Origin of the sequence: Haemophilus sp. SZY H36, assembly GCF_018829625.1 — a bacterium.
Taxonomy (GTDB): domain Bacteria; phylum Pseudomonadota; class Gammaproteobacteria; order Enterobacterales; family Pasteurellaceae; genus Haemophilus; species Haemophilus haemolyticus_K.
The window spans coordinates 691,724-749,394 of record NZ_JAHKKA010000001.1; the positions used below are offsets into that span (position 1 = coordinate 691,724).

Consider the following 57,671-nt stretch of genomic DNA (forward strand, 5'->3'; position numbering starts at 1 on the left):
AAACAAATCAATGAGCGCTAGATTTTTCATATTACTTTTCTACAAGGAAAGCGATTCATCCTATTTATGCTGAACAATCAAAAAGGCATTTAACTTACGTGGAATCACAAAAAATGCTGCTGCCGCAATGATACTCATAAATAAAAATGTCATCGCCGGCGACGTTGGATAAATCGTGCCTGCAATCGCAGTGAAAATGGCAATTAGCACCCCATTCGATAAGCCATTATACAAACCTTGCAACTTCGCAATATGACTTTGCGGTTGCGTGGTGATATAGCGAACAATCGCATAATGGCAAACGGCATAAGTCAAACTATGCATAAGTTGCAATAAGAATATCAACCAAAAATCTTCAACATATCCCATTACAGCCCAGCGTCCGATGCACGCAAGCGCAGAAATATAAAGCAGCACACTGATAGAAATATTTTGAAATAAGCGACGAGAAAAGAAAAATAATACAATTTCTGCTAATACCCCAATGCCCCAAAGTAAGCTAGTTTGTGAAACAGAAATTCCAATGCTTGTCCAATAAATCGTGCTATACACATAATAAGCCGCATGAGAGCCTTGAATAAGCCCCACTGCAATCATGACCCGCAATGTAATAGGATTTTTCAGTAACGCAATAAAACCAATATTATTTTGAGCGCCACCTTCAGGTATCTCATCTTTTGGGGGAATGGTTGGTTTTAAAAGCTGAATGATAGTATAGAAGGATAAAAGTGCGGTTAAAATCCACACGATATTTTGCTCGCCAACCCAGCCAATCATGCCACCGAACACAACTACACCAAGAATAAAAGCAGCAGAACCAATCAAACGTACTTTACCGTAATCCAAGCCTATTTGTCGTTGCCAAGTGGATGCCAACGAATCTCCAATCGGCATTCCCGCTGAATTTACAGAGGCATATAAACCAATAGCAATAAACAACAACCAAAAATTATGTGCAACTAAACTCATAGCCGCCATAATAATGGCCGATGCTAACGCCAATAGACGTAATGAACTAATAATATGATTGGCTTTTTTAATTAGCGATGAAAAAAATAATCCGCCCGCAAATCGGAAAATATAAGCACTCCCGATCACCAAGCCAATCATTTCTTCGCCATATTGTTGTGATTTCAACCATGCAGGGAAGAACGGCAAAAACACACCATAAGCGCAGTAGTAACCAAGAAAGCTCAGTGCGAGCCAATAAAAAGGACGAACTTGCATCAGAATAAAGTTTCCATTTCTTGTGAACGAGACAAACAAGCTTGCATGGCTTGCTCTATTGTTTGAGTAAAATGTTGTGCATCAAATACCGCTAATGCCGCAGCAGTGGTGCCACCTTTCGAGGTGACATTTTCACGCAAAGTTGAAAGTGCAATTTGCGGATTTTCGGTCACCATTTTTGCTGCACCAAGCATGGATTGCTGCACTAATTCACGGGCAGTTTTCTCATCAATATTCATTTTGATTAAGGCTTGCTGCATCGCTTCCAGCATCAAAAAGAAATAGGCAGGGCTACTTCCTGAAGCGGCAGTTACTGCGTGCATTTGAGTTTCATCATCCACCCAAACCGTTCTTCCCACAGATCCCAATAAATCTTGTGCAAAAGTGCGGTAATTTTCACTCGTATTTTTCGGTGCGAATAACCCCGCCATGCCATCTCCCACCAATGCGGGCGTATTTGGCATGACACGCACTATCGATTTTATACTTGGAATTAATGCGTTCAAGCGTTCAGTTGAAATACCCGCAGCAATGGAAATTAATAATTTATCGGAAAAATCCACCGCACTTAGCGACGAACAAACTTCAGCCATCATTTGAGGTTTTACCGCAAGCAACACAACTTCCGCTTTGGTTGCACTTTCCACATTATTTTCTGAAGTTGCCACGCCAAGATTGGCAAAAAATGCCCTTTTTTCCTCATTCGGATCATTCACAATAATTTGCTCGGCAGGATAACCTTGTTTCAATAATCCAAGAATAATAGCTTGCGCCATATTGCCGCCGCCAATAAAGGCAATCAATTTGTGTTGCATCGTTTTTCCTACTTTTATGGGCTATAATGCCGCACATTCTACCCTATATTGAAGGAAGTGTTACGATGTGGTTCAAAAATTTAATGACTTATAGACTGACTAAACCGCTAGATTGGGATCTTGCACAGCTACAAACTCAACTGGAAGATTGTCAATTCCATCCTTGCGGTGCACAAGATCAAAGTAAATTTGGCTGGTCAGCCCCATTACGAGGCGCTGATTTACTCTATTTTTCTGTTGGAAAACAAATTCTATTAATCGCCAAAAAAGAGGAAAAAATCTTGCCAGCAAATGTGGTCAAACGTGAACTTGATGAACGCATTGAAAGCCTTGAACAAAAAGAAAATCGCAAACTTAAAAAGGTAGAAAAACAAACATTAAAAGATGATGTTGTGATGAATTTATTACCGCGTGCGTTTAGTAAAAATCAACATACGGCACTGTGGATTGATACGGAAAATAATCTTGTTCATGTTGATGCCGCATCGAGTAAACGCGCGGAAGATGCGCTCGCATTACTGCGTAAATCCTTAGGATCGCTCCCTGTCGTGCCTTTAACCTTTGCTAATGAACCCAGTACGATTTTAACCAATTGGATCCTTCAAGATAGCTTACCGCATTGGTTAATTGCATTAGAAGAAGCCGAGCTTCGTGGCAGTCAGGAAGACAGCGTTATTCGTTGTAAAAAACAACCCTTAGAAAATGAAGAAATTCTCGCCCTTCTGCAAGATGGCAAAAAAGTAGTAAGCAAATTAGCCTTAGAATGGGAAGATACCTTAACTTTCGTTTTTAACGAGGATTGCAGCCTCAAACGTTTAAAATTTGCAGATAGTGTACGTGAAAAAAATGATGATATTCTGAAAGAAGATTTTGCACAGCGTTTCGATGCAGATTTTATACTGATGACTGGTATTTTAGCCAAACTCACCGAAAATTTATTAGATGAATTTGGCGGAGAAAAAACTAGATTATAAAGATATGCGGCTAAAAAATGCCGCAATTTTATTTTTTAATGTTAGTAAATAACTTTCCTATAAAAATGCTCACTACAAGCATCACGAATGCTGGCACTAACCATGCCATTCCTTCTGATGAAAGAGGAAAATCTTTCAATAATATGTTAATGCTTTCAGGTAACATTTGCACATTATTTAAACTATCACATAAGCTAAAGCATAGCGTGACAATTAAAGAACTATAGTAAGTCAATTTGATTGATGGTAATTTATCACGTAAAAATTGCAAAAATACTAATACAATCGCTATAGGATAGATCAATAATAGAGCTGGAATCGTAATACGAAGCAAATCAGTTAAGCCATATTGAGAAACAGTGATTGTCATTGCGGTAAAAATTGCTACCCAAAACGGATAAGAAAAACGTACTGAAAATTTTGCAAAATAATCAGCTGCAGCACTCGTTACACCAACAAGAGTAGTTAAACTTGCTAGTACGATAATTCCCGCCATAATCCAAGTACCTGCGGAACCAAACAATGCACTCACATAACGTGAGAAAACTTGTCCACCATTTGTTACACCTTCAGCAACCGAGGCACTTGTTGCACCAAGGTAAAAGAGTGAAAAGTATAATCCAGCAAGCAAAATGACTGAAACAAAACCTGCTGAAATAGTATATTTCACAATATCTTTTGTATGAACCACATTTTTTGTGGCAAGTGCACGTGAGACAATTCCTCCAAATGCAATAGCGGCAAGCACATCCATAGTTTGATAACCACTTGTTAAACCGATGAATAAAGCCTGACCTGACTCATAAGCTTTTGTGGGAGCCTGAATCTCGGATAATGGAGAAATAAAAACTGTCACCGCTACCACAACTAATAACACCAATAATGCAGGCGTCATAAATTTACCTACACTTGAAATAATCGTGTTTGGACGAATCATAAATCCCATCGCGATTAAGTTAAAAACAAGAGAAAAAACAAATCTAGCTGTTGAATTATCCTCCATCAATCCTAAAGGTAACCATGCCATTTCATAAGCAACATTTGTAATTCGCGGCATGGCAAAGGTAGAACCAATTGTTAAATATAAAATAACAAGAAAAGCAGTCCCTGCCCATTTAGGTAAATCTTTCGTTAATTCTTCTCCTCGCCCTAAAATAGAAACAATAACCAATGTAATAAAAGGCATAAAAACACCAGTTAACACAAATCCAAAAGAGGCGCTAGCCCAATTGTACCCTGCAGTAAAGCCTTCCATTGGTGGAAAAATAATATTCCCTGCTCCTAAAAATAAAGCGAAGATCATCATCCCCAAAACAATAATATCTTTACGTGAAAACATAATTTCTAACCCTAAAATCGAAAGACATGCATTCTACAATAATTTATTACAATGCACATAAAATCCCTATTTAATAATACGAAAAATGAGATATTCATCACAATATAATTCATGTTATCAGCAATTCATACAAAATGCTGGCAAAATCTTTCTCTCGTTCCCCATTTCATATAAAAATATGCTAGTATGCGCCCTTTGTTAATTTTTTGTTATTGGTTTTTGAAGGGGGATTACGTGTTACAACTTATCCAGCGATTTTTAAAATTAGAATCTGCCGGTGGAATTTTATTACTTTTATCTGCTGTAGCTGCAATGTTATTGGCCAATTCACCGTTAAGTGAACAATATAATAACTTCTTAAATTTACCCGTAAGCATACAAATTGGCCATTTTGCAATCGATAAAACATTAATTCATTGGATCAATGATGGCTTTATGGCTGTATTTTTTATATTAGTCGGTATGGAAGTCAAAAAAGAATTATTTGAAGGCTCACTTTCTAGCTACCAACAAGCTATTTTCCCTGCTATAGCCGCAATAGGAGGAATGATTATTCCTGCTATCGTATATTGGTTCATTGCTAAACAAGATCCTAGTTTAGTGAATGGCTGGGCGATTCCTATGGCAACAGACATAGCCTTTGCTCTTGGCATTATGGCGTTGCTCAGCAAACAAGTTCCACTTCCACTCAAAATTTTCTTGCTAGCGCTCGCTATTATAGACGACTTAGGTGCTATCGTTGTCATAGCCCTATTCTTTTCACATGGATTAAGCGTGCAAGCACTCTTCTTTTCAGCTATCGCTATTATCGCATTAGTTTTATTAAACCGATTCAAAGTTTCTGCACTATGTGCCTACATGGTTGTTGGGGCAATTTTATGGGCTTCCGTTTTAAAATCAGGCGTTCATGCAACATTAGCTGGCGTAATTATTGGCTTTTGTATCCCATTGAATGGGAAAAATGGTGAAAAACCACTACATGATTTTGAACATATCCTCGCACCTTGGTCGTCATTTATTATTCTGCCTCTATTTGCTTTTGCTAATGCCGGGGTAAGCTTTGAAGGACTCGATTTCACAATGCTCTCTTCCCCGTTATTATTAGCTATTGCACTTGGCTTAATTATAGGCAAGCCAGTAGGTGTTTTTAGCTTTAGCTATATCTCCGTAAAATTAGGTTTAGCCAAATTACCTAACGGTGTTAATTTTAAACAAATTTTTGCCGTTGCGCTTTTGTGTGGAATTGGCTTTACAATGTCAATGTTTCTCGCAAGCCTTGCATTTGAGGCTGACGCAGGTGAAACTATAAATACTCTATCAAGATTAGGTATTTTATTAGGATCAACTATTTCTGCCATCATCGGCTATTTTTGTTTAAAACAAACGACAAAGCCTTAGCCTTAGCCTTAGCCTTAGCATTATAATTGCAAAGTGCGGTGATTTTTTACCGCACTTTATAACACAATACCACTATCCGCCTTTGTAAAATTCATTACAAATAAACTTTTGAAAGTACGCACATGATACTCCCCTGTTAAAACACGACGAGTAAACGCATGATAACTTTCCATATCTTTAACATGTAATAGCAACATAAAATCATAATCTCCAGAAATTTCATAACAACTGACAACATCTGATTCTTGTCTCATTTTACGCTCAAACTGCTCTTGATAATAAGAATGTTGATTGTTCATTTCCACCATCACAAATACACTAATTGTCCGCCCTACAGCTTTAGGAGAAACAATAGCCACTTGTTTAGTTATCACGCTTTTTTCTATTAAAAATTGAATTCGTCGTTGGCAGGTTGCAATAGAACTATTAACATTTACGGCCAATTCTTTTAAAGGTATCGTTGCATCTTGTTGTAATGCATTTAGAATATCTCGATCTAATTTATCAAGGGAATTCATAAAAATTTTTCTCATAAATCTGGCTAAATGGATAAAATTTATCACAAAACCTCATAAATTGAGAATTTTTATTTCTATAACAACCTATAATAATTTCATCTTCAATGATGGAGTTTTCAATGAAATTAATGACTCAAGGCATATTGCTTTGCATCTTTTCTCAACTTTTATTTGGTGTCCTTTATTTATTCAGCTTATGGTTACAACCATTAAGTGGAACTGACGTTTTCGCGTGGCGAATGGTAACAATGATATTTGGTCTATTATTGATTTTATTTCCAACACTTGGTTGTAAATCAATTTTACATTTAATGACCAACATACTTGGCTATAACTGGAAACGTTGGATACTTTTCTTACTCGGTACACTTGATGCTGGAAGCCAATTTTGGCTCTTTATGTGGGCACCGCTTAATAATGAAGGTGTAAATATTGCTATGGGATACTTTCTTTTTCCGCTTGTGATGGCTCTATTTGGAAGAATTTGGCTTAAGGAACAATTATCATCCACTCAAAAAATTGCTTTATTACTTGCCGCTTGTGGTGTATTTCATGAACTCTGGCATACACAAAGTTTTTCATGGACAAGCCTTTGGGTTTGTGCAGTATATCCCTTCTACTATTTAAGTAGAAAAGCCATGAAAATTCCTGCCTTGCAAGGCATTACCCTTGATGTCATCTTAATATCCATTCCTTCTATCATTTATTTATCTTACCAAAGCAATAGTTTGTCTTTGATTCTTCATAATTTTCACTACTGGTACTTATTACCAGCATTAGGAATTGTCAGTGCAGTTTCACTTTCTGCAAATTTAAAATCTAGCCAGCAAATTCCTGTTAGCATTTTTGCCGTATTAAGCTATATCGAACCTGTCTTATTATTTCTAGTTGCAGTATTTATTTTAAATATTCCAATGACGATAAGTGACTACTTCACCTACGTTCCTATTTGGCTAAGCTTAGGCTTGTTAGGATTAAATGGATTAATAAAAAAGCGAGATAATTATTAATTACATTATATGATTACTTACTATCAGCTTTGTTCCTTTATAACAATAAAATTCCCCTTATAGGATCATTTCACTCTAGCCTGTTTTAATCCTTTCGGCTAAAATCGCGCCATTTCTATTTAAATGAGGAGAAAATCTATGAACTTCCCGAAAATAGCTGAACAAGTGATTGAAAAACTTGGTGGTAAAAATAACATTGCTACAGCAGCTCACTGTGCAACACGTTTACGTATCGTATTAAACGATGAAAGCAAAGTGGATAAAGAAGGTATCGAGGCAATTGAAGGGGTAAAAGGCCAATTCTCTGTGGCGGGTCAGTACCAAATTATTTTTGGCTCAGGTACGGTCAATAAAGTTCATGAACAACTTACAAAACAACTTGGTATTGGTGATGTAAGTAAAGCTGAAGTTGCAGAAGCTGCCTTAGGGCAACAGAATTTACTACAACGGATAGTAAAAGGTTTAGCCGATATTTTTGTCCCAATTATCCCAGCTATCGTTGCTGGAGGTCTATTAATGGGACTTTATTCAATGCTAACCTCTATCGGTTTCTTTTGGGATAATCATTCTGTTGTCACAAAGTATCCTGAAATATCTGATTTAGTTGATTTCATCAATACAATTGCAAATGCACCGTTTGTATTCTTACCTGTATTACTTGGTTTTTCAGCAACACGTAAATTTGGTGGAAATCCCTTCTTAGGCGCAGCACTAGGTATGCTTTTAGTCCATCCTTCATTATCTGATGGCTGGAATTATGCAAAAACATTGATGGAAGGAAATATTAAATACTGGAATGTATTTGGTCTTGAAATTGAAAAAGTTGGCTATCAAGGAACAGTTATTCCAACAATTATCTCGGCTTGGGTATTAGCAACATTAGAAAAGAATTTCCGTAAATTTATACCATCTTATTTAGATAACTTAATCACCCCAATGTTTTCACTTTTTATTGCGGGTTTCCTTGCATTTACCGTAATTGGTCCATTTGGTCGGGAGGCAGGCTCTCTTATTTCAGCTGGATTAACTTGGTTATATGATACATTAGGTTTCTTTGGTGGAGCGATTTTCGGTACTTTATACGCACCAATTGTCATTACAGGTATGCATCAAACCTTTATCGCAGTAGAAACTCAATTACTTGCCGAAATCACACAAACTGGAGGAACATTCATCTTCCCGATTGCAGCAATGTCAAATATTGCACAGGGCGCAGCTTGTTTAGGTGTAGCCTTAGCATTAAAAGATGCCAAAATTCGTGGATTAGCTGTACCTTCAGGTATTTCTGCATTATTAGGTATCACAGAACCCGCTATGTTTGGCGTAAATTTACGTTACCGCCAAGCATTTATTGCTGCGATGATTGGTTCTGGGTTAGCTAGTGCATTTATTGCATTCTTTAACGTAAAAGCGATTGCATTGGGTGCTGCTGGTTTCTTAGGTATCCCATCTATCAAACCAGACAGTTTAGCAATGTACAGTATAGGAATGGTTATTTCATTTGTTGTGGCATTCAGCTTATCTTTCTTATTTGTAAAACGTGCACATACTAAATAACCTCATTACATCAAACAAATCACGATAAGAATCAAAAAGATAAATTTCTGCTAGAAATATATCAAAAAATAACCGCACGTCAGATCAAAGTGCGGTTATTTTCTTAACGTTTTTCCAAAATTGGTTTAAGGAATCTGGCCGTATGAGATCCTTCAACTTTAGCGACTTCTTCAGGCGTACCAGTAGCAATAATTTGTCCGCCACCGCTTCCCCCTTCAGGACCAAGATCGACAATCCAGTCTGCCGTTTTAATCACATCAAGATTGTGTTCAATGACGACAATAGTATTTCCTTGGTCGCGTAATCGATGCAGTACTTCAAGTAATTGCTTAATGTCAGCAAAATGCAAACCAGTTGTCGGTTCATCTAGAATATACAAGGTTTTACCCGTATCACGTTTAGAAAGCTCCGTAGCTAGCTTAACGCGCTGCGCTTCACCACCTGAAAGTGTTGTGGAAGATTGACCTAATCGAATATAGGATAATCCCACATCTATCAAGGTTTGTAATTTTCTTGCAATCATTGGAATCGCATCAAAAAATTCGCGAGCTTCTTCCACCGTCATATCCAAAACTTGATGGATGGTTTTACCTTTGTAACGAATTTCTAGAGTTTCGCGGTTATAGCGTTTACCTTTACATTGGTCGCAAGGAACATAAACATCCGGTAAAAAATGCATTTCAACTTTGAGTACACCATCGCCCTGACAGGCTTCACAGCGTCCACCACGTACGTTAAAGCTAAAACGTCCTGGATTATAACCGCGCGCACGTGCCTCTGGCACCCCAGCAAAAAGTTCACGAATCGGAGTAAATAAGCCTGTATAAGTGGCTGGATTTGAACGTGGCGTGCGTCCAATCGGGCTTTGATTAATATCAATAACTTTATCGAAATGCTCTAATCCCTCGATAGATTGATAAGGTGCGTAATCCGTCTTTTCCGCTCGATTTAACGCATTTTGCGCAAGTGGAAATAAAGTATCATTAATGAGTGTTGATTTTCCTGAGCCTGATACACCAGTTACGCAAGTAAACAAGCCAACGGGAATATCTAAATTTACATTTTTTAAATTATTGCCTGATGCCCCTTTAAGTTTGAGCCATTTTTTCTTATCAAGTGTGGTGCGTTTTTTAGGAATGTCGATTTTATCTGCGCCCGATAAGAATTTTCCTGTGATGGAATTTGGATTCAGCATAATTTCATCAGCGTTTCCTTGTGCAATAACTTGCCCACCATGCACGCCAGCACCAGGGCCGATATCAATAATATGGTCAGCTGCACGAATCGCGTCTTCATCGTGTTCCACGACAATTACCGTATTACCAAGATTACGCAGATGAATTAATGTGTTAAGTAAGCGTTCATTATCACGTTGGTGCAAGCCAATAGAAGGTTCATCTAATACGTACATCACACCAACAAGCCCAGCACCAATTTGGCTAGCAAGACGAATACGTTGTGCTTCACCACCTGAAAGAGTTTCAGCTGAACGAGAAAGAGAAAGATAATTCAAACCTACATTGACTAAAAACTGCAAACGCTCACGGATTTCTTTAAGAATTTTTTCCGCAATTTGGGCTTTTTGACCTGTTAAAGAAAGTGCGGTGAAAAATTCGAGTGTTTCACCAATACTTTTTTCCGCGATCATCGGTAAATTCGTTTTTCCGATATACACATTACGCGCTTCTGGTCGTAAACGAGATCCACCGCAGTCTGCACAAGGTCGATTACTAATATTTTTCGCTAATTCTTCCCGCACCGACATTGATTCCGTTTCTTTATATCGGCGAGCCATATTATTCAAAATTCCTTCAAAAGGATGCTTGCGAATAACCACATCGCCACGATCATTCATATATTGGAATTCAATTTCCTCTTTGCCTGAGCCATGCATAATGATGTGTTGAATTTTCTTTGGCAAAGATTCATAGGGCGCTTCAACATCAAAATGATAATGTTTCGCCAATGAGGTGAGCATTTGATAATAATAGAAATTTCGACGATCCCAACCTTTTACCGCACCACCAGCAAGGGAAATAGTTGGATTTTGTACCACACGATCTTCATCAAAATATTGTTGCATACCCAAACCATCGCAAGTAGGGCAAGCTCCGGCTGGATTATTAAAGGAAAATAAACGAGGTTCTAATTCTGGCACAGAATAACCGCAATGCGGACAAGCAAAATTTGCCGAAAAAACTAATTCTTCCGCTTTCGGATTATCCATATCTGCCACAATCGCGGTGCCACCTGAAAGCTCTAATGCGGTTTCAAAAGACTCAGCTAAACGTGTTGCTAAATCTGACCGCACTTTAAAGCGATCCACCACTACTTCAATAGTATGTTTTTTCTGTAACTCTAATTTTGGTGGATCAGATAAATCGCAAATTTCGCCATCAATACGCGCACGAATGTAACCTTGTGCAGCAATATTTTCTAAAATCTTAACGTGTTCGCCTTTTCGATTTTTGACAACTGGCGCAAGTAACATCATCTTGCTGTCTTCTGGCAAACTTAATACTTTGTCCACCATTTGACTAATCGTTTGTGCCGTTAATGGAACATCATGATCTGGACAACGCGGTTCACCTACTCGAGCAAACAATAAACGTAAATAATCATAAATTTCGGTAATTGTTCCCACCGTAGAACGTGGATTGTGTGAGGTAGATTTTTGTTCAATGGAAATTGCAGGGGAAAGTCCCTCAATAGAATCCACATCAGGCTTTTCCATTAAAGATAAAAACTGACGGGCATACGCCGAAAGAGATTCAACATAGCGGCGCTGCCCTTCTGCATAAAGCGTATCAAACGCTAAAGAAGATTTCCCCGAACCTGAAAGCCCTGTGATCACGACAAGTTTATTGCGTGGAATAGTCAGATTAATATTTTTCAGGTTATGGGTTCGCGCCCCGCGAATATCGATATTTTCCATAAAATAACTCAAAAGAATGAAATAAGTTTAAATTCTGCGATCATTATCGCATATTTTAACATCTGTGCAAATATCCAGTTAAAATATATAGATCTTTTGAAAAATTTCAGGCAAAATAACCGCACTTTTTAAGATAAAAAATGAGGTTTTTTTATGGCTGGAGTTAATAAAGTCATTATTGTGGGTCATCTAGGCAATGATCCTGAAATTCGTACCATGCCAAATGGCGATGCCGTAGCAAATATTAGCGTAGCGACTAGTGAAAGCTGGAACGACCGCAATACTGGCGAGCGCCGTGAAGTAACGGAATGGCACCGCATTGTATTCTATCGTCGTCAAGCGGAGATTTGCGGTGAATATTTACGCAAAGGCTCTCAAGTATATGTGGAAGGTCGTTTAAAAACGCGTAAATGGCAAGATCAAAACGGTCAAGATCGTTACACCACAGAAATTCAAGGTGATGTAATGCAAATGCTTGGTGCTCGTAATCAAGCTGCTGGCTACCCTAGTGATATGGGAGCTGCACCACAACCTTCTTACCAAGCTCGTCAAACTAACAATGGTGGTAGTTATCAATCATCTCGCCCAGCGCCACAACAGGCTGCACCACAGGCTGAGCCACCAATGGACGGATTCGATGACGATATTCCGTTCTGAATTCCATATATATAAATTATGTAAAAATAGATTATAAAAACTCAAGAGAAACCATATATGACAAGGTTTCTCTTTTTTACGTTAATTATAGCCAGACGAAAGTCTGGCTATAATTAAATAACTCAAACCATTAGAGTAATGGTTTGAGTTGAGATTGTAGGTAGAGATATTATAAGGAATTTGAGTTATTGGAAGTAATTGATAATTTTGATAGGTAAGCTTATGGCTTATATATGTTTTGAAACTAAGCTAAAGAGATTTTGTCTCAATATACTTTCAACTTCTGAAATATTCATTCCCCACATATCTGCTAATATTGCAATGGTAATATTGGCATTCCAGGGGAATAAAGCTTGTGTTTTAAAATTCCCAAAAGGTCCATCAGTTTCAACTAATATTTTTTCTATTGGCATGATTTGGACCAACTCATAACCCTTTTTACTGCTTAACATTGCAGGTCCTACAGAAAAATAGCAGCCCATTTCAATCGATCGTTTTAACTGTTGCTTTGTGCCTGAAAACCAATGAAGGATTGGCAAGTTATCATTTACTTGACTTAATTCATCTAGTACAGCATTTGCACTCATCCTAGAATGTATACTTAATATTTTTCCACCAGATTTTGTTGAACTTCTTAAAATATGGCGAAAGACCTTTAATTGTGTTTTCCAATGTGCTTTAAACTCTTTTCCGCCATCCAAACCAATTTCACCCACATAGCGAGTTTGGTTTAATAATGAATCAAACAATTCCAATTCTTGCCAACGTTCATGAGCCAGTTGGGGATGCAATCCCAAGGCGGTACGAATACGAGGACAATCTTTTGCTAATGAACTTGTTCCATACCACGCTTTTGGTGTAGTTGTAACAGATAAGACATAAATATTTTCATCTTTACATCGTTTTGCAACGTATTGTGGATTAGTATATAAATCCAAATGGCAATGCATGTCCATCATAATATTTGGTTCTCTATTAAAAGTTGCTCCACTTCATCCAACCCATTTATAAAAACATTTGCAAACTGATTTAATTGTTGAGTGGGTAGTGAGCCACTTTGTAAAACCCATTGATTGATGTTGCGATGATTTTTTTGACGAATAGCACTTATTAAAGCAAATAAATCATCTCTTCTGTCCTGATTTATTAAAATTTGCCGAATGTCATTAAATTCATATTGGGCATCATTGGTAATACCAGCATAATGCAATGACGCTCTACGAATCAGACATGGAAAGCAAACCCCGCATTGCTGATTTTTGCGTTTCCAATGGCTACACGAAACAGTATCAGGGATAATTTGCTTTAATAATGGTAAATTTTTGCATTCTGATATCATTTGCCCTTTGGTTTTAAATTGATAAGGATTTCTTAAAGTGAAAGGAATATTGACCGCAGTGAGAAGTTTTTGTATTTCTTGGATAAAATAAGGGTGAGTGGTACGGGTACTTAAAGTGCCCACTCTGCGTACTGTTAAAGGTGCATTGATTGAAATTACCCCATTTTCAGGAACTAAAATATCAATCTTTTTTTGCGCGACTTCCTGTAATGCATAAGCTGATACAATGGCAAATGCCAAAAAATTTAAACTTCTGGTTCGCATTGTGATTTCAGTGCTTTTTCCATTATTTAAATGTGGTTGTGCAATCGCATTAAATTGGGAAAATTGGTTAATATAACCATTTTGGTTAAGTTGCTGAATAATGGCTTGCTGACGTGATTTATCACCTTTATAAGAATGACTAACTAAAACCAGTGAATTACCCTGCTCCAATAAATCAATTACCCCAATTGCTGAATCCAAACCACCTGAAAATAAACAAACACAGTCTTTATTTCTTAAATCTACCAATTTGGTTCTGCCACTTAATTTATAGGGCTGTGGAGGTAATTGTCCGCCTGCATGAAAATCAAATTGCCAAATATCACCACTTAAAAAGTGTAAAATCTGTTCTAAATGAACCTTGTTTTTTTGCCAAATATCTGGCTGGCACAATGGTAACGTGATAGAAAAGGAACGACACCAGCCATTTGCAGTATCTTTTCGCAAAACAAAAGTATCTGCCGCTGTTACTGCCATGGCAATAGTTAGAAAATCCATTACTTGGTTATTGAGTTTAATACCTAATCTTTTCACACTATCTAAAACCATATTACCGATATGGGCAATTTGTAGTTTTTTATTACCCATTCCATACAAATGAACAGGTATTGTTCCATTTGGTAAATTATTTAATTGATTGATGTCGTGATGAAAAACCAATTGAGTCATCAATAATCCTCCCATTCTTCCCAAATTTCCAAAATAGCTTGGTTTTGAATTTCTTGCATTTGTTTGTTTGTTAACTGACAAACATTATCCGTAAATTTAGGGGCAAGAGTAATATCTACCACTTCACGAATGAGTTGCCGTAAATCATTTTCTGCTTTGGCAATTTGCACAGGATCATCGCCTTTCTTCCAAGCCTTACCGGCATCATGTGCAATTTGCAGAAAAATACTTTCGGTTAAATAACAAACCATCATTTTACCAATGACTTCAGTGGTAATGCTATTTTCATCAAAAGTTATCATTCCTTCTAATGCTTCTGATAAAGCAATATTCATTGCAGAACGAATTTTGTCTGAATCACCGTGATGACCAGCCAAAAGTTCGGTAATTTGGTTGATGGCTTCATCGCAAGGCTGCCCATTTAAACTATGTAAATTAACCGAATATTGTTGTTGCTGGTTGTCTGAAAAAATGCCAAATAAGCTCGCACCCGCTTGGGTAATTTTCCCCAATTTTTGGACGGCTGTATGCTTACCACCACTGGCTTTTCGTGCATAATGACCAAGTGCTTTACATACATCATCACGTCCACTGCCTCGTACAGCCCTACCGATTGCTTGACGCAATCCCTTTAATCTCTGTGGATCTGGCGTTTGAGTCGTTGCTTGGCTGTCATCAACCCAAGCCGGTAACAAAGGTGAACGACCATTTGGTCCTACGCTAGATTGTGAAGTACCCATTGCTTACTCCTGATACCAAGTTTCGTTTTTTAATCTTGTATTAAACCACGGATAATTAAAACCTTTATTTTTCAATTCAATAATAAAACGATTTAAAATTTTTGCACCGCCTTCTGAAAACTTAGCTAATAAACAAGCCCCCATAAAACCATTTGGACTTTTAGCCCAGTTATCCACTTTTCTTAATTGTTCCACTAACGCGTCCATAACAGAGATTTGTTCATCCATTGTTAGTTGTTGAATGGCATCTTTGGTACCTTGTGAGCCTGTTCTTGATGTGGTTGTAAGTAAAATGTTTAAAGCATCTTGGGCTTTTTGAGAAAGTTGAGCGGTATAAGTATTTAGCGGTATGGTTTCTCTGGATAAATAGATCGCCGCGCGCAAATCAACATTGGATAATTTTGGCTCTAACTTTGCCCATTCTTTGATAAATGTTTGAATGGGCTTATTTTCAGAGAGTTTTGATAAATTTTGCTCATTGTTATTTTCCAGCTCTTTTAATAATTCAGGTTTACCCTCTTCTTCATTAATACGCTGATAAAAATTTATTACCACATCAGAATCCACACATCGCTCAAAAATCACCAATTTGGTAATAATTGCTTCCTCTAACGGTATTTGACGCTTGTTTGCGATTTTGGCACGCATTTTAATGGTATTTAAAATACGTTTTACAATTCTAGGATTACCGTGAATATTAGGTGAATTTGCTAATAGAGGAGCTATTCTGTTTGCGCGTTCAAAATCTGACAATAGAGCTTGATTATGTTGCTCTTCAATAGTTTTGGCCACTTCTCCTGGATTTAAAGATTGACTTTTCCAAGATTGTTGCAAATGAGTTTCTAAAAATTGGCGTAAGCTTGCTAATTTTTTGGTTGCTATTTTTTGATGAATGGCGTACAGCATATATAAATATGCACGAATTTCAAGCACACCTGCTTTGGGTACACGAATAGGAATCTGAATGAGCTTGTCCAAATAATCAATTTGATGACGATACGACAAATCTTTGTAATGTTCGGCAACTGAATGGCGAATCATTTCCTCGTCAGCCGCGATAATAAAAGCTGTACGATTTAAGAATAAGAATAAACGAATTGCCTCTAATGTTTGAATAGCATTAGCAGGTAGACAACGGTCAAGGTTATCAATCACAATAACCAACTTTTTACCTAAATCCCGTAATATCTCACCATATTCTTTTCTAAACTCATCAATTTGTTGTGGTGGAGTTTGTTGTTTGAGGGGGTTGATAAGTTTTTTTCCTGAATCAACAATTTCTTTTCCTATTTCTACCACTTGCTTACTTTCTGTTTCATCTTGAATTCCATCCAAGGCATTTTGAGCCGTTCCAAATATTTTGGAAACCAAACCAAAAGTAGGAAAACCTGCAGCTAAAGCAGCCCCCTCCGCAAGAAAGCCAGCCAAACGTAGACCATTAATTCTGACTAATAAATTTTGGGATTTTTTCAAGATGGTTTCTTCATCTTTAGCAGTTTGAATCAAATGGTTTGCAATAGTTTCCAAAAGAGCTGTTCTCGCATCATCAAATCCTTGATAAAGCCAAGCATCAAATTTAATCACAATCCACTCATGAGGTTTGATTTGTTGCTCAATCAAATTTAACAGAGAGGATTTACCTGCGCCCCAATTACCAAAAATACCTATTGAAACTGGTAGCATAGCTTCAGTTTCTAATATTTCAGTAACAATTTGGGATACCTCACCAAAATTGAGATAGTCTTCTTTAGATTCAGTATCTGACCACATTAAATTACCCTCATTTGTAAAATATAGATTTTTGTATACTAACACATTTTTCAACAAGCATTTTTAATGTTTTTATAATGATAAGTATATATAGGGTATCAAGATTGGTGGATGAGTTATCGAAATTAAAAGATATTAGGAAAAGGGATGAAAGTGGAATAAAACAGATTAAACTACTATAATCAATAAGCGTAAAAAACAGCATACTCAAATTTAGCAATGTCTCTTATAGAGTTGAACGCGATAATTTCTACTATAATCTACCAGCTTTTCCTTCTTTCAAGGATTTTATAGATAAACATTGTCAATTTGGTATCTCATAGCAAGCATATTGTGTAAAAATAAAGTATGAAATCTAATCTTTTCATACTTTATTTTTACACAGACCTGATCAAAAAAGCGAACGACAAGATCCTAATTATTTGATTTTAAATAACTTTATGGTTTACATTTTACTATAAAATAGAAACAACCTTTTTAATTAAAATAATTTGAAAACCATCTTTTGATGGTTTTCTTTTTTCTCTGGGTTTTCATTGAGATAATTTTCTAAATCAGGTAAACTACCGTCCCGTCTTTGATAGCTAGTTATCTTCGATTTTTGACCGCACTTTTGGTTGATTTTGTCTGTAAGATGATTAGCTATAATCATTTATATCCCAATACAGATTAGGTTCCCTATGGCTACAAATTATATTTTCGTCACTGGCGGTGTGGTTTCATCGTTAGGTAAAGGCATTGCGGCAGCATCATTGGCGGCAATTTTAGAAGCTCGCGGTTTAAACGTAACTATTATGAAATTAGATCCATATATTAACGTGGATCCAGGTACGATGAGCCCAACCCAACATGGGGAAGTTTTCGTCACTCAAGATGGCGCAGAAACAGATTTAGACTTAGGTCACTATGAGCGTTTTATCCGCACGAAAATGACTAAACGTAATAACTTCACCACAGGCAAAATTTATTCTGAAGTATTACGTAAAGAGCGTCGTGGCGATTATCTTGGTGCAACAATTCAGGTGATTCCACATATTACCAATGAAATTAAAGATCGCGTTATTGCAGGTGCTCAAGGTCACGATGTTGTAATTGTTGAAGTGGGCGGTACCGTTGGGGATATTGAATCACTCCCATTCTTAGAAGCATTACGTCAATTAGCAGTTCAAGTTGGTCGTGAACATACGTTATTTATGCACTTAACTTTAGTGCCTTATATTCCAACTGCAGGTGAAGTAAAAACGAAACCAACTCAACATTCTGTAAAAGAATTGCTTTCTATTGGTATTCAACCTGATGTGTTGATTTGTCGTTCCGATCGTATGATTCCGCCAAATGAGCGTGCGAAAATTGCTTTATTCTGTAACGTTCCAGAACGTGCAGTCATTTCATTAAAAGATGTAAATTCGATTTATCAAATCCCAGCATTATTAAAATCTCAAGGTTTAGATGATTTTGTCTGTGAACGTTTCCGTTTAACTTGCCCTGAGGCGGATCTGTCTGAATGGGAGCAAGTGCTTTACAAACAAGCCAATCCAGTGGGTGAAGTGACCATTGGAATGGTGGGTAAATATACTGAGTTACCAGATGCCTATAAATCAGTAAATGAAGCATTGAAACATGCAGGTTTAACGAATCGTTTAAGCGTTAACATTAAATATATCGATTCCCAAGATGTTGAAACCAAAGGTGTTGAAGTATTAAAAGGCATTGATGGTATTCTTGTTCCTGGTGGATTCGGTTATCGTGGTGTGGAAGGTAAGATTCGTACCGCCCAATATGCACGTGAAAACAAAATTCCTTACTTAGGCATTTGTTTAGGTATGCAGATCGCGTTGATTGAATATGCACGTAATGTAGCAGGTTTAACTAAAGCAAATTCGTCTGAATTTGATAAAGATTGTGAACAACCTGTGGTTGCATTAATCACAGAATGGCAAGATGCGGATGGTAATACAGAAGTGCGTACCGATGAATCTGATCTTGGCGGGACAATGCGTTTAGGCGCACAACAATGTCATTTGGTGTCAGGCAGCCGCGCTCGCGAGCTTTATGGCAAAGAAACCATTGAAGAGCGTCATCGTCATCGTTATGAAGTGAACAATACCTTGCTTCCACAAATTGAAAAAGCAGGATTGAAAGTAACGGGCTTATCTGCAGATAAAAAATTGGTAGAAATTATCGAGGTGCCAAATCATCCTTGGTTTGTCGCTTGCCAATTCCATCCAGAATTTACTTCTACGCCTCGTGATGGCCATCCGTTGTTTGCAGGCTTTGTAAAAGCAGCTTATGAAAATCACAAACAATCCGTGAAGTAATTGATTGAATTAGAGTAAAAAGAGCGGTGAGAAACGACAAATTTTTTCACCGCTCTTTTATTTTGTAAAAATAGATAAAGATCAAAGCATACGCATTTTTTACAAGACAAAATCTCAAAATAGCTTTATTATATCGCCTGTTTTAGGCTCGCCTAACCCGTTCTAATTAACTTAATTGAGGAAAATAAAAATGGCAAAAATCGTTAAAGTGATTGGTCGCGAAATCATCGACTCACGCGGTAATCCAACTGTTGAAGCTGAAGTTCACTTAGAAGGTGGTTTTGTTGGTTTAGCTGCGGCTCCATCTGGTGCATCAACTGGTTCTCGCGAAGCATTAGAATTGCGCGATGGTGACAAATCTCGTTTCTTAGGTAAAGGCGTATTAAAAGCTGTAGCAGCAGTAAATGGCCCAATTGCTGAAGCAATTCTTGGTAAAGATGCGTCTAACCAAGCTGAAATCGACCAAATCATGATCGATTTAGACGGAACCGAAAACAAATCTAACTTTGGTGCAAATGCAATCTTAGCGGTATCTTTAGCAAACGCAAAAGCAGCTGCAGCATCTAAAGGTTTACCACTTTACACTTACATCGCTGAACTTAACGGCACACCAGGCGTTTACTCTATGCCATTACCAATGATGAACATCATTAACGGTGGCGAACATGCAGATAACAACGTTGATATCCAAGAATTTATGATTCAACCAGTGGGTGCGAAAACATTACGTGAAGCACTTCGTATCGGTGCTGAAGTATTCCACAACCTTGCGAAAGTATTAAAAGCTAAAGGCATGAGCACTGCAGTTGGTGACGAAGGTGGTTTCGCACCAAACTTGGCCTCTAACGCTGACGCTTTAGCATGTATCAAAGAAGCAGTTGAAAAAGCAGGTTACGTATTAGGTAAAGATGTAACTTTAGCGATGGACTGCGCATCTTCTGAGTTCTACAACAAAGAAACTGGCAAATACGAAATGAAAGGCGAAGGCCGTTCATTCACTTCTCAAGAGTTCACACACTATCTTGAAGAGTTAACTAAACAATACCCAATCGTATCTATCGAAGATGGTCAAGATGAATCTGACTGGGAAGGTTTTGCATACCAAACTAAAGTGTTAGGCGACCGCGTTCAATTAGTGGGCGACGACTTATTCGTAACTAACACCAAAATCTTAAAAGAAGGTATCGAAAAAGGTATTGCAAACTCCATCTTAATTAAATTCAACCAAATCGGTTCTTTAACTGAAACTTTAGCCGCAATCAAAATGGCTAAAGATGCAGGTTACACCGCTGTAATCTCTCACCGTTCAGGTGAAACCGAAGATGCGACTATCGCTGATTTAGCGGTGGGTACAGCAGCAGGTCAAATCAAAACTGGTTCTATGAGCCGTTCTGACCGTATTGCGAAATACAACCAATTAATCCGTATCGAAGAAGCATTAGAACGTGCTGGTACTCCAGCAGCATTCCCAGGCTTAAAAGCGGTTAAAGGTCAAGCGTAATTCACGCTGAATTTACTGTAAAATCTCACCGCACTTTGTATAAAAGTGCGGTGTTTTTTTAGGGAGTTTTTATGAACACTCAATCTGATTTACTGCTTACTGAACCTTGGTTATCTTGGGCGATTGAAATTCAAAGTATTGCACAAAGTGGCTTGGCTTATTGTAAAAATATTTATGATATAGAACGCTATGAGCGACTTCGAGATTTAGCAGCTGAAATGATTAGCCATAAAATGGCAATACCAAAAGAAACGGTTAAAAATCTTTTTTGTAATGAGGATGGCTACCAAACTCCAAAAATAGATACTCGGGCAGCGATTTTTCAAGACGATAAAATTTTGTTAGTGCTAGAAAATGATGGACTTTGGTCATTGCCTGGGGGATGGGTTGATGTATTGGAGACACTTCATAGTAATACAGTAAAAGAGGTGTATGAGGAAGCAGGGCTTGATGTGAAGCCAACTTTTATTATTGCAATCCACGACCAGCATAAGCATAACTATCCACCTTTGGCTCATCGTGTACAGAAGGCTTTTATTATGTGTGAAAGATTGTCAGGTGAATTTAAGAAGAACAGTGAAACGTTGGAGTCTGCTTATTTTTCCTTGGATAAACTTCCACCAATGAATGATACAAAAAATACGAAAGCTCAAGTAGAGCTTTGTTTTCAAGCATATAATAGTTGCCATTGGATTACACAATTTGATTAGGAAAGATTATGTTACATTTAACTTTAGAGGATGAACTCTTTTTAGGAACGCCAAAGCAAGTGGGAACGCATTCTACGGTATTTGAGCATTTTGCTGTAATGTTTGAAGATGACGGAGAAACAGGCTATTTTTATGCACTTGATATGCGTCAAAATGCTCAACCAATAGTTGATATGTTGCACGTGTATAATGTTGATTCAACCTCTAATCATCATGAGGCACGCAAACTTGAAATTTGTTGGGATGAAAGTGGTTATTTAGCCTTGTTGCTTATTAATGGCTATCCTCATGCCGTATTTGATTTTGCTCGTTTAGTCGGCTATAACAGCAATAAATATCCACAACCAGATCTAATGAGTATGTGGACTCGTGAAGAAATTACTAATAAACAGGCCGAGCAATGGCTAGGCGTGAAAACCATTCGATAAAAATTGAGAACAATGAAAAAGAAAAATCAAATTTTAGTTAGTTTATCTATTGTGGCCTTATTAGGAGGCTGTTCAGAAGAACAAGTACAACGTGATGTCTATCAGTCTTTAGACGATTGTTTAGCGGATTGGAAAAAAATTGAGCTTTGTGAAGCAGATAAAAATACTGAAAGTACTCAGAAAACTGAGACTACACCACAACAGGGGCTTGGTTTAAATATTCGTGATAACGGTAATGCAGAAAGTGCGGTAAAAAATCCAGCTGAAAATAATGCACAAGTCAATCAAAGTGAGAACAATGCTGAATCGACAGCAAAAGCTGAAAGTACTGATCCTTCTTTAGGGGCTGCAATTGCTGGTGGCGTTATGGGGTATATGGCGGCACGTGCAATTAGTAGTTTCCTTGGTCCAAGCTATCATCCTGGAAATCGAGCTGTCACCACGCCAACAGGGCAAGTTGTGCAACCGCAAACAAATCGTTCTGTTGGAAAACCAATGCTCGTGAAAGGAAATGCAGGAAGCATGAATAGCAAACCTGTATCTCGTGGTGGTTTTAGTAGCCCAAATAATACTAATCGTAGCAGTGGGGGCTAAATGAAACGTGTAACTGGGTTTCCTACTCGACCAGATATGGTGCAGCAGCTACTTAATGTTGGATTTGATTACTATAATTTGCCTTCTAGTGATGGATCTCATTATTGGTCTGATAATGTCGCCTATGAATTTACCTTAGCGGAAATTGATCGCATTGAGGATACAACTAATGAATTACATTCAATGTGTTTAGATTTTGCGGCAGATGAAATTAAAAAAGGCGATTATGAAAATTATCGTTTTACGGAGTTGCAAAAACAGCTTATTGAAAGCTCTTGGCGTAATCAAGATCCTTATTTATATGGACGCTTTGATTTTGGCTATGATGGCGACAACCTCAAAATGTTTGAATATAACGCAGATACGCCAACATCTTTGTTGGAGGCTGCGGTTGTTCAATGGCAGTGGTTGGAGCAAATTGAGAGCTTGAGACATCGTGATCAATTTAACTGGATTCATGAAGAATTAATAAAACATTTCCAATTTTTGAAACAACAAAGTGGCAAAACAGATTTCCATTTAAGTGCCATGCAAGATGCTGGTCGTGAAGATTGGGGCAATGTAGATTATTTAGCTGATGTGGCTTATAACGCGGGTTGGAATATTCATCAATTAGCGGTGGAAGATATTGGCTATAACAGTGAAACAAAAAAATTTGTAGATTTAAATGATCAGCCTATTGAAATGTTATTTAAATTGTATCCGCTAGAATGGCTAAGCCACGCTGAGTTTGCTCGCCATATTACAACCGCTGAAACACGATTTATTGAGCCTGCGTGGAAAATGCTGTTAAGTAATAAAGCGCTATTGGCAAAACTTTGGGCACGTTATCCGAATCATCCGAATTTATTGCCTGCTTATTTTACGCCTTTCGAATTACCAAAAGATTTATCGATGTGGGTTAAAAAACCATTGTTAGGTCGAGAAGGTGCCAATGTATTCTATTATGAGAAAAACAATGGCGTAGAATTTGCAGCGAAAGGAAGCGAACACTCTACGTTTTATGCTAATTCAGGTTATGTTTATCAACAAAAATTTGAATTACCGAGTTTTGATGGAATGTATCCCATTATCGGCTCTTGGGTTGTGGGTGATGTGGCTTGCGGTATGGGATTACGCGAAGATTTTACTGCAGTGACAGGGAATGATAGCCATTTTATACCTCATTATTTTGTACCTTAATGTGTCCTGAGTATTGCTAAAATAACCAGGAAAATTAACCGCACTTTTGTCTTTTTTGATAAAAGTGCGGTTATTTTTTTACCTAAAAACTATTACTAAAGAGTTATGGTTATTTTATCTGAAAAAATCTTGCAAAATATCAAATTTTGTTAGAATAAATCGTAGCATTTCTTTGAAATGAAAAATTAAAAGAGTAAAATGTCCTCGGTGGTAGAAGTATTTGAAGTTGTAAACATATTAGAAGTATTAAATTTTCATCAACTTTTTTAATATTTGGAGTTTGATTATGGCATCAGAAATTCAAAAACTGTCTTCTGTTGCGCTCACACCTGTTGAAGCAACGGATTATGCAGAAAGTACAGCTACTTATAAAGCAAATAAACGTCCATTTTTATCATTTATGTCTGGCATTAGTGCTGGAGCTTGTATTGCTTTAGCTTTTGTATTTTACACGACAACACAAGCTGCCAGTGCCGGAGCACCTTGGGGACTGACCAAATTAGTGGGTGGGTTAGTATTCTCATTAGGTGTAATTATGGTGGTAATTCTGGGCTCTGAATTATTCACTTCTTCTACTTTAACTTTAGTCGCCCGAGTGGGCGGTAGAATCACCACGACACAAATGATTCGAAATTGGATCGTGGTGTATTTAGGCAACTTCGTTGGTGGTTTATTTATTGCGGCTGTTATTTGGTTTGGTGGACAAACAATGGCAGCAAATGGCCAATGGGGTTTAACAATTCTCGCAACCGCCCAACATAAAATTCATCACACTTGGTTTGAAGCTTTTAACCTAGGTATTTTATGTAACATTATGGTGTGTGTGGCGATTTGGATGTCTTATTCTGGTAAGACTGTTACAGACAAAGCTTTTATTATGATTATGCCGATTGGTTTGTTTGTTGCGTCAGGATTTGAACACTGTGTGGCTAATATGTTTATGATTCCGATGGGAATTATTACTGCACATTTTAGTACTCCTGAATTTTGGCAACAAATCGGCGTTGATCCGATGAAATACGCAGATTTAGATTTGTATCATTTCATTGTGAAGAATTTAATTCCCGTAACGTTGGGAAATATTGTCGGCGGGGCAATTTGCATGGGTGTATTCCAACGTTATTTAACCAAAACGCATTAAAGATTTATTTACTTATTTATTAATTAACAAAGGAAATGACTATGTCAGAACTTAATGAAGCGCAAAAATTAGCGTGGGCTGGTTTTACTGGTGGTGATTGGCAAGAAAATGTCAATGTACGTGACTTTATCCAAAAAAACTACACCCCATATGAAGGTGATGATTCTTTCTTAGCGGGTCCAACTGAAGCGACAACAAAACTTTGGGAGACCGTAATGGAAGGAATCAAAGTTGAGAACCGCACACATGCGCCATTAGATTTTGACGAGCATACGCCTTCAACAATTACTTCTCACGCACCAGGTTACATTAACAAAGACTTAGAAAAAATCGTTGGTCTTCAAACTGATGAGCCTTTAAAACGTGCCATTATGCCATTTGGTGGTATCAAAATGGTAGAAGGGTCATGCAAAATTTACGGTCGAGAATTAGATCCTGAAGTGAAAAAAATCTTCACTGAATACCGTAAAACACATAACCAAGGTGTATTCGATGTTTATACGCCAGATATTTTACGTTGTCGTAAATCTGGTGTATTAACTGGTCTTCCTGATGCTTATGGTCGTGGTCGTATCATCGGTGACTACCGTCGTGTAGCGCTTTACGGTGTAGATTTCTTAATGAAAGATAAATACGCACAATTCTCTTCTTTACAAAAAGATTTAGAAGATGGCGTAAATCTTGAAGCAACAATTCGTTTACGTGAAGAAATCGCAGAACAACACCGTGCATTAGGCCAATTAAAACAAATGGCTGCAAGCTATGGTTATGATATTTCTAACCCAGCAACTAATGCTCAAGAAGCCATTCAATGGATGTACTTTGCTTATCTTGCTGCAATCAAATCACAAAATGGTGCGGCAATGTCATTCGGTCGTACTGCAACCTTTATCGATATCTATATCGAACGTGATTTACAAGCAGGTAAAATTACTGAAACTGAAGCGCAAGAATTAGTTGACCACTTAGTCATGAAACTCCGTATGGTTCGTTTCTTACGTACACCTGAATACGATCAATTATTCTCAGGTGACCCAATGTGGGCAACTGAAACTATCGCAGGTATGGGGTTAGACGGTCGTACATTAGTAACCAAAAATACATTCCGTATTTTACATACCCTTTACAACATGGGTACTTCTCCAGAACCAAACTTAACCATTCTTTGGTCTGAACAATTACCTGAAAACTTCAAACGTTTCTGTGCAAAAGTATCGATTGATACCTCATCAGTTCAATACGAAAACGATGATTTAATGCGTCCAGACTTCAACAACGATGACTACGCAATCGCATGTTGTGTATCACCAATGGTTGTGGGTAAACAAATGCAATTCTTCGGTGCACGTGCAAACTTAGCGAAAACATTGTTATACGCAATCAACGGCGGTATCGATGAAAAATTAGGTATGCAAGTAGGTCCGAAAACTACACCAATTACTGATGAAGTATTAGATTTCGACACTGTAATGACCCGTATGGACAGCTTTATGGATTGGTTGGCAAAACAATATGTGACTGCCTTAAACGTAATCCACTATATGCACGATAAATATTCATACGAAGCAGCATTAATGGCATTACATGACCGTGATGTATACCGTACTATGGCTTGTGGTATTGCAGGTCTTTCTGTTGCGGCTGACTCACTTTCAGCAATCAAATATGCGAAAGTTAAACCAGTTCGTGGCGACATCAAAGATAAAGATGGCAATGTTGTTGCAACTAACGTAGCAATCGACTTTGAAATCGAAGGTGAATATCCACAATATGGTAACAACGATAACCGTGTTGATGATATCGCTTGTGACTTAGTTGAACGTTTCATGAAGAAAATTCAAAAACTTAAAACTTACCGCAATGCAGTGCCTACACAATCTGTATTAACCATTACTTCTAACGTGGTTTATGGTAAGAAAACTGGTAACACCCCAGATGGTCGTCGTGCTGGCGCGCCATTCGGACCAGGTGCTAACCCAATGCATGGTCGTGACCAAAAAGGTGCGGTAGCATCATTAACTTCTGTAGCTAAACTTCCATTTGCTTACGCGAAAGATGGTATTTCTTATACCTTCTCAATCGTACCAAATGCGTTAGGTAAAGATGCAGAAGCACAACGCCGTAATCTTGCTGGCTTAATGGATGGTTACTTCCACCACGAAGCAACAGTAGAGGGCGGTCAACACTTAAATGTGAATGTGTTAAACCGTGAAATGTTGTTAGATGCAATGGAAAATCCGGACAAATATCCGCAATTAACCATTCGTGTATCTGGTTACGCAGTACGTTTCAACTCTTTAACTAAAGAGCAACAACAAGACGTCGTAACTCGTACATTTACTGAGTCTTTCTAAGTAAATAAAATTATGTTTTAATATAAACCACTCACAGAATAGTTTTGTGAGTGGTTTATTTTTATATATAGGAGAGCAAATTATGCTAACAGTTATTGCCCAATTTTCAGTAAAAGCGGACAAAATTAATGATTTTCTAACTCAATGCAAAGAATTAATTAAGCATACTCGTCAAGAAATAGGATGCGTATCTTATGAATTACAACAAAATAGCGAACAAGCTAATCATTATGTTTTTATTGAGCAATGGAAAAGCAAAGCCGATTTAGAACAACATTTTGCAACGCCACACTTTACCTCAATTGTACCTGTATTGGTCGAGTATTGTGAACAAGCACCAGTGGTGCAAACTTTTCAAAAAGTCAGCGAATAATGACCGCACTTTGATAAATATATTTTAATTATGAGCCTGATTTAAATCAGGCTCATTTTTTATAAACTAAATCTTTGGTAAAATTTAGCTATATCTAGTTTTAGGAAATTTATGTATGTCAGTTCTTGGACGAATTCACTCTTTTGAATCCTGTGGCACTGTAGATGGGCCTGGTATTCGTTTTATTTTATTTATGCAAGGCTGCTTGATGCGATGCAAATATTGCCACAATCGTGATACTTGGGATCTTGAAGGTGGTAAAGAAATCAGTGTCGAAGATTTAATGAAAGAAGTGGTGACTTATCGCCATTTTATGAATGCCACTGGAGGTGGCGTCACCGCATCTGGCGGTGAGGCTGTGTTACAAGCAGAGTTTGTGCGTGATTGGTTCCGTGCTTGTAAAGCAGAAGGGATTAATACTTGCTTAGATACAAATGGTTTTGTACGTCATTATGATCATATTATTGATGAATTATTAGATGTAACAGATCTTGTTTTACTCGATTTAAAAGAGCTTAACGATCAAGTTCATCAAAATCTTATTGGGGTACCAAATAAACGTACCCTTGAATTTGCAAAATATTTGCAAAAACGTAATCAACGTACATGGATTCGTTATGTTGTGGTTCCTGGTTATACCGATAGCGATCACGATGTGCATTTATTAGGTCAGTTTATTGAAGGTATGACCAATATTGAAAAAGTTGAACTTCTTCCTTATCATCGATTAGGTGCGCATAAATGGAAAACCCTTGGGTTAGATTATGAGCTTGAAGATGTATTGCCGCCTACCAAAGAATCGTTAGAGCATATTAAAACAATCCTAGAAGGTTACGGGCACACTGTAAAATTTTAGAATGAATGTTAGCTAACATAAGGAGTGAATAATGAAAAAACTGATTTTAATATTATCATTTGGGTTGCTTAGCGCTTGTTCTATTCATCCTAAACAAAATCCAATACAACAAGATGTAAAACTCGCAACACCAACAGAAATTAGAAATGGCTATATTCGTCTAGTGAAAGATATAAATTACTATATCGATACTAGTTCAATTTGGGTTGATAATGAAGAACCTCAAATTGTCCATTTTGATGCAGTGATAAACTTAGATAAAGGTTTATTTGTTTATCCAGAAACTAAACGTTATGCACGTTCCGTTCGACAATATAAAATATTAAATTGCCAAAACTATCACTTAACCCAAGTCCGTACTGACTTCTACGATGAATTTTGGGGCGAAGGCGTACGTGCAGCCCCTAAAAAGCAAAAAAAACATACTTTACGCCTAATGCCTAATACTACACTTTATAATGCTGCACAAATTATTTGTGTAAATTATGGTAGAGAGATATCTGAAATAAAATCAACTAAAAAATAGAAATAAAAAATAGCTATAAATAAATTTATAGCTATTTTTCTTCTCTATTAAAAAAAACTTTGCCAAAGATGAGAAATCGGCATTGCTAAAAAAAGTGCCGGTAGCATATTTGCTACGTGGAAAATTTGAATATTGCAAATTCGAAAACCTGTAGCAATCATCAACACTCCACCTACAGCGCCAAAATCAGCACGCATTTCAGGTGTGACAAAAGGGATAATAAATACTGCTGAATATGCCAAAATAGATTGTAATACGGTTTGTGGGATAAAAATTGTTGTCACCGCATAACCTAATGTTGTTGCAAAAATCATTACAGTGAAAAAGTCCAAGAAAGATTTTATGATTAAGATGCTTGGGTCCCCTGTCATGCCTTCATTCATTGCACCAAAGATTCCAGTTCCACTAAAAGAAGCAAGAATCACAAGAGCCACAAATTTTCCTAAAAATTCATCATGACTAATCCCTTTAGGGGCAGAAGGAAATACCCGTTCTACTAGACTTTTAGCATAGCTAGCCAATTTATTAATACCATTTTCAAGCAAGATGATTTCACCAATAATTGTTCCAATCAGTATAGATAAAACCATTGCTGGCATACTTTCTACTTTAGAAAGCATTACTATTCCCATACACATTGAACACAAACCAAAAATTAATGTTAAATTAACTCGTAATCGTTCTGGTAATTTTCCACCAATCATTGCACCGATTAATGCGCCAGTAATAATTGCTGCCGCATTAATATAAGGCCCCACTATCATTATACTTCCCCTATTTTTCAAAAATAAAATAGCGCTTAAATATCAAGCGCTATCCAAAATACAATAAAAATTTACCGCACTTTATTACTTCAATAAGTAAGCCCGTAGTTGTGCAAAATCATTATCCATTTCATCAGAAAGCAATGGCAGTTGATTATGTTTATCTAGAGCTTCTGGCAATGGTAACTGAATACCAAGAATACGTTCTACAGATTCTTTAAATTTTGCAGGATGCGCTGTACATAGGAAGATTCCTGTTTCACCTGCTTTAAGTTGATCTTTCAGCACTTGGTAAGCTATCGCACCGTGAGGTTCACATAAATAACCTTTTGCCTGCATCGCTTTTAAAGTATCTTCAGTTTCACTATCACTTAGCATACCCGAACCTAAATCACTTAAATTCCAGCCATTTCGTTTAAACAATTCTTCCACTCTCGGCCAATTATTTGGGCGACTTACATCCATTGCATTAGAAAGGGTTGCAACTGTCGTTTTAGGATCCCAATTTCCCGATTTCAAATAACGTGGCACTGTATCATTTGCGTTTGTTGAGGCGACAAAGCGTTTTATTGGCAAGCCTAAGGTTTTTGCAATTAATCCCGCAGTTAAGTTACCAAAATTACCACTTGGCACAGAAACCACAACATTATCACGTTTTTCTTTTGGCAATTGTGCTACAGCCTCAAAGTAATAACAAACTTGAGCTAATAAGCGGCTGATATTAATAGAATTTGCAGAGTTAAGCCCGATAGCTTGGCGCAATTCAACATCATCAAAGGCTTGCTTAACCAAAGCCTGACACGCATCAAAATCACCATTAATCGCAACAGTACGAATATTCCCACCTAAAGTACAGAATAGCTTTTCTTGTAATGGGCTGATTTTGCCTTTTGGATAAAGGATAACTACATTAATATTTTCTAATCCATAAAACGCATGTGCTACAGCGGCTCCGGTATCGCCAGATGTAGCCGTTAGAATGGTGATTTTTCCATCACCACGAACTGCTGCAAGTGCCTGAGCCATAAAACGGCCACCAAAGTCTTTGAATGCTAATGTAGGACCATGAAATAATTCAAGTGCATAAATATTATCTTCCACTTTTTCTAAAGGTGCGGTGAAAGTGAATGCATTTTTTACCATCTCGTCTAACGTTGCTTTCGGTAATTCTTCACCAATTAACGCACCTAAGATTTTTTGACTACGCTCAACAAGAGGCAATTCAAGTAATTCATCAATGTTATTAAGTTGAGGAATTACTTCAGGAAAGAATAAACCTTGATCCCGACCAAGTCCTTGACGAACAGCCTGAGAAAAAGTGGTTTGTTCTTCGGGATGTTTGATATTGTATAAATTCATATTTAATCCGTTTTTAATTTTATCTATTTAAATTATGCTTATTTAATTTCTCTTGCGCCTTCATTATCGACCTTACATACATGCACAAAACCTTCATTATTTTGTAAATAATGATTCTCTAAATAAGTTGAAAGTTTAATTGCAGTTTGTAAATCAGGAGCAATAGAGAAAATTGTTGGCCCTGAGCCTGAAATACCAGTGGCAAGTGCACCTAAGTCTCGCGTAGCTTGTTTTACTTCAGCAAAATTAGGTAGCAGAGATTCACGATAAGGTTCAGCAATGACATCTTTCATCATAATCGCCGCAAGGTTTTCCTGATGGGTATGGCAAGCATGCACAAAGCCACCTAAATGACGACCATGGGCAATCACGTCTTGTCGAGTATAGCTTTTCGGTAAAATTGCTCGAGCTTCAGCAGTAGAAACTTCAATTCCCGGATATGCTAACACCCAATACCAATTATCAAAAAATGGCAATTTTTGACAAATATTGCCGAGCGATTGCACCATAAATTGCACACCGCCAAGATAGCAAGGTGCAACATTATCATAATGGATTGAACCAGAAATACGACCTTCCAATTCGCCCATCATTTCAAGCAATTCCATTTTCGAAAAAGGTTCATCATGAAACTGATTTAATGCCACTAATGCAGCAACAATAGAACAAGCACTAGAGCCTAAACCAGATCCAATAGGCATATTTTTTTCGAGCGTTAAACGCAAGGGCTTCAGATTTCCTCCGCGTAATTTTAATTGCTCGCTAAATAGCACATAAGCTTGGTAAACAATATTTTTTTGTGGTTCTTTCGGTAATTTACGAACAAAATAACCCGCACTTTCTAACTCAAAACCACTTGAAATAGATTCTATTTGAACCACATCACCTAACAATGAACCATCAATAGGAGAGATCGCGGCGCCTAAAGTATCAAAACCTACGCTAATATTCGCGCTAGATGCAGGGGCGTAAATTCTTAACATTGGGAATCCTTATTAATGTTGTAATGTTCTTAAAATATCGGCAAAGATACCTGCCGCAGTAACTGCATTGCCTGCTCCATAACCACGTAATAAAAGTGGGATAGGTTGGTAATAACGAGTATAAAATGCCAAAGCATTTTCACCATCTTTCACTTTATAAAGTGGGTTATTCTGATCGACTGCAACAATGGATACTTTACATTTACCTTCGCAAATTTTTCCAACATAACGCAATACTTTGCCTTCAGCTTTAGCGGTGGAAACACGAGCTTTAAACTCTTCATCCAGCTGTGGCAACATTGCCATAAATTCATCTGCCGATTTTCCTTCAGAGAAGCCTTTCGGCAATACACCCTCAACTTCAACATCAGAAAGTTCAAGCTCAATTCCAGCTTCACGAGCAAGAATTAATAATTTACGTGCTACATCTTGTCCTGAAAGATCATCTCGGGGATCTGGCTCAGTAAAGCCTTTTTCACGCGCAAGTGCGGTGACTTCTGAAAGAGAAAGTCCTTCCTCCAATTTACCAAAAATAAAGGAAAGCGAGCCAGATAAAATGCCTTCAAAATATTCAAGTTCATCACCCGCAGCGAGTAAGTTTTGAAGATTTTCAATCACTGGCAAACCAGCGCCCACATTCGTTTCATATAAGAATTTATGTTGGCTTGCTTGAGCGTTTTGACGTAACTCATTGTAATAAGCTAATTCTCGTGTATTCGCTTTTTTATTTGGCGTGACCACATGGAAACCTTCTTTTAACGCACGAGCATAAAGCCCGGCTACAGATTCAGCTGAGGTACAATCTACAAATACTGGATTCACCACATGATGTAATTTAATGAAAGAAAGCAATACATCAAAATCTGATGGCTGAGTCGCATTTTCTAAATCGGTTTTCCAATCGTCTAAACATAATCCATTTTCATCGAGCAACATTCGGTTGGAATTCGCAATAGCACAAACTCGAATTTCAACATTCTTCTTTGCTAGATACTCCTTTTGACGCTTTACCTGCTCAATTAATTCTCCGCCTACTCCACCAACGCCCACTAAAAACATATCCACTACTTTTTTATTATTGAAAAGAGCCTGATGGGTAGCTTTCACCGCTTCAATCGCTTTATTTTGCGGCACAACTGCAGAAATTGAACGTTCACTAGAACCCTGTGCAATCGCCACAATGCTAATATTTGCCTGCGCTAAAGCAGAGAAGAAACGAGCAGCAATGCCTTTCGCTTGCTTCATTCCATCGCCCACAACAGAAATAATGGATAAATCTTTAATCACTTCAATTGGTTCTAATTGATGTTCATTTAGTTCATTAGCAAACTCAGTTTCTAGTACAGTTTTCGCGACTTCTGCAGATTTCACTGGCACACAGAAGCTAATACTGTATTCAGATGAAGACTGGGTAATTAAAATGACTGAAATGCCTGCACCTGACATAGCTGAAAAGACACGAGATGCCATGCCTACCATGCCTTGCATACCAGGGCCTGACACATTAAACATCGCCAAATTATCTAAGTTAGTGATACCTTTGACTTGTAAACCTTCTGATTTCACATTGCCGTCAATAATCGAACCTGGCGCAGAAGGATTTCCTGTATTTTTAATGACACAAGGAATATTTTGTGGCAACAATGGGCCTATCGTACGAGGATGAATCACTTTCGCACCGAAATAAGAAAGTTCCATTGCTTCACGATAAGAAAGAGTTGGTAATAAACGGGCATCAGGCACTAAACGAGGATCACAAGTATAAACCCCATCCACATCGGTCCAAATTTCGCATACGCTTGCACCTAAACAAGCGGCTAAACAGGCTGCAGAATAGTCTGACCCATTACGACCGAGCAGCACTAACTCACCTTTTTCATTACCCGCAGTAAAGCCTGCCATAAGCACTACTTTATCTTTTGCGATACTTGCTGCATCAACACGTTTTGTTGATTCTTCAATTTCAACAGAAGATTCAAGATAACCGCCTTTTGCTAATAATTGCTTGACCGGATCCACAATATATACGCTATAGTCACGCGCTTCAAACCAAGCTTTCATCATTACGATAGAAAGTTTTTCACCACGGCAATCAATCGTCGCTTTAACTGCATCTTCTACTTTTCCTGCTTGGCGAATTTCTTCTAATAATCCTTTGATTTGAGCAAATTCAGCATCAATAAGCGCTTTGGTGCCATTTAAGTCGAATTGATTATTTTCGGCATGTAATCCATTGATGATGTTATAGAAAATTTCGATTGCTTCGTTGAAATGCGTATCGGTTGGTTGATTTAATGCAGCTTTTTCAGAAAGGGCGACGAGATGATTAGTTATTTTGGCTGGTGCTGATAAAACACCCGCTGCCTGCTCTTCTAAATGAGCTTGCTCGATCAATTTCGCTGCTTGGGAAAAACGTTCCGGATTTGCAAGCGAAGTGCCGCCAAATTTAAGTACGCGCATGATTGGTTCTCCTAGAGATATTGTGTTTTTGAATTTATAAAAAAACCCGCTATTCAGTTGAATCGCGGGTTTTCTGTATCCTGTTTTTTGGTGCACTAACCCGCGCCATTAATCATAGTAATGGTCATCATAATAGTGGTAATCGTGCTAATGATTACGGATAAAGTGCGGTTATTTTTCATTGTGTTTTATCTTGAAAAATGAATGCGTAAAGAAATACCGAAATTTCCGGAGCTTGTCAAACAGAAAGTAACAAATTTTTCAGAAATTTTCTCAGTAAATAAATTTCGTGTAAACTAACCGCACTTTTATAAAGGAGAACCTATGGATATCCAGCATAATCTCAACCTAATTCATCAAAAAATTGAAACGGCTTGCAAAGAAGCTAAACGCAATCAAAATACCGTAAAATTACTTGCCGTATCAAAGACCAAACCTATTTCCGCTATTCTTTCGGCTTATCAAGCGGGACAAAGGGCTTTTGGGGAAAATTATGTGCAAGAAGGTGTAGAAAAGATCCAATATTTTGAATCTAAAGGTATTAACCTGAAATGGCATTTTATCGGTCCATTACAATCGAATAAAACACGTCTCGTGGCAGAATATTTTGATTGGATGCAAACGCTTGATCGAGCAAAAATTGCAGAGCGTTTAAATGAACAACGACCAACTAACAAAACACCGTTAAATGTCTTGATTCAGGTTAATATCAGCGATGAAGAAAGTAAATCAGGTATTCAACCCGAAGAAATGTTAACACTGGCAAAACACATCGAAAATTTACCGCACCTACGCTTACGTGGCTTAATGGCAATACCCGCGCCGACCGATAAAATCGCAGAACAAGAAGCTGTATTCAGAAAAATGTCCGATCTATTTGAACAACTAAAACAAGCCTTACCTAATCAACAAATTGATACACTTTCTATGGGAATGACGGATGATATGCCTAGCGCAATTAAATGTGGATCAACAATGGTAAGAATTGGTACCGCTATTTTTGGCTCAAGAAATTATATCCAAAAGTAAAATGAATAATTAAAAGCGGCTTATGTTTCCATAAGCCGCCCCAAAAATATACTGTACCTTAAAAAATATTCCGTATGTTAGAAAAATAGGATTCCCCCCCAAACAACAGCAACAATACAAAGAGCAATAAATACCGATGCAGAACCTTGATCTTTCGCACGCCCTGAAAGTTCGTGGCGTTCTGTACCAATGCGATCAACTACAGCTTCCACCGCACTGTTTAAAAGTTCTAATGCCATCACAAGCAAAACAGAAGAAATCATCAAGATAATTTCTATTTTTGTCTCACCTAGAAAAAAGGCAAGAGGAATTAAAATGCAGGCTAAAAAACATTCGTGGCGAAAAGCCGTTTCATTTTTAAACGCACTTTTTAAGCCTTGTAATGAATATTTAGTGGAGTTGATTAAATGGGTTAGCCCCGTCGTTTTATACATAAATTTTCCTATTTTTATAAACGTTTCGCTTCGATAACATCATCTAATTTTGCTAATCGAGCCAATATTTTACTCAAACTTTCAACATTATGGAGTTCAATTTCCATATCAATAGTAGCAAGCTGTTTTTTGGTATCAGCACGGCTTGACACCCCTAACACGCTAATTTTTTCATTTGCCAGAACCGTCGTAATATCCCGCAATAAGCCATTGCGATCGCCTGCCACAATACGGATATTAATATGAAACCCACTTGCGTAATTTTCGCCCCAAATTGATTCCACCACGCGTTCTGGATGGGCCGCTTGCAAATCTAAGAACTGTTCACAATCCGCTCGGTGAATAGAAATACCACGCCCCATTGTGATATAACCAACAATCGCATCGCCAGGAATAGGCTGGCAGCAACGTGCAATATGATGCATAAGATTGCCCACACCTTCTACAATCACATAGCCATTTTTTTTCTCAGATTTCTGTAGAGAATTTACCGCACTTTTGTTAGCAACATGGCGTAAAATTTCCTGATCGGCTTCTTCAGCGGTCACTTTAATCAATTTACTTTGCAAGAAATTGATTAAATTATTTAAACGAATATCGCCACTGCCAATACCCGCATAAAGATCGTCCAAATTTTTCAAGTTATAGCGTGGTAACGCATAAGGTTCCACTTGCTTTATACTTAAATTCAAACGCGCTAATTCATTATCAAGTAATTCTTTACCCGCTGGAATATTTTTATCGCGATCTTGTTTTTTAAACCACGCTTGAATTTTGGCTCGAGATTTTGCCGTGTGAGTAAATCCTAAATTTGGGTTTAGCCAGTCACGGCTCGGGTTCGGATTTTTCTGAGTAATAATATCAATTTGATCACCCATTTGTAGCTGATAGGTGAATGGCACAATACGTCCTGCTACTTTTGCCCCGATGCAGCGATGACCAATTTCACTATGAATTGCATAAGCAAAATCTAATGGTGTAGATCCCGTTGGCAAATCCACCACTTCGCCTTTTGGCGTAAACACATACACGCGGTCATCAAACACTTGACTACGCAACTCTGCCATCACTTCGCCTGAATCAGTAATATCATCTTGCCAAGCTAACAATTTGCGCAACCATGCAATTTTTTCTTCGTAGGCAGACATACTGCCCGTATTGCCTTCCTTGTATTTCCAGTGAGCCGCCACGCCCAACTCTGCATCATCATGCATTTGTTGGGTTCGAATTTGCACTTCAATTGGCTTGCCACCTTTACCTAAAACAACAGTATGAATAGATTGATAACCGTTCGGTTTCGGGTTCGCGACATAATCGTCAAATTCTTTGGGTAAGTGTTTAAATTGAGTATGCACAATCCCAAGTGCGGTGTAACAATCTTGCAATTTTTGCACGATAATTCTGACCGCTCTTACATCATATAAACCACTAAACTCAAGATGCTTTTTCTGCATTTTGCGCCAAATGCTATAAATATGTTTCGGACGACCATAGACTTCCACTTGCTCGATACTTTCACGTAAATAAGCGCTCAACTCGCTAACGAAATCAGCAATGTAATGTTCACGATCAAGACGACGCTCCTGCAATAATTTAGCAATAGCGCGATATTGTTCAGGATGGAGATAACGGAAGCAGTAATCTTCTAACTCCCATTTCAACTGACCAATCCCAAGACGATTGGCAAGAGGGGCGTAAATATTAGAACATTCTTTAGCGGCAAGAACTTTCTCTTCTTCAGCACAACGATGCTCTGCATCACGCAAGAAAGTAATGCGTTCGGCAAGTTTAATGATTACGCAGCGGAAATCGTCCACCATCGCCAACAACATACGGCGAACATTATCCACTTGCAGTGCGTTAGCGGAATGGCTGGCATTGAGTTGGCGGATATTATCCATTTCCAACACGCCTTTGAGAAGTTTAGTGATTTTCGCACCAAATTTTTCTTTTAGGCTTTCCCAGTCTGTTAATTTATTTGCAACGATAGGAAACAACATTGCAGTAAGCAATGTTTCCGTATCCATATTAAGTTCGTGCAAAATCTCTACCATTTCCACGCCGGACTGAAGCATCAAGGTAGCATTCTTCATTTCATCGGGATGGGTGCTCATTAAGTCACGTGCGTAATACCACGCATCAATCAAACTTTTTTCTGTTTGTTCTGCCAGTTTTAAGCCAGCGCACCATTGTTCAATCACAAAATCCTGCGGATTTAACAAATGAGAACCACGAACAGCAACCATAACACCCCCTTGTTGATGAAGAGCAAGCAACTTCCTATCGCTTTTATTTTGGGTGGATATTGTACCGAATAACCGAGTTATTTTGTAGTGAATAACGTTATCGATTCCAAATGCCCCGTATGAGGGAACATATCTATCACCGCACTTTTTTCAATCTTATAGCCAAAATCACGTAAAATTTCTGCATCGCGCACTAATGTTGCGGGATTACAAGACACATATAAAATTTTCTCAGCTTTCAACTCGCACAAAGCATTTAACGCGAAAGCTGCACCACTGCGTGGAGGATCAAGCAAAATTTTATTGAACGACAGACGAGCCCAAGGTTGTTCAACAAAAGATTGGTCAAGATCGGCTTGGAAAAATTCAATATTCTTGATTTGGTTTCTAGCGGCATTTTGCGCCGCTTTTTGGACCATTTCAAAAACGCCTTCAATTCCTACCGCACTTTTCACGCGTTTGGCAAGAGGAAGCGTAAAATTTCCCATGCCGCAAAATAAATCTAACACGCAATCCTGTTGGTTCAATTCAAGCCAATTCAAGGCTGTATTGACCATACGTTCATTTAATGCACGATTTACTTGGATAAAATCACGAATATCAAAATGTAATTTTATGCCATCAGAAAATTGATAATAAGGTGAATCGCCATGGATTTGTTCAATGCCTTCATCGCTTTGTAAAAACAGCATTAACTTTTCTTGTTCAGCAAATTTGAGCAATAAAGTGCGGTCAATTTCCGCTAGGTTCTTGGTGTAACGTAACAACATTGCGACGCCATTATCGGCCGCCACAAGTTCAATATGCCCAAGCTGTTTCGGCGCAGAGAATTGTTCTAGAAGTGCGGTTAATTTAGGCAGTAAATAATTAATTGCAGGTTCAGCCACTTCGCAAGATTGAACAGTAATTAAATCATTCGTATTTTTCTGACGAAAGCCCATTTCGATTTGTTTTGTGTTTGGGTTAAACCATAAACTCAAACGCACACGACGACGATACGCCCAAGCATCGCCACAAATCATAGGCTGAAATGAAATCGGCTCTGACTGTAATTTACTTAATCGTTTAAATAATGCGGATTCTTTCGCTTTCCTCTGCATTTCAATAGGAATATGTTGCCCTTGGCAACCACCACAACGCATAAAATGAGCACATTTAGGTTCTAAACGTTCAGAACTTTTTACTCGCCATTTTTTTGCCATAGCATGTCCATATTGTCGTTTATCTTCCAGAATACGACATTCCACTTTTTCGTTCGGAAGTGCATTTTCAATAAACCAAGTTTTACCATTAATTTTCGCCACGCCTAAACCTTGATAATCTAAATCAAGAATATTAGCCGTAATGGTTTGAACATTGTTTGTTTTTTGCTTTGGGGTATAAAGAAGAACCATTATTTTAGAAGTAAAATATTTTGAGTGAATAATTCTCGGCTTTTTAATGGTTTATCGCCAAGATAAGGTTTAAGCGCAATACGAGTAAAACGTTTTGCCGCTTGACGTACCGCATCATCAGAAAAATCGAGGGCTTCAAAGGCTAACAAATCTCTTCCATAAAAGGTGAGATTATCTTTCACTAAGGATGCAATGAAACCTCTTTCCTCACGATAACGATATGTCATTGAGAAATCGACCGGCTCGCCAGAACCCGCACAATGAAGAAAATCCACGCCGTAACCGAGAATTTGTAAAAGTTGAAATTCAAAAAGACGCAATGTTGGCTCAACATTGGGTTCAGTTGCCAAGCCCGTTAAGCATTTTAAATAATGTTGAAACAGCGAAGGATTCGGCGTTTCAGGCTCAATGACACGAGTCAATAACTCATTCACATAAAAACCGCTATAAAGTGCGGTTTGTTGTAAAGGAAGTGTAATTGCGGCGGGTTCAGCTTTAGTGAGGGTTTTCAATAAGCTTTTTCCCGTCCAACGCAACAATAAAGGTGTGAAAGGTTGCAAGACCGACTTCCAAGATGAACGCTTTGATCGTGCGCCCTTGGCGATCACGGTTAGGCGACCACTTTCTTCAGTAAACAAATCCACTAAAAGACTCGTTTCACTATAAGGGCGACGATGAAGAATAAAGCCACGCTGGAGTTCGGTTTGCACAATTAATTACCGGATAAACGCTCTACGGGTTGTAACACACATTGTTCCGCTAAAACTTCGCCTAAATTAGTTTTTAGCACACTAAAATCATCGCGCTCTTGCCATGCCCAACGAATATTGCCGTAATTTTTACCGCGCTCAGAAATCATTAATGTCAATTTTTCTGACATAGAATTGAAAGTCACCGTAATGTGATGCAATGATTTTTTACGTTTTTTTTGAGTGGAATGAACAACACGAACTTGCTTGTCATCTTTACATAAATAAACTTTAGCCTCACCTTTTTGCAAAGCCTTATCTACTTTTTCCACCTGCATCTTTTGCGGCTCTGGCTTCTTTGGTAAACCATTTTGAGCACAACCGATCAAGCAAAGTGCCGTTAAAATTAGAAACGTTTTTTTAAACATAAAATCCTACTTGCAAAAGAAAAATGGGCGATTGCTCGCCCTAAAAATTATTTTTTATATTCATAAGAACCATCAGACTGACGAACAAATCGTGCACCGTTAGATAAACGCATTTCATTTACTCGCCCTTGACTATTTACGGATACCGCGACTTTATCACCCGGTTTAAAGCTACTTAAAACATTGCCAGCACCCGCTGCTTTACTCATTGCATTAACATCCGAAATATTAAGTTGGTTGTCACGGAATACTTGCATAAGAGAAACGCCTTTAGGCACAGTTAATGTTTTCGCCGATGCAGTTGGTACAGCTGCTTTCGTTGCAGGTTTTGCATCAACGATTTGAACCTTAGCTTCTTTTTTAACTTGAATCGGTTTTGCTTCAACAATTGGTGCTTTTCCAGTTGTTTTAGCGACGGTTTGTTCAATTGCTTTTGCTGGTACATGTACTTTTTCAGCAACTTTCACTTCTTTTTTCGCAGTATCTTTATGCGCAACTTGTTGTTCGACTACTTTTTTCACCGGTTGAACTGGCACTACAACAGTTGGTGCTTTTGGCTGTTCCACTTGAGCTTGAGTTTGTGGTTGCTCAGGTTGAGCTGCTTGCATAGGTTTAGCTGAATCCATTGTATTTGAGGCTTGAACAGGAGCTTGAGCCATATTTTGTGGCGCAGCCATGTTTTCAGGTTGATTTTGAGCGGTCGCACTATTAGCTGATTCATCTGCTTTTGGCGCATTTTCAGGTTGGTTAGCTTGCTCTGCAGCCATCTGATTTTGTGCTGGTGGATTATCTAAAATCGTGGTTTCAACTGGTTGATTTTGATCTAAAGATTGGAACTGCACTGGGATTTCATTGCTGTTAGATTGAGTGAAAGACTCAACGGTGTCAGAACTTGGTTTTAATGCAAAGAAAATAATTAATAAAATGACCAACGCCAAAATAGCCATAAATAAACGGCGATGTTTTGCTGGTAATACTTGCAACACTTTCCATTTTTCTGGTTGACTTAAAGTACGTTTTTCCGCTTGCTCAACAGTTTCTGTGGCAATCGTTTCAGTTTTAATTTCTTCTTCAACAGCAGATATTGTCTCTTCTGCAGATACAGTCTGAATAACAGGCTCTTGTTCCGTTCTCAATGTTTCGCTAGAAATAAAAGGCGCGCTTTCTTGAGCTGAAGTATGCCCAAAAGTGGGTTCTTTACGCTCATGAAAATTTGTTTCTACATGATCTTTTTTAGCAAATAAACCTTTTGCTTTATCAAAAATTGACTCGCTAGGTTGCACCACTTTCTTTGGTGTAATTGGTTCAACTTGATTAAGACCTAAATCTAATTCATCTTGAGATGATTGTTCATTTTGATTTTTATTCATAGAATCCACTGGATTACTCCTGATACTTGTTGTTATTCATGTTAATTAGCCACGGAAGTGCGGCAAAAAAATTACGCGATATTTTATCGGATCTTATGCCGCGTATAAAGTCTTATTTGGTTCGCCGGCAATTTCTCGTGCGAGTTTGGGAACAAGATAGCCAGATGTAAGAGATTGCAAGATTTTATAAATTTGCATAGCTTCAATATCGCTAATCAAAAAATGGCTCGCCCCTTGCACTTTATCTAGCAAATGCAAGTAATAAGGCAAAATTCCTGTTTGAAAAAGTTTATCACTCAATATTTTTAGAATTTGCGCGTCATCATTCACGCCTTTTAGCAAAACGGATTGATTCAAAAGCGTGACATTCACGGCTTTTAATTTTTGCATCGCATGAGCAAAAATTTGATCAATTTCATTGGGGTGATTAATGTGTGTCACCATAACAGTTTGCAAACGAGTTTCTGCTAATAAGGTACAAAATTCATCAGTAATTCGTTGCGGAATCACAACAGGCAAACGGGTGTGAATACGCAAACGTTGTAAGTGCGGTATGTTTTCCAAATGTTTTATTAACCACGCTAACTCATGATCTTTCGCCATTAAAGGATCACCGCCTGAAAAAATCACTTCTTCAATTTCAGGATACACCGCAATGTAATCCAAGGCCAGCTGCCAGCTTTTTTTATTTCCCGGGTTTTCATCGTAAGGAAAATGTCGGCGGAAGCAATAACGACAATTCACCGCACAACCGCCCTTCGCCATAAAGAGTAATCGGTTTTGATATTTATGAAGAATATTTGGCACGGCATTGGCATTTTTTTCTTCTAAGGGATCCGTACTAAATCCTTCAGCTTGTACAAACTCTAGATCAGAACACATCACTTGCAAGAAAAGGGGATCTTGCGGATTACCTTTTTCTATTTTATCAATGAAAGGTTGTGGTACGCGAAGCGAAAAAAGTTTCCGCGCAGCAATGGATTGCTCAAAATCATCTTCTGGTAAATTTAAGGCTTTTAGCAATAATTTAGGATCTGAAATCGCATTTTTTAGAATTGTGAGCCAATTTTGTTCTTCTCTAATGACGGGTTCTTGGGTTAAAATACGCACTTTTCAAACCATCTCTAATTTTTAGGATATTAAAAATATGGCTACATATACTACCAGTGATTTCAAACCAGGTCTAAAATTTATGCAAGACGGTGAACCTTGCGTAATCGTTGAAAATGAATTCGTAAAACCAGGTAAAGGTCAAGCTTTCACCCGTACTCGTATTCGTAAATTAATTTCAGGCAAAGTATTAGACGTAAACTTCAAATCTGGTACTTCGGTTGAAGCTGCTGATGTTATGGATCTTAACTTAACTTATTCATACAAAGACGATGCATTCTGGTACTTCATGCATCCAGAAACATTTGAACAATACTCTGCTGATGCAAAAGCTGTAGGTGATGCAGAAAAATGGTTATTAGACCAAGCAGATTGTATCGTGACTTTATGGAATGGGGCGCCAATTACTGTTACTCCACCAAACTTTGTTGAATTAGAAATCGTCGATACAGACCCGGGTCTTAAAGGCGATACAGCAGGTACTGGCGGTAAACCAGCAACATTAAGCACTGGTGCAGTAGTAAAAGTACCTCTTTTCGTTCAAATCGGTGAAGTAATCAAAGTCGATACTCGTTCTGGCGAATACGTATCTCGCGTAAAATAATATTTTACTGTTAAACGAAGAGAAGCTATTTTCGCTGCTATTCAAAGCAAAGAATCTAAATAAAAAATAGCCCCAGACAATTATAGTCTGGGGCTTACTTTTAGTTGATTATCAAGAAATCACGGTAATTCATCAATTTCCTTATCTACTTTAGGTGGGATCATATGTTCACGGCGTAATCCAACATCGTATGCAATTGCGATTGCAATAAAGATTGAAGAATATGTACCAAATCCAATACCCACAAGTAATGCTAAAGAGAAGTTATGAATTGATGAGCCACCAAAAAAGAACAATGCAATAACAACAATTAATGTTGTAGCAGAGGTCATGATGGTTCTTGATAAAGTTTGAGTTAAAGAAACATCAATAATATCAATCGTATCTAGACGTCTTATTTTTCTGAAGTTTTCACGCACACGGTCAAAGACCACAATACTATCGTTAATAGAATAACCCACAACAGATAAAATCGCTGCAACAAAGGTTAAATCAATTTCGATTTGTAACGCTGAAAACACACCAAGAGTAATAATTACGTCATGCGCAAGGGATGCGATACCACCGAAACCTAAACGCCATTCAAAGCGAGAGCCTACATAAACTAGCATCATCGCTAATGTCGCTAATGTCGCATACACCGCGCCTTGAGCCAACTCTTCCCCTACGTTTGGTCCAACGAATTCAACACTACGAATCTTAATGCCAGAATCTACTTCTTGGAGCATTCCTTTTACACGATCGCCAATGCCTGAATCATTATCCGTAGCTGGTAAACGAATCATGACATCTTGAACAGACCCCGTTGTCTGCACAATTGGGCTTTCAATACCATTTTCATGGAGCTTACCACGGATTTTTTCTAAGTCTGCAGATTGTGAAAAATGGGTATCAAAAACAACCCCACCGGTAAAATCCAATCCCCAGTTAAAGCCTTTTGATACGATAAAAAATAGCGAAACGACCATTAAAAGTGCGGAAAAAACATAGCCCCATTTACGCAGTTTCATAAATTCGGTCAATGGGAACGGGAGTTTAATCCCATTGATTTCACGGATAAAATGTCCGTCTTTATCTTTTGCAAAAATTTTCATCGTTCCCTACCTAAATTGATAATTTCTTAAGTTGTTTACCGCCATAAAGCGCATTAACTAATGCACGTGTTCCTGTAATTGCGGTAAACATTGAAATTGCGACACCAAGTGAAAGCGTAATCGCAAATCCTTGAATTGGGCCTGTCCCCACAGCATACAAGATAATTGCGGTTAAAATTGTCGTTAAATTTGCATCAAAAATAGAAGTAAACGCCCCGTTGTAACCTTCATTGATTGCTTGTTGAATTGGACGACCATTGCGAATTTCTTCTTTAATACGTTCAAAAATCAATACGTTGGCATCCACCGACATACCTAATGTTAATACGATACCGGCAATCCCTGGCATGGAAAGTGTCGCACCAGGTAAAATAGACATTAAACCAACTAACAACACAATATTAATGACCAAAGCAAAACTTGCGATAATACCGAACATTTTGTAGTAAAACAGCATAAAGACAATCACAGCGATGAGTCCCCAAAAGCTCGCATTAATCCCTTGTTCCACATTCTGAGCCCCTAAAGATGGGCCAATTGTACGTTCTTCAACAATTTGAATTGGCGCAATTAATGCACCAGATTTCAATAAGGTAGAAAGATTGTGCGCTTCCGCGATACTATCAACACCAGTAATTTGGAAATTAGAACTGAAACGACCTTGGATCGTCGCCACATTAATGACTTCCTCATGTTTTTCTAAAATGGTTTTACCATTTTCATCTTTTTTACCATTATCTTTATATTCAACATAAAGCGTCGCCATTGGTTTCTTGTAATATTTTTTGGTGGTTTGAGACATAATCTCACCACCTTCACCATCCAAGGTTACACTCACTTGCGGGGTGCTTGAATGCTGATCTAAACCAGAACTTGAATTAATAATATGCTCACCACCTAATACCGCGCGTTTAAATAATGCGACAGGATGACCTTGGCGATCATATTTAACTTCCGAATCAGCTGGCAACATATTACGAGAAATTGCATCGGCCGTAACATTTTGATTGACAATACGAAACTCAAGCGTTGCAGTTGCCCCTAAAATTTCTTTTGCGCGAGCAGTATCTTGAACACCTGGTAATTCAATTACAATACGTTCAGCGCCTTGACGTTGAATAACCGCCTCAGATACCCCTAATTCAGCAACACGTTTACGTAAAATCGTTAAGTTTTGCTCAATGGCTAAGTCGCGTGCTTCATTTAATGCTGAAGTTGAAAGGCCTAAATTGATACTATCGTTATCCAACTCTGTTATATCTAAGGTTGGATGCAACTGATGAATAATACGTTCCGCTTTGGAGCGTTGACTTGCATCAGCCAATGTGACCGAAGTACCAAAATGGTCAGTATTTTTAATTGCTGTATATTGAATTTTTTCTTTACGAAGTTCGTTACGTAAACTGTCTTGTAATTGCTCTTGGCGTTTTACAAGTGCAGCATTCATATCGACTTCCATCAAAAAACGAACCCCACCACGTAAGTCTAATCCCCATTTCATTGGGTTAGCACCAAACATGCTTAACCAAGCTGGAGTGGCAGGCGCAAGGTTTAATGCAGTGGTGTAATTATTGCCAAGACGTTCAGCAATTTTATCTTTAGCGAGGAGTTGATCATCGGTATTAGTGAAACGAACTAGAATTGAGCCGTTCTCAAGCACGACAGATTTGGTTGGAAGATTATTGGTTTTAAGCACATCTTGAACTTGTCCAAGCACGCTAGTATTCGCTTCTTGACCGCGCGTACCGGAAATTTGCACCGCAGGATCTTCACCATAAATATTTGGAAGAGAATATAAAATCCCGATGGCCACAATAAAAATAACCATCAAATTCTTCCATAATGGATAACGGTTTAACATAGTTTTCCTTTTCTTTTCTAACGCACAGAGCCACAATTCGTGGCTCTGGAAAATAATTTAACGTTACTCTTAAAGTGATTTTAATGAACCTTTAGGAAGAACGCTCACAATGTAGTTACGATTAATCGTAATTTCTGTCGTGTCGTTTAACGCAATCACGATGCTATCACTACCTTCGGTTACTTTAGTAATTTTGCCGATTAAACCACCAGCAGTTAAAACTTCAGTACCCTTTGCAAGCTCAGACATCAATTTTTTATGTTCTTTATTGCGTTTAGCTTGCGGGCGATAAATCATAAAGTAAAAAATTAAACCAAAAATCACGAAAATAAATAACGTGGACATCGGGTTTTGTGCTTCCATTGTATGTTTTCCTTATTAATTTAAGTTAAAAATTGCGCTTAAAATACCATAAATTGACTCATTGGGAAAGGTGAACCACACCAATATCCTACGTTATGGCGATTAATTTTATTTTTTCAAGATAACGATAAATTCTTTTTCCGAAGCGTAATATTGCTCGACCAAAGCAACAGAATTTTCTTCTGCAAAAATAGAAAAATTTTCCACCGCACTTTCAAGGTTTAAGATCAACATTAGCTCATCATGTTTATCCAAATTTTTTAAGGCTTTTTTGGCACTTAAAAGAGGAATTGGACATCGAAGTGCGGTTAAATTGAGCTGATATTTCATTCTTTAACTTGACGACGAGCACTCATGTTCTTGCCCATTTCAGCCAAAATATCCGCACTTAAGCATTCACGCCCCATTTCAAATAGCGGTTCTTCTAACGCAATATGACGATCATAACCTTGAATAAAGCGTTCAATTAAATGTTCATCAATATTTTGACGTTGTTCAGAAATAATCTCTTCTAACTGCGCAGATAATGCATTCCAATTTTCATGCAAATATTCGTGCTGTTTTTCTAATTCATCAATGGAGCTTTGTGCTTGCGGAGCCACTTTGAGTAGTTGAGGGAAAAAATCTAATTCTTCATCCTCATGATGTAACGGTGCGGCACTATTGAAATAAGTTAAAATCTGCTCAACATCATTTAATACAGCCTGAGTATAGCCGTGTTTTTCTAGATAACCAGGTAAAATGCTTAACTGGCGACAAAAACGTTTTACCTTACTATGACAGGCATAAAGCATTTCAATAGGTTCATTCCAGGTGGCGAATTGTTGAGGTTCAAGAATTTGCATAAGGTTTCCTTTGTTAAAAAGTGCGGTCAAAAAACATTTCATTTTTCTACCGCACTTTCATCAATTATGATTTATCTGCTAATTGTAATGGTGGAACAGGTTTGCCCATGCGAGCATAGAATTCCACCGCAAAATCATCAAAACGATCATCTTCAATCGCTTGACGAATTTCCGCCATTAAACGTTGATAATAGCGTAAATTGTGAATAGTATTTAAGCGTGCACCTAAAATTTCACCGCATTTATCTAAATGATATAAATACGCTTTGGTGTAGTTTTTACAGGTATAGCAATCACATTCAGGATCTAATGGGCTCGTATCATCGCGATATTTTGCATTACGGATTTTAACAATACCATCAGTCACGAATAAATGCCCATTACGTGCGTTACGAGTTGGCATTACGCAGTCAAACATATCAATACCACGACGTACTCCTTCTACTAAGTCCTCCGGTTTACCTACACCCATTAAATAACGAGGTTTGTCAGCCGGGATTTGTGGGCAGATGTATTCTAAAATGCGGTGCATGTCTTCTTTTGGTTCGCCTACCGCTAAACCGCCCACTGCATAACCGTCAAAGCCGATATTCACTAAGCCTTCCAATGAGACTTTACGTAATTCTTCAAATACGCCGCCTTGGATAATACCGAATAGCGCATTTTTATTGCCTAATTCATCAAAGCGATCGCGGCTACGTTTTGCCCAACGAAGAGACATTTCCATAGATTTTTTCGCATAATCGAAAGTAGCTGGATAAGGCGTACATTCATCGAAAATCATCACGATATCAGAACCTAAATCATATTGAATTTCCATGGATTTTTCAGGCGAAAGGAAGATGCGCTCACCGTTAATTGGATTTTGGAATTTCACGCCTTCTTCAGTGATTTTACGTAATTTACCTAAACTGAATACTTGAAAGCCACCACTGTCAGTCAAAATCGGGCGATGCCATTGCATAAAATCGTGCAAATCACCGTGTTTACGCATGATTTCTTGTCCTGGTCGAAGCCATAAATGGAAGGTGTTACCCAATAAAATTTCTGCACCCGTCGCACGCACTTCTTCTGGTGTCATGCCTTTCACGGTGCCATAAGTTCCCACTGGCATAAATGCAGGGGTTTCTACACTGAACGTGCCTTGTGGACGTTCAAATACCAAGCGACCACGACGAGCATTGCCGCTTGTTTTATCTAATTCATACTTCATTTTTGCTCCAACGAATAAACAGTTCGAAGATTTTTTTAAACAAAAAAGCCTGTTAAAAAATACAGGCTTTGTGATATCATATTTCCAATGCTCTTTGAGCAGAGGCGGATCTACTAAGATAGTCCGCCAGTTGCCGCTGTCGGGCTATTTCGTAGATCCTGAGTTTGTTAATCATACTAAGGATAAAATATGACTAAATTTATGATTAAGTTGGTCATCATTATTCTACTTTGCCTGTTATTGAAAAGTAGCACTGGCTATTAGTAGTTGATGCCGACAAGGGATAGTTACCGCCATCTCTTGTTCTTTATTGTAGGTGCTGACTAATTACAAGTCAAACAACTTATTCCAATCCTCTCACATTAGAATTTTTATTAATAAACATCGCATCGCCATAACTAAAGAAACGATATTTTTCTTGCACTGCATGCTTATACGCATTCATGGTATTTTTATAACCAGCAAAAGCTGAAACTAACATTATCAATGTGCTTTCAGGTAAGTGGAAATTAGTAATTAAACAATCTACTATTCGGAATTTTTTACCAGGATAAATAAAAATAGAGGTATCAGAAAAATAAGGCTCAATTAAATCTGGATTGCCAAATTCTTCCGCAGAAAGCGCCGCACTTTCAATAGAACGAACAGAAGTAGTTCCCACTGCAATAACACGTTTACCCGCTTTCTTTGTTGCAATAATTGCATTGCAAACTTCCTGGGAAACTTCTACATATTCTGCATGCATCACATGATCTTCAATATTCTCGACACGAACTGGCTGAAATGTTCCCGCGCCCACATGCAATGTAACAAATTCAAAATTGACACCTTTCTTTTTAAGTTTTTCAAGCAAGGGGTCATCAAAATGTAATCCTGCTGTTGGCGCTGCCACAGCACCCGGTACTTTACTATAAACGGTTTGATAACATTCTTGATCGGCTTCTTCATCGGGACGATCAATATAAGGCGGCAATGGCATATGTCCAATGGCTTGCAACACATCTAAAAGAGCGGTTGATTTATCACTTAATTCTACTTCAAACAATGCACCATGACGCACTGTCATTACCGCTTTAATTCCATTATCTTCGCCTAATTTATCTTCACCTAAAAATAATTCAGCCCCTTCTTTTGGTGATTTTGATGAACGAATATGTGCTAAGAAACGATGCTCATCTAACATGCGTTCAACTAAAACTTCAATTTTCCCACCGCTAGCTTTACGTCCAAACATTCTTGCAGGAATAACGCGAGTATTATTGAAAATCAATAAATCACCTTCATCAATTAAATCCAATACATCTGAAAAAGTGCGGTCAATTACCGCGCCATTTTCCCCGTTCAAATGTAATAAACGGCAAGATGCTCTATCCTCCTTTGGATAGCGAGCAATAAGTTCATCAGGTAAATCGAAATTAAAATCTGAAACACGCATAATCAATATGGATAAAATAAAATGATGGTTAAGTCTAGTTTGAATTCAATATGAACTCAAGAAAAAATCAAATTAAGAGAATTTTATCCCTTCATTGTATAGCTGTTAATTTAAGATTTGTTTCTTTCGAGAGATAATAGCTAAATATCTTATGATAGCCTTATATTAGCCATCAATGAGCATTCAAAATGTTAATAAACTATACCTACACGATCTTTTTGCTATCAAAAAAGATATCCTATAGAATGCCGAAATCAAGATAAGGTGAAAGACAATGACAAAGAAAAAAATAAAACCCGGATCAAATACTATTGCGTTGAATAAACGAGCACGACACGATTATTTTATTGAAGATGAGATTGAAGCAGGCCTTGAACTACAAGGCTGGGAAGTAAAATCAATGCGTGCAGGCAAGGCAAATATTAGTGATAGCTATGTAATTTTCAAAAATGGAGAAGCTTTTTTATTTGGTGCCAGCATCCAGCCTCTAAATGTTGCCTCAACTCACATTGTTTGCGATCCTACACGAACACGCAAATTATTACTCAATAAGCGAGAACTTGCCTCACTATTTGGTAAAGCTAATCGTGATGGATTCACTATTGTGGCGCTATCTCTTTATTGGAAAAGTGCTTGGGCAAAAGTTAAAATTGGCTTAGCAAAAGGGAAAAAACAACACGACAAACGCGATGACATTAAAGAACGTGAGTGGAAAGTTACAAAAGATCGCATTATGAAAAATGCACATCGTGGATGATATGAAAAAAGCATAAAGCCCGAAATGATTCGGGCTTTATTGCATTGTTTATTTTACTTTAGGCAAGGTTAATTCAGGTTCTTTCGGTTTTTCTACCGCTTCAAAAGATTTACCTTTATTCGCATCAATAATTTGTTGAGTTTGATTTTCTAATGTAGTTAGTCCCATCTTATTGTAGGCTTCTTTCATTAAGAATAAACCTTCATAGGTTGCTTGCGCATCAGGATATTGTTTTAACATACCAACAACACGATTTGACACAGCTACCCAAGCATCTCGTTTAGCATAAAACTTCGCAATATCTAGCTCATGGCGAGCAAGGGCCGCTTTAATATAAGCCATACGAGCAAGCGCATCTTGTGTATAAGGACTATTTGGGAAATGCGTAACTAAACCTTGGAAATAATTAAATGCATTACGCATAGAAACCGTTTCACGTGTTGCGCGATCGATTCCAAAAAAATCTTGAATAAAATTATCGCTCATAGCCAAATATGCAAGACCTGCCATATAAATCACATAAGGTTGGTTTTGGCTTTGAGGGAACATACGAATAAAATCATTTCCCAACGTCTCAATATCCGTATAGTTTTGTGACTTATAATTTGCGTAAATCAAATCAATCATTGCTTGTTCTTGATAGATGCTGCCAGGGAAGCGCTCATTTGCAGCTTTTAAGTAGCGAATAGCTTCTGAATATCCACCTTCTTGCAACGCATTTGAACCTTTCGTATAAAGTTCACTCACCGATGCTTGTTCAACATCTTTTGAGCCTGAACACCCAACTACCAATGCTGCCATTGCCAATAAAGCTAAAGATTTCATTTTACGCATTGTTTTTTCCTTAATTTTTACGAAAACCGATAAATAAGATACAATTGCTAGCTATTGTATAGAACATTAATCAATAAGCCAACTTTTAAAAAAACTTTGAGAGCCTTTTATGCCATTAATAACTCTTTCAGCTGAAATACAGTCAGAACAAATAGGACAACGCTTAGACCAAACGCTTGCAGAATTGTTCCCAGAGTACTCTCGATCCAGATTAAAAACTTGGATTGAAGCAGATCTCGTTAAACTTAACAATCAAATTGTCAATATTCCTCGAGAAAAAGTGCTGGGGGGAGAACACGTAGCAATTACCGTTGATATAGAAGATGAAACACGTTTTGAACCTGAAAATATCCCCTTGAATATTGTTTATGAAGATGATGATATTATAGTTATAAATAAGCCCAAAGATCTTGTTGTTCATCCAGGTGCGGGAAATCCGAATGGAACTGTGCTCAATGCGCTACTCTATCATTATCCACCAATCGCAGAAGTGCCTCGTGCAGGGATTGTCCACCGCCTAGATAAAGACACGACCGGATTAATGGTCGTAGCTAAAACGATCCCCGCACAAACCAAACTTGTGCGAGATCTACAAAAACGAAAAATCACACGCGAATATGAGGCGGTCGCATCAGGCATAATGACTAAAGGCGGTACTGTAGATCAACCAATGGCTCGCCATGCAACCAAACGTACATTAATGGCTGTTCATCCAATGGGAAAACCTGCCGTTACCCATTATCGTATTATGGAAAATTTCCGTAATTACACTCGCTTACGCTTGCGGCTAGAAACAGGTCGAACCCACCAAATTCGTGTACATATGGCACATATAGCCCACCCATTATTAGGTGATCAAACTTATGGTGGACGCCCTCGCCCACCTAAAAATTCTAGTGAAGCATTTATGTCTGTTTTACGTGATTTCAAACGTCAGGCTCTACATGCCGTAATGTTACGCCTCGCACACCCAATTACAGGGGAAATGATGGAATGGTATGCGCCTTTACCAGATGATTTTGTGAAACTGCTCAACGCATTAAAAACAGATTATCTAGAACACCAAAATGAATTGGACTATTAATTAATGCGGATCATACAACCTAACTGGCCTGTTGCCGATAATATTCACGCCTTTACTACGACACGTGAAGGCGGTGTTAGTACTGCACCTTTTAATGATTTTAATCTTGGCGATCATGTCGGCGATGATGAAAGTGCGGTCAAAATTAACCGCGCTTTACTCGTAGAAAAATTTAGCTTACCTCAAGAGCCTTTATTTCTCACTCAAACTCACAGTACACGCGTTATTCAACTCCCTTATTTGGACGATAATTTAGAAGCTGATGCTGTTTATACCAATGAACCCAATCAAGTCTGCACTATTATGACAGCAGATTGCTTGCCCGTATTATTTACAACAAAACGCGGAAATGAAGTAGCTGCAACTCATGCAGGATGGCGAGGCTTATGCGATGGCATATTAGAAGAAACAATAAAATATTTTCAAGCCAAACCTGAAGAAATCATGGCATGGTTTGGACCAGCTATCGGTCCAACAGCATTCCAAGTAGGAAACGATGTGGTAGAGCAATTTATCGCCATAGATCAAAAAGCGAAACTAGCATTTAAACCAGATAGGAGAGAAAAAGAAAAATTCCTTGGTAATCTTTACCAAATCGCTACACAACGATTAAACAACCTAGGTATTACTAAAATTTACGGTGGAGAACATTGTACCTTTAACGAAAAAGAATATTTCTTTTCTTATCGCCGAGATCATCAAACAGGACGAATGGCAAGTGTTATTTGGTTTGAATAAAAAAAAGAAAAGCATCTATTCATGCTTTTCTTCTTTTAAAATTCCAAGCTTAGCTATTAATTCAACCAGAATAAATATCCCATTGTTGAAATTACAAGAATACATACTAGATTTAGAACAAAGCCAGCTTTTACCATTTCACTTTGTTTTACTTGACCAGAACCAAATACAATCGCATTTGGTGGCGTTGCAACTGGCAGCATGAAGGCACAAGATGCACCAAGACCAATAATTAATGCTAAACCAATTTCTGGCATACCCAATGATTGGGCGATAGAAATAAAGATTGGGACGAGCAGTGCCGCACTTGCTGTGTTAGAGGTAAATTCAGTTAAGAAAATAATGAATGCTGCAACTAACAAGCCAATAAGATAGAAATGTTGTCCTTCAATCATAAAGACAATGCTATCTGCTAAAATTTTACTTGCTCCAGAATCCTTCAATACCGCACTTAATGTTAATCCACCACCGAAAAGCATTAATACGCCCCAGTCAGTACTTTCTTGAATTTGTTTCCAGCTTGCAATGCCCGTAGAACAAATCACAATAGCCGCTAATAAAGCGACAACACTATCGAAACTCGCAATATTTTTCTGCAAACCAAGTAGGCCTGAAATCAGCGGATTAATTTGCCCACTAAATACCCAAGTTAAAGCAATCACAACAAAGATAACAAGTGTTAATACACGCACTGAATTCATTTCAATGCTTTCAAAAGATTGCTCAAAATTAATATGAAGTTTTGGCTTAAAAATAATGTAAAGCGTACCAATCATCAGTGGTAGCAAAATAATCATTATCGGTAAACCGTACCATAACCAATCTGCAAAAGTTAAATGTAAGTTACTTGCTACAATCGCATTCGGTGGACTACCCACAAGGGTTCCCATACCACCAATTGATGCACTATAAGCAATCCCTAACAACACAAACACATAAGTATTATGTTCTTTCTCACGATCAAGTTGGCTTAAAATCCCCATTGCGAGTGGTAACATCATGGCTGCAGTTGCCGTGTTACTCATCCACATAGAAAGGAAAGCTGTAATCAAAAAGAGATAAATAATGGCAATAAATAAATTACCGCGCGCTAACGCCATAATCTTATTAGCAATCATTTTATCAAGTTTTTGAATGTGCAAGGCTGTAGCTAAAGAAAAGCCACCAAAGAATAAAAAGATTGTAGGATCAGCAAAAGCCACTAAAGCTTGTTTGGTGCTCACTAAATCTAGCGCAATCGCCAATAATGGCACCAATAATGCGGTAACCGTAACATGTAATGCCTCAGTTAACCAAAGCACTGCAACAAAAGCCAATAAAGCTAAACCAGCACTAGCCTTTGGATCATAAGGTAGCACTTTTAATAACACAAAAAACAACACTATATCTAAAATAAAAATAATGCCATTTTTGTGATTTTTGAAAGATTTTATCTCACTCATAAAGGTTCTCCATGAAGGTTACTACTCAAAAGAGTTATAATGTTAAAGGAATGTTATTAACATGCAACAAGTAATATTCAAAAATGTGATCAAGTGCAATAAATTTTGATAAAAAAAGTGCGGTTATTTTTCACCGCACTTTTGCTCTTTCGAATTATTCGTCCGAATCATCCAAATCTAAGGGCTCTTGCGAAAGTATAATTCCTGTCAGATCTGCGTAAATATAATCTTCTGGGAAAAAGGTTACGCCACCAAAGTTCACCGGAATATCGCTCTCACCAGCACTGCTTTCATCTGCACTGACTGGAATTGGCGCAAGGGCATGAATACCAATATCAAGGTTTTCTAATTGCTGAATTTGGCGTACTGCACCATATACAATAATGCCTTCCCAACCATTATCAACAGCAAGTTGAGCCAATTCCGCATCAATCAAACCTCGACGTACCGCACCACCGCCATCAATGACAAGCACTCGACCTTCTCCGTTTTCCTCTAATACTTCAGCAATTAATCCATTACTTTCAAAGCATTTTACCGTAGTGACTTTACCGTAAAAATTACTTACGCCACCAAAGCTTGAAAAAATTGGCTCCACTACATCCACTTGTTCTGCATAAAGATCGCAAAGTTCTGAAGTATCAATAAACATAACTTTCCCCTATCGATTGTTGAAATTTTGTTTGCTTTAGTATATGCCGATTTAGCCGATAAGCAAGCCTAAACTAAACAAGATATTGATTAATAACGAAATCATAGACATTTGAGCCAACATTGGACGCAATTCACTTGGCTGCTGACTGTGATAAACAAAGATCGCATGTTTAGCTAACAACGGCATCGCCAATAGAAATAAATAATTAGTCCAAGAAATGGCTGTTGCCACCGCAAATGCTAAATAACATAAGGCCGTCACACTTAATAAAATACAATGGTAAACACGCCCTTTATATGCACCTAAACGAACAGCTAGGGTATTTTTGCCAGCTTTCGCATCCTGTTCAATATCGCGTAAATTATTGATATTTAATACCGCACTTGCCAATAAGCCGGAGCCAATAGCAGGCAAAATAATGTGGCTATCAATACTGTGAGTTTGCAAATAATAAGTGCCGCCAACGCCAAGCAAACCAAAAAATACTAATACAGAAATATCGCCCAGTCCCATATAACCATAAGGTTTTGCACCAACAGTGTAAGTAATGGCAGCAACAATAGCTAAAATGCCAAGCCCAGCGAAAGCTAATAAATCCGAAAGATTTTCATAAGCGATTCCAATCAAAAAACTTCCTGAAAGAAAACTGGCCACCACCATTAGAATTAATCCCCATTTCAGTTCTTTTGCTGAAATGACGCCTTTTTGAATGCCACGTAATGGCCCAATACGTTCTTCAGTATCCGAACCTTTTTGATGATCCCCATAATCATTGGCAAAATTAGAAAGCACCTGTAATAAAATTGTCGTGAGTAAACAAAGCGCCATTACAAGACCATTAAAACCTTGTGGATTCGCCCAATAACCTAATGCCGAACCTGTAAAAATCGATGCCAACGCTAAGGGCAAAGTTTTTGGTCGAGCCGTTTCCCACCACATTTTCAATTTTTCATTTGTCATTTTTTTTGACCGTACTTTTGATTACAATAGTGTCGAGTATTCTACACTAAGACACCCAATTTATGAATAATTTAACCCTATCACCTGTCGCCATTATCCACACGCCTTATAAAGAGAAATTCTCCGTACCACGCCAACCTAATTTAGTTGAAGACGGAGTAGGCATTGTAGAACTCTTACCGCCTTATAATTCGCCTGAAGCAGTACGAGGATTGGAACAATTCAGCCATCTTTGGTTAATTTTTCAGTTCGACCAAATCCAACAAGGAAAATGGCAACCCACCGTACGCCCTCCACGGTTAGGCGGTAATCAACGAGTTGGCGT

The 57,671-nt window shown here is 37.9% G+C and carries 54 protein-coding genes and 1 other annotated feature (2 of these 55 running past the window's edge); of the genes, 22 read left to right on the top strand and 32 right to left on the bottom strand.

Annotated features, from left to right (window positions below):
• The 3 genes in view from xerD to proC are tightly spaced (at most 30 nt apart) and all read right to left on the bottom strand, a layout consistent with a single transcriptional unit that may run on beyond the window.
• On the bottom strand, positions 1 to 30 hold the beginning of the coding sequence (gene xerD, locus KP713_RS03085; RefSeq protein ID WP_005636429.1) for a site-specific tyrosine recombinase XerD. Its footprint begins 864 nt before the window's first position; only the first 30 of its 894 coding nucleotides appear in the window; the start codon lies at positions 28 to 30; its stop codon lies beyond the left edge, outside the window.
• Positions 31 to 60: 30 nt separating this feature from the next.
• Entirely contained in the window at positions 61 to 1,227 is a 1,167-nt protein-coding gene (locus tag KP713_RS03090) for a 3-phenylpropionate MFS transporter (protein WP_215769825.1), read from the bottom strand.
• Entirely contained in the window at positions 1,227 to 2,042 is an 816-nt protein-coding gene (proC, locus tag KP713_RS03095; protein ID WP_215769826.1) for a pyrroline-5-carboxylate reductase, read from the bottom strand. Before proC ends, KP713_RS03090 begins: the two co-directional genes overlap by 1 nt.
• Before the next feature lie 65 nt (positions 2,043 to 2,107).
• On the opposite strand from proC, the gene rdgC reads away from it, so the two are divergent.
• A complete protein-coding gene (gene rdgC, locus KP713_RS03100) occupies positions 2,108 to 3,016 on the top strand; it encodes a recombination-associated protein RdgC (protein ID WP_215769827.1) in 909 nt (302 codons plus the stop codon).
• Positions 3,017 to 3,044: 28 nt separating this feature from the next.
• On the opposite strand, the gene brnQ is transcribed toward rdgC, so the two are convergent.
• Positions 3,045 to 4,355 (bottom strand): branched-chain amino acid transport system II carrier protein, encoded by a 1,311-nt coding sequence (brnQ, locus tag KP713_RS03105; RefSeq protein ID WP_215769828.1) that lies wholly within the window; start codon positions 4,353 to 4,355, stop codon positions 3,045 to 3,047.
• A 234-nt stretch (positions 4,356 to 4,589) separates the two neighbouring features.
• Between brnQ and nhaA the strand changes: the two genes are divergently transcribed.
• The gene (gene nhaA / locus KP713_RS03110; protein WP_065264513.1) at positions 4,590 to 5,753 is read left to right on the top strand and encodes a Na+/H+ antiporter NhaA; all 1,164 of its coding nucleotides are present in this window, start codon (positions 4,590 to 4,592) and stop codon (positions 5,751 to 5,753) included.
• 56 nt (positions 5,754 to 5,809) lie between these two features.
• On the opposite strand, the gene KP713_RS03115 is transcribed toward nhaA, so the two are convergent.
• Complete coding sequence (locus tag KP713_RS03115) at positions 5,810 to 6,271, bottom strand: Lrp/AsnC family transcriptional regulator (RefSeq protein WP_215769830.1); 462 nt, start codon at positions 6,269 to 6,271, stop codon at positions 5,810 to 5,812.
• A gap of 119 nt (positions 6,272 to 6,390) precedes the next feature.
• Here KP713_RS03115 and rarD point away from each other — a divergent pair, with 119 nt between their 5' ends.
• Positions 6,391 to 7,281: an EamA family transporter RarD gene (rarD, locus tag KP713_RS03120; protein ID WP_215769831.1), complete on the top strand. Its 891-nt coding sequence runs from the start codon at positions 6,391 to 6,393 to the stop codon at positions 7,279 to 7,281.
• A gap of 138 nt (positions 7,282 to 7,419) precedes the next feature.
• Complete coding sequence (locus KP713_RS03125; protein ID WP_106013450.1) at positions 7,420 to 8,838, top strand: sucrose-specific PTS transporter subunit IIBC; 1,419 nt, start codon at positions 7,420 to 7,422, stop codon at positions 8,836 to 8,838.
• A gap of 103 nt (positions 8,839 to 8,941) precedes the next feature.
• Here KP713_RS03125 and uvrA read toward each other — a convergent pair whose 3' ends face one another.
• The gene (uvrA, locus tag KP713_RS03130) at positions 8,942 to 11,773 is read right to left on the bottom strand and encodes an excinuclease ABC subunit UvrA (protein WP_215769832.1); all 2,832 of its coding nucleotides are present in this window, start codon (positions 11,771 to 11,773) and stop codon (positions 8,942 to 8,944) included.
• 153 nt (positions 11,774 to 11,926) lie between these two features.
• On the opposite strand from uvrA, the gene KP713_RS03135 reads away from it, so the two are divergent.
• On the top strand, positions 11,927 to 12,430 hold the full coding sequence (locus tag KP713_RS03135; RefSeq protein ID WP_215769833.1) for a single-stranded DNA-binding protein: 504 nt from the start codon (positions 11,927 to 11,929) through the stop codon (positions 12,428 to 12,430).
• Between the two features lie 227 nt (positions 12,431 to 12,657).
• Here KP713_RS03135 and qatD read toward each other — a convergent pair whose 3' ends face one another.
• The 4 genes from qatD to KP713_RS03155 are packed head-to-tail and all read right to left on the bottom strand — an operon-like array spanning position 12,658 to position 17,212.
• The gene (gene qatD, locus KP713_RS03140) at positions 12,658 to 13,389 is read right to left on the bottom strand and encodes a Qat anti-phage system TatD family nuclease QatD (protein ID WP_065242706.1); all 732 of its coding nucleotides are present in this window, start codon (positions 13,387 to 13,389) and stop codon (positions 12,658 to 12,660) included.
• Positions 13,386 to 14,702, bottom strand: a complete 1,317-nt coding sequence (gene qatC, locus KP713_RS03145; RefSeq protein ID WP_215769900.1) for a Qat anti-phage system QueC-like protein QatC — start codon at positions 14,700 to 14,702, stop codon at positions 13,386 to 13,388. Before qatC ends, qatD begins: the two co-directional genes overlap by 4 nt.
• Positions 14,702 to 15,442: a Qat anti-phage system associated protein QatB gene (locus KP713_RS03150; RefSeq protein ID WP_215769834.1), complete on the bottom strand. Its 741-nt coding sequence runs from the start codon at positions 15,440 to 15,442 to the stop codon at positions 14,702 to 14,704. Before KP713_RS03150 ends, qatC begins: the two co-directional genes overlap by 1 nt.
• Before the next feature lie 3 nt (positions 15,443 to 15,445).
• Positions 15,446 to 17,212 (bottom strand): KAP family P-loop NTPase fold protein, encoded by a 1,767-nt coding sequence (locus tag KP713_RS03155; protein WP_215769835.1) that lies wholly within the window; start codon positions 17,210 to 17,212, stop codon positions 15,446 to 15,448.
• Between the two features lie 680 nt (positions 17,213 to 17,892).
• Between KP713_RS03155 and pyrG the strand changes: the two genes are divergently transcribed.
• The 11 genes from pyrG (at position 17,893) to KP713_RS03210 (ending at position 29,195) form a co-directional block, all read left to right on the top strand.
• A complete protein-coding gene (gene pyrG, locus KP713_RS03160; protein WP_005636432.1) occupies positions 17,893 to 19,530 on the top strand; it encodes a glutamine hydrolyzing CTP synthase in 1,638 nt (545 codons plus the stop codon).
• A 190-nt stretch (positions 19,531 to 19,720) separates the two neighbouring features.
• A complete protein-coding gene (gene eno, locus KP713_RS03165; RefSeq protein ID WP_215769836.1) occupies positions 19,721 to 21,031 on the top strand; it encodes a phosphopyruvate hydratase in 1,311 nt (436 codons plus the stop codon).
• A 71-nt stretch (positions 21,032 to 21,102) separates the two neighbouring features.
• Positions 21,103 to 21,741, top strand: coding sequence for an NUDIX hydrolase N-terminal domain-containing protein (locus KP713_RS03170; RefSeq protein ID WP_215769837.1), 639 nt, complete (start codon positions 21,103 to 21,105; stop codon positions 21,739 to 21,741).
• Between the two features lie 8 nt (positions 21,742 to 21,749).
• The gene (locus KP713_RS03175; protein WP_005636440.1) at positions 21,750 to 22,169 is read left to right on the top strand and encodes a DUF2251 domain-containing protein; all 420 of its coding nucleotides are present in this window, start codon (positions 21,750 to 21,752) and stop codon (positions 22,167 to 22,169) included.
• Between the two features lie 12 nt (positions 22,170 to 22,181).
• Positions 22,182 to 22,763 (top strand): DUF1190 domain-containing protein, encoded by a 582-nt coding sequence (locus tag KP713_RS03180; RefSeq protein WP_215769838.1) that lies wholly within the window; start codon positions 22,182 to 22,184, stop codon positions 22,761 to 22,763.
• Complete coding sequence (locus KP713_RS03185; protein WP_215769839.1) at positions 22,764 to 23,945, top strand: glutathionylspermidine synthase family protein; 1,182 nt, start codon at positions 22,764 to 22,766, stop codon at positions 23,943 to 23,945.
• Positions 23,946 to 24,231: 286 nt separating this feature from the next.
• On the top strand, positions 24,232 to 25,086 hold the full coding sequence (focA, locus tag KP713_RS03190) for a formate transporter FocA (protein ID WP_215769840.1): 855 nt from the start codon (positions 24,232 to 24,234) through the stop codon (positions 25,084 to 25,086).
• 41 nt (positions 25,087 to 25,127) lie between these two features.
• Positions 25,128 to 27,440, top strand: a complete 2,313-nt coding sequence (gene pflB / locus KP713_RS03195; RefSeq protein WP_215769841.1) for a formate C-acetyltransferase — start codon at positions 25,128 to 25,130, stop codon at positions 27,438 to 27,440.
• Between the two features lie 82 nt (positions 27,441 to 27,522).
• The gene (locus KP713_RS03200) at positions 27,523 to 27,813 is read left to right on the top strand and encodes a putative quinol monooxygenase (protein ID WP_215769842.1); all 291 of its coding nucleotides are present in this window, start codon (positions 27,523 to 27,525) and stop codon (positions 27,811 to 27,813) included.
• Between the two features lie 115 nt (positions 27,814 to 27,928).
• Positions 27,929 to 28,669, top strand: coding sequence for a pyruvate formate lyase 1-activating protein (gene pflA / locus KP713_RS03205; RefSeq protein WP_005635116.1), 741 nt, complete (start codon positions 27,929 to 27,931; stop codon positions 28,667 to 28,669).
• A 31-nt stretch (positions 28,670 to 28,700) separates the two neighbouring features.
• Positions 28,701 to 29,195 (top strand): surface-adhesin E family protein, encoded by a 495-nt coding sequence (locus KP713_RS03210; protein WP_215769843.1) that lies wholly within the window; start codon positions 28,701 to 28,703, stop codon positions 29,193 to 29,195.
• 47 nt (positions 29,196 to 29,242) lie between these two features.
• Here the strand turns inward: KP713_RS03210 and KP713_RS03215 are convergent, their stop codons facing one another.
• The 4 genes from KP713_RS03215 to thrA all read right to left on the bottom strand — a co-directional run bounded on the left by KP713_RS03215 (position 29,243) and on the right by thrA (position 34,761).
• The gene (locus KP713_RS03215; RefSeq protein WP_065264499.1) at positions 29,243 to 29,959 is read right to left on the bottom strand and encodes a DUF554 domain-containing protein; all 717 of its coding nucleotides are present in this window, start codon (positions 29,957 to 29,959) and stop codon (positions 29,243 to 29,245) included.
• Between the two features lie 84 nt (positions 29,960 to 30,043).
• Entirely contained in the window at positions 30,044 to 31,318 is a 1,275-nt protein-coding gene (thrC, locus tag KP713_RS03220) for a threonine synthase (protein WP_215769844.1), read from the bottom strand.
• Between the two features lie 38 nt (positions 31,319 to 31,356).
• Positions 31,357 to 32,301: a homoserine kinase gene (gene thrB / locus KP713_RS03225; RefSeq protein ID WP_005638998.1), complete on the bottom strand. Its 945-nt coding sequence runs from the start codon at positions 32,299 to 32,301 to the stop codon at positions 31,357 to 31,359.
• A gap of 12 nt (positions 32,302 to 32,313) precedes the next feature.
• Positions 32,314 to 34,761, bottom strand: coding sequence for a bifunctional aspartate kinase/homoserine dehydrogenase I (gene thrA / locus KP713_RS03230; RefSeq protein WP_215769845.1), 2,448 nt, complete (start codon positions 34,759 to 34,761; stop codon positions 32,314 to 32,316).
• A 35-nt stretch (positions 34,762 to 34,796) separates the two neighbouring features.
• Positions 34,797 to 34,915, bottom strand: a sequence feature (Thr leader region).
• Between the two features lie 170 nt (positions 34,916 to 35,085).
• Here thrA and KP713_RS03235 point away from each other — a divergent pair.
• Entirely contained in the window at positions 35,086 to 35,790 is a 705-nt protein-coding gene (locus KP713_RS03235; RefSeq protein WP_215769846.1) for a YggS family pyridoxal phosphate-dependent enzyme, read from the top strand.
• Positions 35,791 to 35,867: 77 nt separating this feature from the next.
• Here KP713_RS03235 and KP713_RS03240 read toward each other — a convergent pair whose 3' ends face one another.
• The 7 genes from KP713_RS03240 to epmB all read right to left on the bottom strand — a co-directional run bounded on the left by KP713_RS03240 (position 35,868) and on the right by epmB (position 43,461).
• A complete protein-coding gene (locus KP713_RS03240) occupies positions 35,868 to 36,224 on the bottom strand; it encodes a diacylglycerol kinase (protein WP_140581360.1) in 357 nt (118 codons plus the stop codon).
• Positions 36,225 to 36,238: 14 nt separating this feature from the next.
• Positions 36,239 to 38,470: a GTP diphosphokinase gene (gene relA / locus KP713_RS03245; protein ID WP_215769847.1), complete on the bottom strand. Its 2,232-nt coding sequence runs from the start codon at positions 38,468 to 38,470 to the stop codon at positions 36,239 to 36,241.
• 77 nt (positions 38,471 to 38,547) lie between these two features.
• Positions 38,548 to 39,864: a 23S rRNA (uracil(1939)-C(5))-methyltransferase RlmD gene (gene rlmD, locus KP713_RS03250; protein WP_215769848.1), complete on the bottom strand. Its 1,317-nt coding sequence runs from the start codon at positions 39,862 to 39,864 to the stop codon at positions 38,548 to 38,550.
• The gene (recO, locus tag KP713_RS03255) at positions 39,864 to 40,574 is read right to left on the bottom strand and encodes a DNA repair protein RecO (protein WP_215769849.1); all 711 of its coding nucleotides are present in this window, start codon (positions 40,572 to 40,574) and stop codon (positions 39,864 to 39,866) included. Before recO ends, rlmD begins: the two co-directional genes overlap by 1 nt.
• Positions 40,575 to 40,576: 2 nt before the next feature.
• Entirely contained in the window at positions 40,577 to 40,981 is a 405-nt protein-coding gene (locus KP713_RS03260) for an Opacity-associated protein OapB (protein ID WP_118813508.1), read from the bottom strand.
• 47 nt (positions 40,982 to 41,028) lie between these two features.
• Positions 41,029 to 42,360 carry an opacity-associated protein OapA gene (gene oapA, locus KP713_RS03265; RefSeq protein WP_215769850.1) on the bottom strand — a complete coding sequence of 444 codons (1,332 nt, stop codon included), beginning with the start codon at positions 42,358 to 42,360 and terminating at the stop codon, positions 41,029 to 41,031.
• Between the two features lie 84 nt (positions 42,361 to 42,444).
• Positions 42,445 to 43,461 carry an EF-P beta-lysylation protein EpmB gene (epmB, locus tag KP713_RS03270; RefSeq protein ID WP_215769851.1) on the bottom strand — a complete coding sequence of 339 codons (1,017 nt, stop codon included), beginning with the start codon at positions 43,459 to 43,461 and terminating at the stop codon, positions 42,445 to 42,447.
• A gap of 37 nt (positions 43,462 to 43,498) precedes the next feature.
• Between epmB and efp the strand changes: the two genes are divergently transcribed.
• Complete coding sequence (efp, locus tag KP713_RS03275) at positions 43,499 to 44,065, top strand: elongation factor P (protein ID WP_005635150.1); 567 nt, start codon at positions 43,499 to 43,501, stop codon at positions 44,063 to 44,065.
• 119 nt (positions 44,066 to 44,184) lie between these two features.
• Here the strand turns inward: efp and secF are convergent, their stop codons facing one another.
• The 7 genes from secF to queA form a co-directional block, all read right to left on the bottom strand.
• On the bottom strand, positions 44,185 to 45,159 hold the full coding sequence (secF, locus tag KP713_RS03280) for a protein translocase subunit SecF (protein ID WP_215769852.1): 975 nt from the start codon (positions 45,157 to 45,159) through the stop codon (positions 44,185 to 44,187).
• 10 nt (positions 45,160 to 45,169) lie between these two features.
• Entirely contained in the window at positions 45,170 to 47,020 is a 1,851-nt protein-coding gene (gene secD / locus KP713_RS03285; RefSeq protein ID WP_215769853.1) for a protein translocase subunit SecD, read from the bottom strand.
• Between the two features lie 69 nt (positions 47,021 to 47,089).
• On the bottom strand, positions 47,090 to 47,383 hold the full coding sequence (yajC, locus tag KP713_RS03290) for a preprotein translocase subunit YajC (protein WP_005631054.1): 294 nt from the start codon (positions 47,381 to 47,383) through the stop codon (positions 47,090 to 47,092).
• 108 nt (positions 47,384 to 47,491) lie between these two features.
• Positions 47,492 to 47,713: a sulfurtransferase TusA family protein gene (locus KP713_RS03295; protein WP_118868061.1), complete on the bottom strand. Its 222-nt coding sequence runs from the start codon at positions 47,711 to 47,713 to the stop codon at positions 47,492 to 47,494.
• On the bottom strand, positions 47,710 to 48,228 hold the full coding sequence (locus KP713_RS03300; RefSeq protein ID WP_215769854.1) for a hemerythrin domain-containing protein: 519 nt from the start codon (positions 48,226 to 48,228) through the stop codon (positions 47,710 to 47,712). Before KP713_RS03300 ends, KP713_RS03295 begins: the two co-directional genes overlap by 4 nt.
• A 64-nt stretch (positions 48,229 to 48,292) precedes the next feature.
• Positions 48,293 to 49,441 carry a tRNA guanosine(34) transglycosylase Tgt gene (gene tgt / locus KP713_RS03305; RefSeq protein ID WP_215769855.1) on the bottom strand — a complete coding sequence of 383 codons (1,149 nt, stop codon included), beginning with the start codon at positions 49,439 to 49,441 and terminating at the stop codon, positions 48,293 to 48,295.
• Positions 49,442 to 49,784: 343 nt separating this feature from the next.
• A complete protein-coding gene (queA, locus tag KP713_RS03310) occupies positions 49,785 to 50,876 on the bottom strand; it encodes a tRNA preQ1(34) S-adenosylmethionine ribosyltransferase-isomerase QueA (RefSeq protein ID WP_215769856.1) in 1,092 nt (363 codons plus the stop codon).
• Positions 50,877 to 51,150: 274 nt separating this feature from the next.
• Between queA and smpB the strand changes: the two genes are divergently transcribed.
• Positions 51,151 to 51,633 (top strand): SsrA-binding protein SmpB, encoded by a 483-nt coding sequence (gene smpB / locus KP713_RS03315; protein WP_065250223.1) that lies wholly within the window; start codon positions 51,151 to 51,153, stop codon positions 51,631 to 51,633.
• Positions 51,634 to 51,681: 48 nt separating this feature from the next.
• On the opposite strand, the gene KP713_RS03320 is transcribed toward smpB, so the two are convergent.
• The gene (locus KP713_RS03320) at positions 51,682 to 52,467 is read right to left on the bottom strand and encodes an outer membrane protein assembly factor BamD (RefSeq protein ID WP_215769857.1); all 786 of its coding nucleotides are present in this window, start codon (positions 52,465 to 52,467) and stop codon (positions 51,682 to 51,684) included.
• A 109-nt stretch (positions 52,468 to 52,576) separates the two neighbouring features.
• On the opposite strand from KP713_RS03320, the gene rluD reads away from it, so the two are divergent.
• Both rluD and pgeF read left to right on the top strand, forming a co-directional pair.
• The gene (gene rluD / locus KP713_RS03325) at positions 52,577 to 53,551 is read left to right on the top strand and encodes a 23S rRNA pseudouridine(1911/1915/1917) synthase RluD (protein ID WP_106013480.1); all 975 of its coding nucleotides are present in this window, start codon (positions 52,577 to 52,579) and stop codon (positions 53,549 to 53,551) included.
• 3 nt (positions 53,552 to 53,554) lie between these two features.
• Complete coding sequence (pgeF, locus tag KP713_RS03330) at positions 53,555 to 54,289, top strand: peptidoglycan editing factor PgeF (protein WP_140527290.1); 735 nt, start codon at positions 53,555 to 53,557, stop codon at positions 54,287 to 54,289.
• Between the two features lie 56 nt (positions 54,290 to 54,345).
• Here the strand turns inward: pgeF and KP713_RS03335 are convergent, their stop codons facing one another.
• The 3 genes from KP713_RS03335 to menA all read right to left on the bottom strand — a co-directional run bounded on the left by KP713_RS03335 (position 54,346) and on the right by menA (position 57,346).
• The gene (locus KP713_RS03335; RefSeq protein WP_140527291.1) at positions 54,346 to 55,731 is read right to left on the bottom strand and encodes a DASS family sodium-coupled anion symporter; all 1,386 of its coding nucleotides are present in this window, start codon (positions 55,729 to 55,731) and stop codon (positions 54,346 to 54,348) included.
• A gap of 154 nt (positions 55,732 to 55,885) precedes the next feature.
• Entirely contained in the window at positions 55,886 to 56,383 is a 498-nt protein-coding gene (rraA, locus tag KP713_RS03340) for a ribonuclease E activity regulator RraA (protein WP_106013483.1), read from the bottom strand.
• Between the two features lie 51 nt (positions 56,384 to 56,434).
• The gene (gene menA / locus KP713_RS03345) at positions 56,435 to 57,346 is read right to left on the bottom strand and encodes a 1,4-dihydroxy-2-naphthoate octaprenyltransferase (RefSeq protein WP_140527292.1); all 912 of its coding nucleotides are present in this window, start codon (positions 57,344 to 57,346) and stop codon (positions 56,435 to 56,437) included.
• 62 nt (positions 57,347 to 57,408) lie between these two features.
• Between menA and tsaA the strand changes: the two genes are divergently transcribed.
• Positions 57,409 to 57,671 carry the start of a tRNA (N6-threonylcarbamoyladenosine(37)-N6)-methyltransferase TrmO gene (tsaA, locus tag KP713_RS03350; protein WP_140527293.1) on the top strand. 457 nt of this gene lie beyond the right edge of the window, so only the first 263 of its 720 coding nucleotides appear in the window; the start codon lies at positions 57,409 to 57,411; its stop codon lies beyond the right edge, outside the window.

Bases quoted from the DNA above. Each gene is read 5' to 3' on its own strand.
- rlmD (WP_215769848.1), bottom strand. From the start codon at position 39,864: ATGGTTCTTCTTTATACCCCAAAGCAAAAAACAAACAATGTTCAAACC.
- rraA (WP_106013483.1), bottom strand. From the start codon at position 56,383: ATGTTTATTGATACTTCAGAACTTTGCGATCTTTATGCAGAACAAGTG.
- thrB (WP_005638998.1), bottom strand. From the start codon at position 32,301: ATGTTAAGAATTTACGCCCCTGCATCTAGCGCGAATATTAGCGTAGGT.
- KP713_RS03240 (WP_140581360.1), bottom strand. From the start codon at position 36,224: ATGTATAAAACGACGGGGCTAACCCATTTAATCAACTCCACTAAATAT.
- KP713_RS03115 (WP_215769830.1), bottom strand. From the start codon at position 6,271: ATGAATTCCCTTGATAAATTAGATCGAGATATTCTAAATGCATTACAA.
- rluD (WP_106013480.1), top strand. From the start codon at position 52,577: ATGCCATTAATAACTCTTTCAGCTGAAATACAGTCAGAACAAATAGGA.
- thrA (WP_215769845.1), bottom strand. From the start codon at position 34,761: ATGCGCGTACTTAAATTTGGCGGCACTTCGCTTGCAAATCCGGAACGT.
- tgt (WP_215769855.1), bottom strand. From the start codon at position 49,441: ATGAAGTATGAATTAGATAAAACAAGCGGCAATGCTCGTCGTGGTCGC.
- efp (WP_005635150.1), top strand. From the start codon at position 43,499: ATGGCTACATATACTACCAGTGATTTCAAACCAGGTCTAAAATTTATG.
- KP713_RS03215 (WP_065264499.1), bottom strand. From the start codon at position 29,959: ATGATAGTGGGGCCTTATATTAATGCGGCAGCAATTATTACTGGCGCA.
- secF (WP_215769852.1), bottom strand. From the start codon at position 45,159: ATGAAAATTTTTGCAAAAGATAAAGACGGACATTTTATCCGTGAAATC.
- KP713_RS03175 (WP_005636440.1), top strand. From the start codon at position 21,750: ATGTTACATTTAACTTTAGAGGATGAACTCTTTTTAGGAACGCCAAAG.
- pflB (WP_215769841.1), top strand. From the start codon at position 25,128: ATGTCAGAACTTAATGAAGCGCAAAAATTAGCGTGGGCTGGTTTTACT.
- KP713_RS03200 (WP_215769842.1), top strand. From the start codon at position 27,523: ATGCTAACAGTTATTGCCCAATTTTCAGTAAAAGCGGACAAAATTAAT.
- KP713_RS03210 (WP_215769843.1), top strand. From the start codon at position 28,701: ATGAAAAAACTGATTTTAATATTATCATTTGGGTTGCTTAGCGCTTGT.
- brnQ (WP_215769828.1), bottom strand. From the start codon at position 4,355: ATGTTTTCACGTAAAGATATTATTGTTTTGGGGATGATGATCTTCGCT.
- focA (WP_215769840.1), top strand. From the start codon at position 24,232: ATGGCATCAGAAATTCAAAAACTGTCTTCTGTTGCGCTCACACCTGTT.
- thrC (WP_215769844.1), bottom strand. From the start codon at position 31,318: ATGAATTTATACAATATCAAACATCCCGAAGAACAAACCACTTTTTCT.
- pflA (WP_005635116.1), top strand. From the start codon at position 27,929: ATGTCAGTTCTTGGACGAATTCACTCTTTTGAATCCTGTGGCACTGTA.
- KP713_RS03335 (WP_140527291.1), bottom strand. From the start codon at position 55,731: ATGAGTGAGATAAAATCTTTCAAAAATCACAAAAATGGCATTATTTTT.
- KP713_RS03135 (WP_215769833.1), top strand. From the start codon at position 11,927: ATGGCTGGAGTTAATAAAGTCATTATTGTGGGTCATCTAGGCAATGAT.
- rdgC (WP_215769827.1), top strand. From the start codon at position 2,108: ATGTGGTTCAAAAATTTAATGACTTATAGACTGACTAAACCGCTAGAT.
- smpB (WP_065250223.1), top strand. From the start codon at position 51,151: ATGACAAAGAAAAAAATAAAACCCGGATCAAATACTATTGCGTTGAAT.
- secD (WP_215769853.1), bottom strand. From the start codon at position 47,020: ATGTTAAACCGTTATCCATTATGGAAGAATTTGATGGTTATTTTTATT.
- KP713_RS03300 (WP_215769854.1), bottom strand. From the start codon at position 48,228: ATGCAAATTCTTGAACCTCAACAATTCGCCACCTGGAATGAACCTATT.
- KP713_RS03185 (WP_215769839.1), top strand. From the start codon at position 22,764: ATGAAACGTGTAACTGGGTTTCCTACTCGACCAGATATGGTGCAGCAG.
- KP713_RS03090 (WP_215769825.1), bottom strand. From the start codon at position 1,227: ATGCAAGTTCGTCCTTTTTATTGGCTCGCACTGAGCTTTCTTGGTTAC.
- pgeF (WP_140527290.1), top strand. From the start codon at position 53,555: ATGCGGATCATACAACCTAACTGGCCTGTTGCCGATAATATTCACGCC.
- qatD (WP_065242706.1), bottom strand. From the start codon at position 13,389: ATGATGGACATGCATTGCCATTTGGATTTATATACTAATCCACAATAC.
- pyrG (WP_005636432.1), top strand. From the start codon at position 17,893: ATGGCTACAAATTATATTTTCGTCACTGGCGGTGTGGTTTCATCGTTA.
- eno (WP_215769836.1), top strand. From the start codon at position 19,721: ATGGCAAAAATCGTTAAAGTGATTGGTCGCGAAATCATCGACTCACGC.
- rarD (WP_215769831.1), top strand. From the start codon at position 6,391: ATGAAATTAATGACTCAAGGCATATTGCTTTGCATCTTTTCTCAACTT.
- qatC (WP_215769900.1), bottom strand. From the start codon at position 14,702: ATGACTCAATTGGTTTTTCATCACGACATCAATCAATTAAATAATTTA.
- KP713_RS03320 (WP_215769857.1), bottom strand. From the start codon at position 52,467: ATGCGTAAAATGAAATCTTTAGCTTTATTGGCAATGGCAGCATTGGTA.
- yajC (WP_005631054.1), bottom strand. From the start codon at position 47,383: ATGGAAGCACAAAACCCGATGTCCACGTTATTTATTTTCGTGATTTTT.
- KP713_RS03235 (WP_215769846.1), top strand. From the start codon at position 35,086: ATGGATATCCAGCATAATCTCAACCTAATTCATCAAAAAATTGAAACG.
- KP713_RS03260 (WP_118813508.1), bottom strand. From the start codon at position 40,981: ATGTTTAAAAAAACGTTTCTAATTTTAACGGCACTTTGCTTGATCGGT.
- KP713_RS03155 (WP_215769835.1), bottom strand. From the start codon at position 17,212: ATGTGGTCAGATACTGAATCTAAAGAAGACTATCTCAATTTTGGTGAG.
- KP713_RS03170 (WP_215769837.1), top strand. From the start codon at position 21,103: ATGAACACTCAATCTGATTTACTGCTTACTGAACCTTGGTTATCTTGG.
- KP713_RS03295 (WP_118868061.1), bottom strand. From the start codon at position 47,713: ATGAAATATCAGCTCAATTTAACCGCACTTCGATGTCCAATTCCTCTT.
- relA (WP_215769847.1), bottom strand. From the start codon at position 38,470: ATGGTTGCTGTTCGTGGTTCTCATTTGTTAAATCCGCAGGATTTTGTG.
- uvrA (WP_215769832.1), bottom strand. From the start codon at position 11,773: ATGGAAAATATCGATATTCGCGGGGCGCGAACCCATAACCTGAAAAAT.
- KP713_RS03180 (WP_215769838.1), top strand. From the start codon at position 22,182: ATGAAAAAGAAAAATCAAATTTTAGTTAGTTTATCTATTGTGGCCTTA.
- menA (WP_140527292.1), bottom strand. From the start codon at position 57,346: ATGACAAATGAAAAATTGAAAATGTGGTGGGAAACGGCTCGACCAAAA.
- KP713_RS03150 (WP_215769834.1), bottom strand. From the start codon at position 15,442: ATGGGTACTTCACAATCTAGCGTAGGACCAAATGGTCGTTCACCTTTG.
- queA (WP_215769856.1), bottom strand. From the start codon at position 50,876: ATGCGTGTTTCAGATTTTAATTTCGATTTACCTGATGAACTTATTGCT.
- KP713_RS03125 (WP_106013450.1), top strand. From the start codon at position 7,420: ATGAACTTCCCGAAAATAGCTGAACAAGTGATTGAAAAACTTGGTGGT.
- proC (WP_215769826.1), bottom strand. From the start codon at position 2,042: ATGCAACACAAATTGATTGCCTTTATTGGCGGCGGCAATATGGCGCAA.